The organism is Desulfosporomusa polytropa, assembly GCF_055380075.1.
This window is the reverse complement of the sequence record NZ_AP042400.1, coordinates 753,275-810,945: the sequence shown is the minus strand read 5'-3', so window position 1 is coordinate 810,945 and position 57,671 is coordinate 753,275. Positions and strand designations below refer to the sequence as shown.

Here is a 57,671-nt window from a genome sequence, read left to right as displayed (position 1 = left end):
CTAGAATAGATATTTGCATCATCCTATGTTTAGGCAGTACAAATCATGTCACCTTGTTTCCAAACATCACCTACGGGTGGCGATATGGTCTCTCAAGGCCTTGCTGTGGGTTACAGCATTCGCCTTTCTACCTCCTGTCGCCATTATTCAGCCACCAAATGCATTTATTATGTGATTACATTTAATTGAATCCCCTACCAGATATACTTCCAAAATATCAAACCTACAAGCACTATCGGTAATTCCTCGCTGATTTAGAAAACACAGGGCAGTATTAATTATTTTCTGCTGTTTTTTAAAATTCACGGCTTCTGCCGGAAACCCATAAACTGTTGATCGTCTGGTCTTTACTTCAACAAAGACTAGACAGTCTTTATCTTTAGCAATAATGTCTATTTCGCCAGTCTTAGCACGGTATTTAGTAGTAATAATGGTATATCCAAGTGTACTTAGATAACTAGCAGCAGACTGTTCACCTTTATCGCCAGTCGCAATATGGTTCATTATCTCCTCCATAACATTAGAACTGCCTGTTACCTAACCGCTGATCCAAACGATAAATATAAGCTAAAACTTCAGCCACCGCTTGATATAATTCAGGAGGTATTTCTCTGTCTAGTTCAACAGCCATCAGCATACCTGTTAAAGTTTTATTCTGATATATGGGAACTCCATGCTCCTTTGCTGCATGCATAATTTTATCAGCAACAATACCTGCTCCTTTAGCTACAACTTTAGGTGCAATACCATCACGCTCATTATATTTGATAGCAACTGCTTTAGGTAGTTTATCACGTTCTGTATCCGGCATAGCATCATCTCCTCAGTAGCAAAACAGTTATCCTGCACAATCAGTAGCAATCGCAGCAGCCTTAACCGGAGCAAAGCTCTGGCGATGATACGGACACGGTCCGTATTTTGCAAGCGCTTCCATATGTTCTTGGGTACCATATCCTTTATGGCGACTAAACCCATACATAGGATACTGGCAGTCGAGTTCTTGCATGATATGATCCCGTTCTACTTTGGCAATAATAGATGCTGCCGCAATAGAAGCACTAACCTGATCACCACTGATAATTGATTTAGACGGCATAGGCAAATGAGGCAGTGGTACTGCATCAATTAAGACAGCCTGCGGGGCCGATGATAAACCTGCAATGGCGCTATACATTCCACCGACCGTAGCTCGATAAATATTAATCTCATCAATGATTTCAGCACTCACTGCACACCGATTTACCGCAATAGCTGCATTTTTTATTTCTTTGTACAGACTTTCACGCTGAGACGCTGTTAATTTTTTGGAATCATTTAACCCTGGCAAATAACACTCTGGTGGTAAGATAACAGCAGCAACCATTACCGGACCTGCCAACGGTCCCCTGCCAGCTTCATCGACTCCAGCCACCAAGCTATAGCCTTCATAATTTAGCTGGCGTTCGTATTCATATAAAGCCGCAATCCGCTCACGTTCGCGCTGAGTCTTCTGGAGGCTGACCTCCCATTTACCAATAAGACGTTTTACCGAAATACGCTCATCCATTTTAAGTCTATTTATAGTCTGTAACGAAATTTCTTGCTCTGATAATAACGCAGCAATCTGCGCCACTGTCATCTGCGCTGTGTCCAAGGGTAACCTACCTCCAAATTCAGATGTTTTAACTATTCTGGATAAATACTTCAAATCCTTCCTGTTTTTAAAGGAAAAGGTGGACTGGCTAACAATTGTTAACCAGTCCACTTTGGTTTTACATCACTATTATATTATTAGCATTTCTCTCATCTACAATATTCCTTAGTTGTTCGGGATATCTAGCGTAAATTTTCCAAGCTTACCTGAACGAAAATCAGTAAGGATAATCCTTCTTACCTTTTCGCAGTCTACGATGCCGCCACTTCGTAAGCACCCCCGTTTAGCGCCAATTAAGGTAAGCAGCTCCATTGTGTCTTCAGATAGCTGGTCGGGGGTTAGTTTATAACGTTCGCACAGGCGATCACTATATTGGGCAGTAAGTATTTCCAGCAAGTTTAGGATAACTTTCTCCATATCGTATATATCATCTTTAATTGCACCAGTTACAGCTAATTTGAAGGCAACTTCCTGATCATCCATCCTGGGCCACAATACGCCCGGGGTGTCTAATAACTCAAGATTTTTACCCACAGTTAGCCATTGCTGCCCCCGTGTCACACCGGGTTTATCCCCAGTCTTGGCTGTTGCTGTACCTATCAGTCGATTGATAAGTGAAGATTTACCTACATTGGGAATACCTAAAATCATAGCCCGCACAGCACGACCCTTTATTCCTTTGGCTGTTAGTTTTGCAATTTTTTCACTAGCCTCTTTTTCAACCTTGTTCACCAATTCTTTGGTGCCTTTACCGCTGGCAGAATCAAGAATAGCGGTTGCAAAACCCATATTACGAAAATAACTAACCCACTCGGCTGTTCGCGCTGAATCCGCAAGGTCTGCTTTATTTAATGCCACCACCTTGGGTTTACCCTCAACAAGTTCCGCAATCATAGGATTCGCACTACTCAAAGGAATACGGGCATCTAATAGTTCAATTACTACATCAATCAGCTTTAATTGTTCGCGAATCATACGTTGCGCTTTGGTCATATGACCGGGAAACCAGTGAATGTGCATTGACTTACACTCCTTACTAAAAAACAGATACTATTACCGCTAGTGTATAGTTATGGCAATGTTTTTATGTGGTCAATTGGCCAAAAAACAGTAACTGCCTTTCCCTTTATAAGCTCCAGCGGTACAAAGCCGACATCTTTAAACCGACTGTCTTCAGAATTATTGCGATTATCGCCCATTACATAAATATGGCCGTCAGGAACAGTTACTGCTGGATAAGATCCTTTGATACGTTCTAATATGTATGGCTCATTTAAAAGTTGCCCATTAAGAAAGACTCTGCCATCTTTTATCTCGACAGTATCTCCAGGTACAGCTATTACCCGCTTAATAAAATCGCGGCTGGGATCGCGGGGATAACGAAATACCAGTACTTCGCCCCTTTCGGGTGTCTTAAACCGATAAATAAATTTATTGACAACAAGACGTTCGCCATTTACCAGCGTTGGCCGCATCGACGGTCCTTCGACCATATATAGTTCTACAATAAAATACCGGATAAAAAACGCCAGAACTATGGCTATGAGAATAGATATTACCCAGTCTTTTATTTCCTCACCCAGATTCGTATTACTCACAGCGTTCCTCCTTCGAAACAGGTATGATCACTGTCACTTTGTGGAGATCTAAAAACCAATTTTTAGTCGGGAAATTAAGAAAAGGGACTGAAATCAGTCCCTAAACACATTGATTTAGCGTTTTTCTTTGATACGTGCTGCTTTACCAGTAAGATTACGCAGATAGTATAACTTCGCTCTACGAACAATACCGCGACGCATTACTTCGATTTTTTCAATACGAGGAGAATGTACTGGGAAAGTACGCTCTACACCAACATTATAGGAAACGCGTCTTACAATGAAGGTTTCACGTACGCCACAGCCTTGACGGTTAATAACCACGCCTTCAAAAACCTGAATACGTTCACGAGTACCTTCAACAACTTTTACATGTACACGTACGGTGTCACCTGGCTTAAAGGATGGGATGTCCTGGCGCAATTGCTCTTGTTCTAAAATTTCAATAATATTCACTTGATTTTCCTCCTTATATCAGACGTTCGTACCATAGGCAGAGGACCATCCATATTACACAAAAAGTATTATATCATATATTAACCAGCAACTCAAATTAAAATGCTGTATTTTGCGTGTTTTTCCACCAGTATTCACCTAACAGGCGGTCAAGAATGATCGCTACTGCTGCCCGAACAGGCAAATGATTATAATTTCCTGGTCCATAAATAGGCTCAAGTATATAATCAAACTGCTTCATTACTGAAGTTTCCAAGCCCCAGCCAGTACCAAACAAAAGTAAGCACGGTCTATCAGTATTACTAAGTTGTTGGCGAAGGCTAGCATATGACACAGTATTTTCATACTTACGGGCATCAGTAGTAACAATTATGGGCGGTATTCCTTCCTTTGCTGTAATATAAGCAACTGCCGCAGCAATATCAGGAATAACCTCCACTATACTTAGCGCTTCTTTACGGTCAGGATTATATTCTCCTCCATACCCCTCTTGCCAATAACTAATAATTTCTTCAGCTAATGCCTTTTGAGCCTCAAGGGGGTGGATAATAAAATATTTTAGCACATCATAGGTTCGAGCCGTTCGTGCAATATCATGGATATCAAAATTAGTAATAGCAGTCGTAACTATCTCATTATTTTTATTATATATCGGATAATGTACCAAACCTAAATATACAGGCATTGCCATACTCAGCCTCCCGCCTGTTCAGACTTTATTTCCTGCAAAAGTTTATTATCAAGAGGACTTAGCTCCACGTTATCCATTAAATCTGGTCGCCGTTCCAAGGTTGCCCGCAGCGCTTCTTTACGTCGCCATTTTTCAATTTTTGCATGATCTCCCGACAGCAGTATTTCCGGTACTTCCCAACCGTTAAATTCACGAGGGCGTGTATAGTGCGGATATTCCAGCAAGCCATTATAAAAAGAATCGTGCTGCGCACTATCGTCAGCGCCAAGAACCCCTGGGATCATGCGAGCCACGGCATCAGTAATTACCATAGCAGGTAATTCGCCACCTGTTAGTACATAATCGCCAATGGAAATAGCTTCATCAACCACATGTTCACGAATCCTGGCATCAATACCTTCATAGTGACCGCAAAGAAATATCAGCTGTTCATACCCGGCAAGTTCCCGGGCTTTCGCCTGGTCAAATGGCTGTCCGCCTGGGCACATAAGAATTATGCGCTTACGTAAAGCACTACTAGCATTTACTACGCTCTCCACTGCACGGAATATTGGATCAGGCTTCATAACCATACCTGCCCCACCACCAAATGGAGCATCATCTACAATATGATGTTTGTCATAAGTAAAATCCCGGGGATTGGTTACATGAACAGAGATAAGACCACTGTCCTGCGCCCGTTTTAGAATGCTATGACCTAGCGGACCTGTAAACATCTCGGGAAATAGTGAAAGTATGTCAATACGCATAGCTGTCCTCTGTTTAGTCCATTTCTTCCTGCAATTTTACCACCATCTGCTTACCTGGAATATCAATTTTCTTAACAACTTCTTTAATGGCCGGGATTAGTAGTTCACTCTGGTCTTGCTGCTTAACAACATACACATCATTACTGCCTGGTTGGAGCACATCAATTATCGGTCCTAGCAAATTGCCTTCTTCGGTAAATACATTGAGACCAATAATATCAAAAATATAATATTGGCCTTCAGGCAGTTTAACTACATCTTCGCGTCCGATTTTAATCAGTTTGCCACGCAAGCGCTCAACATCCTTGATAGAATCAACTTCGGCAAATTTTAGTAAAATAAACTTTTTGTGCTGTCTGGCCGACTCTAGTTTAAGCTGACCAACATCATCAACAAACACTTCTTTAAGATCATCAAATCGGTCAGGGAAATCTGTAAGCGGTACTATACGAACGTCACCCCGCACACCGTGCGGGGCAACAATTTTACCGATGGTAATCAAATCGGGTTTAGACATATTAGCTACGGAAAGCAACGATTTTGCCGTCTTCCAGCAAAATTTCAGTTGCCATCAGTTTATGAAGATCATCGCCAACATTTATGGTAACGACTCGATCCATAGTACCCTGAACTATTTCCGCACCGATTTCCAATTGGGCTGTTTCTTTCAACTTATCCAACATATGGTTTTTAAACTCAAGACGTTTCTGCCGCTCAGCATCAATTTGCTGGCGGAGCGCAACCAGACCTTGAGCATCTTGTTTTGCCTGTTCACTCATCATACGTTTAGCATGAAAATCAATTTGCTGAAGTTCTAAATCCGCTTTTTTAATAGCTTCTTGAATTTCAGCAGCCAAGTTTGCTTTAAGATCTTCAGTTACTTTTGCTTTAATGGTCACCGGACACTTAATTGTCAAGTTCTCGATACTAGCCATTTGCTCCACCTCTTCGGTCATCAGATTAACAGTTTACTTATTGTATTTCCACCATTACTCGTTTGTTTTCCCGGGTGGCAGCAGCTTTAACCACAGTGCGAATAGCTTTGGCAATACGTCCCTGCTTACCAATTATCTTTCCCATATCTTCAGGGGCCACATGCAGCTCATAGACTGTACCCGCATTATCATTTGTTTCGTTAACATTGACTTGTTCCGGGTTTTTCACTAATGCTTTGGCGATAACTTCGACTAATTCTTTCATGTAGTTATCACGCCTCGTTTCTATGCTTCTTTCTTAGAGCGCTTTACTTCATCCCATTTTTTTAGGATGCCAGTTTGGCTTAACAGGTTTTTAACAGTATCAGTAGGTTGAGCACCTTTTTGCAGCCATGCGATGGCTTTTTCCTCGTCAATCTTGATAACTGCTGGTTCAGTAGTCGAGTCGTAATGACCCAGATTTTCAATAAATCTACCATCTCGCGGTGAACGAGAATCAGATACTACTACACGATAGAAAGGACGTTTTTTGGCGCCCATACGCTTTAAACGAATTTTAACTGCCATTATAATTCACCTCCTTCACAGAATATACACCTTTATTTTTAAGAAAAATCAATTCATAAAGGGAAGTTTAAAATTTGATTTTTTGCCACTTTTTTGCATATCTTTTAAACGTTTCATCATCTTTTTGGCCTCACCAAATTGCTTTAGCAATCGATTGACATCCTGAACTCTTGTACCGCTGCCAAGAGCAATACGCTTGCGACGACTGCCATTAATAACGGCTGGATCACGACGTTCCTTGGACGTCATAGAACGAATAATAGCGATAATATGCTTGACTTCTTTATTATCAATATCCAGTCCTTGCAGTCCTTTTAGCTTACCCATGCCAGGGAGCATACCCAAGATTTGATCAAGTGGTCCCAATTTACGAACTTGTTCGATTTGCTCCAAGAAATCATCTAAGGTAAAGTCTTCTTTACGAAGCTTCTTTTGCATTTCCTGTGCTTTTTCCAAGCTAATGGCTGATTCAGCCTTTTCAATGAGGCTGAGAACATCACCCATACCCAAAATTCGCGAGGCCATACGATCAGGATGAAATGCTTCCAAGGCATCAAGCTTTTCGCCCATACCTGCAAACTTGATTGGCAGACCAGTAACGGCTTTAATTGAGAGAGCAGCACCACCACGAGCATCACCGTCCAGCTTAGTCAGGATAATGCCATCAAGTCCCAAGTCATTATTAAAGGATTCTGCAACATTAACTGCGTCCTGACCAGTCATAGCGTCAACTACCAGCAATATTTCGTGGGGCTTAACTGTTTGCTTAATGGATTTGAGTTCATTCATGAGGTCTTCATTAATATGCAGGCGACCTGCAGTATCAATAATTACTATATCACGCGCCATCATCAATGCCTGATCAACAGCCTTTTTGGCAATGTTGACTGGATTATCCTGCCCCATAGTAAACACGGGAATCTCAAGTTGTGCACCTAATACTTCCAACTGTTTTATGGCGGCTGGGCGATAGACGTCAGCAGCTACCATAAGTGGTTGCTTGCCCTGACGTTTTAGAAGATGGGCCAGTTTTCCGGCGGTTGTCGTCTTGCCTGCGCCTTGTAAACCAACAAGCATAATAACTGTCGGCGGCCGTGATGCAATAGCAATACGACTTTGGGTTCCCCCCATAAGATTGGTTAACTCTTCATTTACAATCTTTATCACATGTTGAGCAGGTGTCAAACTTTCCAGCACTTCCTGGCCAATTGCCCGCTCTTTAATTTTAGCTACTAAATCTTTTACTACTTTAAAGTTTACATCAGCTTCCAAGAGGGCCATCCGCACCTCTTTAAGAGCCTCTGCAACATCACTTTCTGATAATTTTCCTTTTCCGCGCAGCTTCTTAAAAGTCTGCTGAAGTTTGTCAGCCAAACTTTCAAAGACCATATATATGTCACACCTCCCGGGTGTCTTCTAGCAAAGAATTTAACGTAATTATTGCTTGATTTAATTCAGGCAATGTTCTTACATGATCAGGCAGTTGTTGCAAACTATCAACAACGTTAACCAGCAACTTTCGTTCCTGACTGTAACGAGCAGCCAAACCAAGCTTTCCTTCATATTCTTCCAAGGTTTGTTCAGCCCGCCTCAAGATATCATGTACCGCTTGCCTTGTTACACTGAATTCTTCAGCGATTTCTGCCAATGATAAGTCTTGCAGATAATGCATATTAAGACAGTCACGCTGTTTTTCCGTTAAAAGTGCATTGTAAAAATCGTACAACTGTCCTACTCGTAAGACTTTATTTAACATGCGATCCATATAGTCACCTGCTTACCTGGCAAGTAAAAATCCTTTACACCGCAGATTATATCAAAAAGGGAAAGGTGTGTCAAGTAAAATTACTTGTCAGCAAATAAAGCAGCGGCAAATTCAGCAGCAGCAAACGGCCTTAGGTCATTGACCCCTTCACCCACGCCTATCCATTTGACTGGCAGACTAAGTTCATTATTAATTGCAATTACTACCCCCCCTTTAGCAGTACCATCTAATTTAGTTAGTACTACACCTGTAAGAGCAACTGCTTCACCGAACAGCTTGGCCTGGTTGATTGCATTTTGTCCAGTGGTAGCATCTAGTATAAGTAAGGTTTCGTGCGGGGCCGCCGGTATCTCTTTTGCTATCACTCTATTGATTTTCTTCAGTTCTTCCATTAAATTTGCTTTGGTGTGCAAACGTCCGGCAGTATCAATTATTACAATATCCACTTTCCGAGCTTTAGCGGCCTGAACAGCATCAAAAGCCACTGCTGCCGGGTCTGAGCCTTCTGCATGCTTGATAATTTCACTACCGGTCCGCTGACCCCAAATTTCGAGCTGATCAATGGCCGCAGCCCTAAAAGTGTCGGCGGCAGCAATAAGCACTCTTTTTCCGGCTTCATGATAATAGTTCGCTAACTTACCAATAGTCGTTGTTTTCCCAACTCCATTTACACCAACAATCAGCATAACAACAGGAGGGGCATACTGAGTTGCTTCAGCGTAGTGCTTGCTAAGCAGCATAGTATTAATTTTTTCTTGTAAAAATGGCTTTAGATCATCAGGAGAATTAATCTGTTTACTTTTAATTCCACTGCGAATTTCCGTCATTAGTTTAGTGGTAGTTGGCACACCGACATCTGCCGAAAGCAGCACAGCTTCTAAATCATCCAGCAACTCGTCTTCAATAGTCGCATAGCCGATAACCAGCTGCTCTATTTTTTCAGTAAAACTTTTCCTAGTCTTTTCCAATCCTGCTTTCAATTTATCAAAAAAGCCCATTGTTATTTCCCCCAAATTGATAGTATAGTTTATCCCGCTTTGTCCATGAATTTCACCGAAACTAATCGTGATATCCCTGATTCTTCCATGGTTACACCATGTAACACACTAGCTGATTCCATAGTTCCCTTGCGATGGGTAACAACAATAAATTGTGTGCTTTGGGCATAGTCTCGTAAAAATTCGCTGAACCGCTCTACATTAGCCTCATCTAGTGCTGCGTCAATTTCATCAACCACACAAAATGGTGCTGGGCGAACCGTTAAAATAGCAAATAAAAGCGCAATTACCGTAAGCGCTCGCTCACCACCTGACAAAAGTGCCAGGTTCTGCATCTTCTTTCCTGGCGGTTGTACAATAATATCTATACCTGTACTGAGAATATTACCTGGATCAATAAGCACAAGTTCGGCTCGTCCGCCACCAAACAAGCGGACAAATACGTCACCAAAAGATTGGCTAATGGCCTTAAATGCCTTGTTAAATTGTCTTGACATAGTTGTATCAATATCGCTAATTATTGATGTCAGATACTCTTTAGCTCGCAGTAAATCGCCTGTCTGTTCTTGTAAAAAGGAGTATCTTTCTTGCACCTTATTATATTCATCAATAGCCGCCGGATTAACAAGCCCCAGGGCTGCAATTTGACTTTCCAAATGGGCTATTTCTTTCAACAACTCATCAATACTATTTGTTTTCTTTAGATCACAAGCCGCCTCAATAGTCAAGCCAAGCTGTCCGGTAAGCTGTTCACGGCAATTAGCTGCTTCATAACCATATTTAGTAATAAGTAACTCTATCTCATGAAGCCGTGCTTGCAATTCATTGCTTTGGCGACGTAACTCTTTACTTTCTTTATCTATTTTTTGCATACCTGACAATAGCTCCAGCTTGGCGGCATACTGTGCCTGGCGCGCCTCATTTAACTGACGTATATCGCCCTGCAGCTTTTCTTTGCTTTCTACCAATGAGGCAAGTTCGTTTTGAGCCTTCCCGGCCTCTGTTTGAATTTGCACTTTCTCGTTTTGCAGACGGGATAATTGCGTAGCTAGTGATACTAACGTATCTTTGTACTGTTGACAGGCTGAACTAGTAACTGCTATCTCTTGGTTGGACGCGCTCAATTTAATTTTTGTATCAGTTAACTCTTCACTCAGTACCAGTTGTTCGCTTTTCATTGATTTAATTTGGTTTTGCCAATCAATAACCTTCGACTTATGGCTAATTTCCTTGTTTTCAAGCAGAACAAGCGCTGCCTTACTTTGCACTATTTTATCCTGATACTCAGCAGCCTGTTGCTGACACTCGCTTATCTCGCTGCTTATTGTTTTAAGTGCCAACTCACATTTTTTTGCATCGACACGATTTCTATCAATATGAATTGCTAGTTCTGCTTGACGAAATTCTATTTCTTTTAGTCTTGCTTCAACGCAGCCAAGCTGAGAGTTAACGTCAGCCAGTGCAGCACTACTAACGGTTTTTTCCTGCTGAAAATAGTTCCGTTTTTCGCTTAGACTATCTACAATGTGTTTAAGTGTATCAATTTCATTGGTTCTAGCGATAAAGCTAGCTTCTTTTCTTCCCCGACTGCCGCCCGTCAATGACCCTCCGGGATTCACTAGTTCACCATCCAAAGTTACAATTCTCACGGAAAAACCACTATTACGAGCAATTTCTAGAGCTATATTAATAGTTTGGGCAATAATTACCCGTCCCAGCAGATAGTTAGCTACTGGCTTATATCGTTCGTCAGTGCTAACTACCTCAGCAGCAAAACCTAGCGCACCTGGCTGACTAGCAGCCAATAGTTCCGCATCTCTGGGTTTCATTATTCTAATTGTGTTTAAAGGTAAAAACGTTGCCCTGCCCAAATTTTGTGTTTTTAAAAGAGTAATTGCCTGTTTAGCGGTCTGGTCCGTATCAGTAACAATATGCTGTTGAGCACCGCCTAGCGCTACTTCAATTGCATTGACATATTTATCAGGAACACTGAATAGCTGAGCAATCGCACCGCAAATACCACTGCGCCACGCATACTGACTCTTTAGTATGCCTTTAATAGCCCGGCCAAATCCTTCTAACTCATACTGCATACTTGTCAAAACAGTTAACCTGGATGACTTCTCCTGAATAGTACCAGCAATTTGCCGCTCCTGCTCGGTTACAGTAGCAAGCTGATTTTCCAGTTGATTCGTATCTCGGAGTAGAAGTACAGTCTGGTTTTGCAGTTCTTTGCGTTGAGTTACCAGATTTTCAAGCTCATTTTGCAGTTGAATTTCCTTACTGCTAAATTCAGTCTGTTGTTTTAAATAATCGGTATATTCTTTACCAAGAATATCCTGCTTTCCTATCAACGCGATGGCATCGCGTTCAAACATGCGTAACGAATTTCGCGCATTAACAACCTGTTGCAAATGATCGAATGTCCGTTCCTGGCCATCTTCTAGTTGATTTTCCATTTGCTTAATACTGTTAAGCAGCTCATCATTATAGCGATTCTTCTCATCTACCAATCCTTGAATAATAATAATTTGTTGCTGTTTGACAGCCAGTACGTTTTGCAAATCAACAAGCTTCGATTCTACTGCCACATGTTCGTTTGTTAGTCGATCAACCTCACCATTAAGCCTTGCTTCAGCCTTATATGCCTGCTCAATTCGTTCTGTCAATATTCCTCTGCGGCTGTCGATACGCTCACTTTCGGTGTTCATTTCGGTTATTTCCTTGTCACTAAAAGCAAGCTGCTCCTCAGCTTGAGCAATCTTTATTGTTACTGACTCTTTTTCATTATCAGCTGAAATTAGCCGGGTAGCAACGGCAATACTCCGATCGGTCAAATTTGTCTGCTCAAGCTTAGCACTTTCGACCAACTTTTCCGCTTTTTCTAATCGTTCCAAAAACAAGGTCGCCTGACAGGCTGTTAGTTCAGCATTTAATGTATTGAAAGTGACAGTCCGAGCGGCGCTTTCTTTTAAAGGTTCAAGCTGCGTTTCTAGTTCTGAAATAATATCCTGTACCCTGGTAAGATTTTGTTCCGCATCCTCAAGTTTACGTAATGCATCGCGTTTACGTTGTTTATATTTAGTTATTCCCGCGGCTTCTTCAAATAATAAACGACGTTCCTCAGGCTTGCTGCTCAATATCTCATCCACTTTATTCTGACCAATTACAGTCATTGATTCGCGGCCTAATCCTGTATCAGCCAGCATTTCATGGATATCCTTTAATCTGCAGGCAGTCTTATTAATATAATACTCGCTATCTCCTGATCTAAATACACGTCTGGTAATGATAACCTCATTAAAATCTAGCGACAATTTCCCATCACTATTATCAAAGACCAAGGACACCTCAGCTACTCCTAATGGCCTGCGGTTTGCGCTGCCAGCAAAGATAACATCTTCCATTTTAGTGCCCCGCAAAGTACGCAAACTCTGCTCACCTAGCGCCCAACGAATTGCATCAGAAATATTGCTTTTACCACTGCCGTTCGGGCCTACAATGGCTGTAATTCCACGCCCAAACTCCAACTCAGTTTTTTCGGCGAACGATTTAAAGCCATATGCCTCAAGTTTGCGCAACAGCACAATAATCACCCTTACCTGTTATTTAGGTCAATCAAAATTTTACCACGAGCAGTAGGGTAATACAAGTAATATAAAAAAGCCTGCCGCATTTTGCAAACAGGCTTCTTCACATTAAATTACATGGTACTACCGGGGCTCAACAATAAATTTAATTGCGGTACGTTCTTCCCCGTCAATCATAATTTCCGCGAAGGCGGGTATGGCAACCAAATCAATGCCATTGGGAGCGACAAAACCACGTGAAATCGCAATAGCCTTAATAGCCTGATTAACCGCCCCTGCACCTACTGCCTGCACTTCTGCGGTTCCTTTTTCCCGCAAAACTGCTGCCAGAGCGCCTGCTACGGATTTGGGATTTGATTGTGAAGATACTTTCAGCACTTCCATTTTTCGCTCTCCTCCTTTGAATTCAGGGCCTATACTGTAAAGATATTCTGCGTATTTCCTAAAAATTCCTTCTTTTACATGATTTTTAAATATTATTTATCAAATTTTTGTTAAATAAAACTACTTGACCATGATTTTCAAACAATAAGCAGCCTTTTTTCACAGACGAATCCGCATAGAGGCTGATCTTTGTTATGTTATAAGAATGGGTAAGCTTATTAATATTATTATTGTATTGGCCCCTGACTTTAGAACAATCCTGTGGATGATGGCGAATAATTAGTGCATCTTCTGAAACTGCCCCGTTTTGTTCTATAAACGCGGCTATCATTAGGTAAAAAATATACGAATCAACCAGTTCGCCGAAGGCAGGATGATAAGGCCCAGCTATAACATTAGTTTTGCTATCTAGTTCCGCTGAAGCCTGCAGTCCTGTACGAATAACCTCAATACCTTGCTGTTCAAATACCAGTTTCATATAAGCTGACCGCACCACTGCCTGTTCCAAAGACAGCGCCTGGTAACTTCCCTGACTATATAGCCCCGCAAGCGCGGTATCAGCAATAACTATGACTGGATAAATACGGACAAACTCAGGGCGTAACGTAATCGCTTGACGCACAGTCCTGATTAAGCTAATCCAATCTTCCCCTGGTAAGCCTGGCATAAGCTGCAGACCACACTGTATCCCAGACTGCTTTAATAATGTTACAGCCGCTGTCACAGACTGGCTGTCGTGTCCACGTCTAGCAGTACTAAGCACATGATTATCCAACGACTGAACACCTAGCTCAACAATAGTTACTCCTTGCCGAATCAGGTTGGCGATGGTATCTGGATTTATACAATCAGGCCTTGTGGAAATGCGAATAGCATGAATCAAGCCATTTTGCAAGGCCTTACTGGCTGGGGCCAGCAATTCATTCTGAACACTTTCAGGCAAAGCAGTAAAACTACCGCCATAAAAAGCCACTTCAATCCAGCGTCTTTGGTTAATAGCACTTAGTCGTTCATGAATCATTGTATTTACCTGATTAGCCGTAACCGATGTCTGGCAACCAGTTATCTTTTGCTGATTACAAAAAATGCACTGATGTAAACAACCCAAGTGAGGAATAAACATAGGGATAATATAATGCTTCATGGATACTCCTATATAAAATGGACGGCCGATGGCCGTCCAAATCTATGTTATTGAGTTAATGTTCTAAGCTTTACCAGCGCCTGCTTAGCCGCATGCTGTTCGGCTTCTTTTTTACTTTTACCCCAGCCGGAACCCATACGTTCGCCATTAACTAGCACAGCTACTTCAAAAGATTTATCATGATCCGGACCACGTTCATTTATAACTTCATAGGCAATTTTACTATCATTATTTTTTTGCACTATTTCTTGTAACCATGTTTTATAATCTTTTAAGTAATCGCCGTGTTCGACTAGGACTAATTCTGTCTTAAGTTGATTTAACACATATTTAGCAGCGCTTCTAAAGCCCCCATCAAGATATACAGCACCAATAACAGCTTCAAACGCATCAGCAAGAATTGATATCCGTTCCCGGCCACCTGACAGAGCCTCCCCCTTACCTAAGAGAAGATATTCTCCTAATCCTAATTCCAAGGCCCGTTTTGCCAATGTATGTTCACATACAACCTGAGCCCTTGCTTTGGTAAGTTCACCTTCTGGCAATTGTGGGCACTGACTAAATAAATAGGAGCTAACAATCAAATCTAAAACAGCATCGCCTAAAAATTCCAAACGCTCATTATGCCTAATATTGGCACCTTTGGTTTCATTGGCAAACGAGGTATGGATAAGGGCTTGGTGCAGTAATTTATAATCACTGAATACAAATTCTAGCGTTTGGCACAACTCGGATAATGCCTGTAGGCGATTAGCATCCAGCATTCCTTTAGTTTGTTTCATAAAAAGCCGCTTACGCCTGGTATTTTTTCACCAGGATAGTTGCATTATGGCCGCCAAACCCAAACGAGTTCGAAAGCGCCACATTAACAACTTGCTCCTGTGCTTTATTCGGTACATAATCCAGGTCCAGCTCAGGATCGGGATTTTCCAAGTTAATCGTTGGTGGAATAACATTATTAGTAACGGCAAGTGCTATGGCAATTGCCTCAATACCGCCAGATGCACCCAAAAGATGGCCGGTCATCGATTTTGTTGAGCTAACCTTAAGCTTTTTGGCATGCTCACCAAACAATGATTTTATTGCCAATGTTTCATTTTTGTCGTTAAGCGGGGTCGATGTTCCATGCGCATTTATGTAATCCACTGCGCTTGGCTCAATGCCAGCATCTTTAAGTGCCATAGCCATACATTTAGCCGCCTGAGTACCCTCTGGAGCCGGTGCGGTAATATGAAACGCATCCGCATTAGAACCATAGCCAATAATCTCAGCATAAATTCTAGCGCCACGTGCTACAGCATGGTCAAGTGTTTCCATAACAAGTAGGCCTGCACCTTCCCCCATAACAAAACCGCTACGACCAACATCAAAGGGACGGGACGCTTTTTGGGGTTCGTCATTATGAGTAGACATCGCTTTCATTGCACAGAAACCAGCTACAGCTGCTGGTGATACAGCCGCTTCCGTTCCGCCTGCCACCATAACGTCGGCATCACCACGTTGGATAATTTTAAAGGCATCACCAATCGCATTGGTTCCTGATGCGCAAGCAGTAACTACACAACTACAAGGTCCCTGCAAACCAAAAGTAATTGAGGTTTGGCCTGCAGTCATGTTGGCAATCATCATCGGGACGAAAAATGGGCTAATTCGCCCCGGACCTTTATCAAATAAAGTTTTATATTGGTCATGCAGTGTATCCATGCCGCCAACGCCAGTGCCAATCAGCGTACCCATGCGACTTCGGTCTTCTTGTTCAAAGTCAATACCGGCATCTTCAAATGCGATTTTAGCGGCTGCAACAGCAAATTGAGTGCAGCGATCCATCCGCTTAGCTTCTTTTTTCTCAATATATTGGGTAGGGTCAAAGTCTTTTACTTCCCCTGCAATCTGCGTAGTGTATTCACTGGGATCAAAACGTGTAATACGGTCAATACCTGATTTTCCAGCAATCAAAGACTGCCAAAATGCAGCTGCTCCAATACCTACAGGTGTAATGGCTCCCAGGCCTGTAATTACAACTCGGTTCTTCAAAAAGGTCACCTCACTAGTTTATTTCTTCAACTTCTTTAAGAAGTCTTGCAAAAATCTCTTTAACAGGTAGTATTTCATCTATTTTATGAATATACTCGCCGGTAAATACCAGCCCAGTGTCAACATCACCTTGTTGAGCCCGAATAAGTGCGCTGATTATGCAAAAGTTCCGCGCGCAATGCTTTAGGCAGCCCCCACAAGTTTCAGGTCCAGCAACAGTACATTCAAGAATTTTCTCAGCAAAAGGATTTTTTATCGCACGCCCTGGTAATCCTACCGGGCTCTTGATTAAGACCACATCTTCTGGTTTAGCTTTAAGATAAAACTCCTTTAACGCGGGAGCGGCATTTGACTCATCACTCGCAGCAAATCTTGTGCCCATTTGCACGCCATCTGCTCCAAGTTTCATTACTTCAGCAATATCCCGGCCAAAAATTATACCACCGGCGCCAATAACAGGAATACTCACTGTTTTTTTGATATCAGGCAAAATTTCTCGTAATGATTGATCTGTACCTAAGTGCCCACCAGCTTCTTTTCCCTCGACAATGATGGCCGCAGCACCTAGTTTTTCCGATATTTTAGCAGCTTTTACCGATGACACAATTGGCACGATTGGAGTACCAGACTTTTTTCCCATAGGAAATACGTCACGAGAAAAACCAGCTCCTGCTACTACCAAATCAATTCCTTCATCAATAGCAGTATTGACATAGCGTGCAAATTCTCTTGCCGCTACCATAATATTTATACCAATTATTCCTTTAGTTAAGCTACGTGCCAAGCGGATTTCATAACGCAACTCATCAAAGCCCATGCCTGATGCTGCAATAAGTCCGATACCACCAGCTTCTGCCACTGCTGCCGCCAAGCGCGCAGTTGATAATCTTATGGCCATACCACCTTGGATAATAGGAATCCTAGCAACATGTGGGCCAATTTTAAGCTCCGGAAGTTTCAAGTAACAACTCCTCCAATCAATAACCATACCCTTAGCTACATTCAGCCATTACCTTTAAGAAAGTCCCGCGAAAAAAGCTTCCACGGGACTTTCTTCATTTCATAAGGTAATGTCATTAATTACGACACCAGCAAAGCAGTGTTACGCTTGTTTTTCCTTGTCTATGTACTCCACAGCGTCTTTTACTGTTTTGATTTTTTCAGCTATTTCATCTGGGATCTCGATACTGAATTCCTCTTCAAAGGCCATAATCAGTTCAACAATATCCAGTGAATCAGCGCCAAGATCGTCAATGAAAGTAGAATTGATGGCTACATCAGCTTCATCAACGCCAAGTTGCTCAACAACAATTTCTTTAACCTTGTCAAAAGTTGTCATGATGGTGTTTCACCTCCTTCCAAGGCATGTAACCTTATTTTTAAAGTCATATATTACATTACCATACCACCGTCAACATTTAAAGTCTGTCCGGTAATATAATTTGCAGAATCTGTTGCCAAAAATACTACGGCTGCAGCAACATCTTCGGCGGCACCTAACCGATTAAGTGGTATTTTTGCTGTTAAATCACTCTTAACTTGTTCAGATAAGGTACTTGTCATATCTGTAGTAATAAAACCTGGTGCAACGGCATTGACAGTAATACCCCGTGATGCCAGTTCCTTCGCCATTGATTTAGTAAAACCAATAACCCCGGCTTTGGCAGCAGCGTAGTTTGCCTGCCCGCCATTACCTGTAATACCAACAACAGATGTCATATTGATTATTCTGCCACTACGTTGCTTCATCATAATCTTAGATACTGCCTTCGTGCAATAAAATATGCCTTTGAGATTCGTATTTAGTACAGCATCCCAATCTTCTTCCTTCATACGCATTAACAATGCATCTCGGGTTATACCCGCGTTATTTACCAAAATGTCAATTTTTCCATAGGTTTCGATTGTTTTTTTTACAAGTGTTTCAACCGCATCATTATCTGCAACATCGGCCTGAACGGCAATTGCTTGACCACCATCACTAGTAATAGTTTTACAAACCTCTTCAGCCGCCTTAGCATTACCCGCGTAATTGATAACAACCTTTGCGCCGACTTTCGCCAAAGCAATCGCTACTGCCCGACCAATTCCTCTTGAAGCCCCGGTAACAATTGCCACTTGTCCATCTAAATGCATTTTAGCGAACCTCCTTGAAATAATCAAGCACTTTTTCGTAGGAAGCTACATCTTCGATATTCAATGTTGCCATTTCTTTAGCAATCTTCTTAGTAAAACCGGTAAGAACTTTACCAGGACCAACCTCAACCAAAGTAGTAGCGCCAAAATTCGCGATTTGGGCAATACAGTCTTCCCACAACACTGGACTAGCTGCCTGTTTAACTAGCAATTCCCGTACTGCTTTACCTTGAGTTACAATCTGCCCATTAACATTTACAACAACTGGAATTTGTGCATCATTAATGGTAACTTGTGCAAGTTCAGTTTCCAGCTTCTTTGCTGCCGGTTGCATGAGCGTGCTGTGAAATGGCGCACTTACTGGCAAGGAAATGGCCCGTTTAGCGCCAGCAGCTTTTAACAACTCATTCGCTTTATCAACAGCTTGCGTCGTACCTGCGATAACAATTTGGCCTGGACAATTAAAGTTTACTGCTTGCACAGCACCAAATTCACCTTCCACCTGCTGACATATCTCGACAACTTTACTGCGTTCAAGTCCCAGGATGGCTGCCATGCTGCCTTCTCCCAGCGGCACCGCTTCCTGCATGAACTGTCCGCGTTTTCTTACTAACCTTACAGCATCAGTAAATGATAACGCCCCCGCAGCCACCAGCGCCGAATATTCTCCCAGACTATGACCAGCCACAATATCCGGTTTAATGCCTTGTTGTTTTAGTATTTCATAGCAAGCTACACTAACCGTCAAAATGGCCGGTTGTGTATTATATGTCTTTTTCAGTTCTTCTTCAGGACCATTGAAACACATATCGGTAATTGAAAAACCAAGTGCCTCATCGGCTGACTTGAATATCTCCCGGACCGTGTCAAATTGTTCATATAGGTCTTTCCCCATACCTACAGCTTGAGAACCTTGTCCGGGAAAAACGAAAGCTAATTTTCCCATTTCTTTCCCTCCTTATGTATCTGTATGAAGTTTATCTATACTTTCCGTGAAAGCTCCGCCAATACCCCTGGAATTTGCTGAACTATATCCTGCATAACTTCATGTACAGAGCGTATCGCGGTAACCATACCCGCTACCTGTCCAATCATTACTGAGCCATATTCCACATCGCCGTCGCGCACAGCCGCTTTGAGCTTGCCAGCACCCAAACGCTCTAATTCATCTGTTGATGCGCCGATCTTCTCCAATTCAGTAAAATCGCGGGTTAACTTATTGGCAATCACTCTAACAGGATGACCTGTTATTGCACCAGTAACTACCGTAGAGCGTTCTTTGCATTTGATAATGGCCGCCTTATAATTGGGGTGAGCAGTACACTCAGTCGTGGCAGCAAACACTGTTCCCATCTGAACACCTTGAGCGCCCAGAGCTAACGCCGCCACAACGCCGCGGGCATCACCAATACCGCCGGCGGCAATAACTGGTACACTGACGGCATCAACAACAAGTGGCACTAATGCCATTGTTGTGACCTCACCTACATGACCGCCACTTTCCATGCCTTCGGCAATAATAGCATCAATACCTACCCGTTCTAATCGTTTGGCAAGTGCGACTGATGCAACGACTGGAATTACCTTTGTTCCAATTTCCTTTAGGGCTGGAATGTATTCTCCGGGATTACCTGCCCCAGTAGTAACAACAGCCACGCGTTCATCAATAACAACCTGCATTACCTCTTTGACAAACGGCGACTTGAGCATAATATTGACCCCAAACGGTTTGTTTGTCATGCTTTTAGCTTTCGTGATCTCTGCTTTAAGTGCATCAGGAGGCATATGTCCTGCACCAATAAGTCCTAACCCACCGGCATTAGACACCGCCGCTGCCAACTCAGCCGTAGCTACCCAGGCCATTCCGCCTTGCAGGATAGGATATTCTATATTTAGAAGTTGGCAAATTTTGTTATTTAGCAATTAGTGTTGGCCTCCTTGCCCCATTTTATAACAGCAGATGCCCACGTTAATCCAGCGCCAAAACCAACAAGCACAACAATGTCACCTTGTTTGATTTTACCGCCATGAACAGCCTCTTCTAACGCAATAGGAATCGAAGCGGCCGACGTATTGCCATATTTATTTACATTGACCATAACTTTGTCCATCGGCAGTTTAAGACGTTTAGCCGCCGACTGGATTATCCGAATATTAGCCTGATGTGGAATTAAACAATCAACATCAGCAGCACTAAGGCCAGCAGCTTTCAATGCCTTAATAGCAGCTTCTCCCATTATTTTAACGGCAAATTTAAATACCTCATTACCGCTCATATGAACAAAATGCATTCTTTGCGCAACAGTTTCAGCTGTTGCCGGATTGCGCGAGCCACCTGCAGGCAACTTTAACAAATCGCCACCAATACCATCAGCCCCCAGCTGCGAGGCTAAAATTCCATAGCCTGGTGTTGTCTCAGCCAGCACAGCTGCACCAGCGCCATCACCAAACAAAACGCAGGTATTACGATCAGTCCAGTCAAGTATTGTAGAAAGACTTTCCGCGCCAATAACTAGTATTTTTTTATATAAACCAGCCTTAATAAATTGGCTGCCAGTTACCATTGCATAGACAAAACCAGAACATCCTGCTGCCAAATCAAAAGCCGCAGCATTAGTAGCCTTAATATTTGCCTGTACTAAACAGGCGGTTGACGGAAAAGACATATCGGGTGTGGCTGTAGCAACAATGATAAGATCAATTTCTTCGGCAGTAACACCAGCATCCTCAAGAGCTTTTTGTGCCGCCCGGCTGGCTAAATCCGAGGTTGCCATATCAGGAGCGACAATTCGCCGTTCACGAATACCCGTTCTGTCGACAATCCATTCATCAGATGTTTCCACTATGCTTTCTAAATCCTTATTTGTCATTATCTTTTCAGGTACATATGTACCAATACCAATAATACCTACTGCTTTATTTTCACTCATTAGTCACAACCCCCTCTTTAGCAATGGTCTCGCGAATATGGGCAACAACCTCTTGTTCAGTAAATTCTTTAGCTACTCTAATTGCATTTTTTATAGCTTTTGCGTGTGAGCTGCCATGACAGATAATAAAACCGCCGTTAACTCCTAACAGCGGCGCACCGCCGTATTCGGCATAATCAAGTTTTTTCTTTAATTCCTTCAAAACCGGCAATACAAGCATTGAGGCCATTTTCGTCCAAAAACTGCTGGACTTTATTGATTGTTTAAGTAATTGCAAAATAGCACTAGCTAAACCTTCACCAAACTTTAAGACAATGTTCCCTACAAAACCATCGCAAACCACTACATCAACAGTTCCTTTGGGAATGTCTCGTCCTTCAACATTACCAATGAAATTTACACTATTAAGCTGTGTTAATAGTGGGTATGTAGTAAAAGCTTGTTCATTCCCTTTACTTTCTTCTTCACCAATATTTAAAAGACCTACCCTCGGCCTTGGAATGTTAAGTACATACTCAGCATAAATAGATCCCATAATAGCGTTTTGCACCAAATGCTTGGGTTTGCTATCAACATTGGCACCTGAGTCTAAAAGAACAGTTGTACCTGTAAGGTTAGGTATCGGTGTCGCAATAGCCGGTCGCTCAATACCTTTTATGCGCCCTAATCCAAATAATGCCGCCGCAACTGCACCACCTGTGCTGCCAGCTGATATTACCACATCACACTGTCCGTGTTTTACTAATCCAGTGGCAACAACTACTGAAGCATCCTTTTTTTTTCGTACAGCGGCACCTGGCGAATCGTGCATATCAATAACTTCACTGGCATGATGAACGGTAATATTTAACTCTTTCCACTTACCATGACGGTCAAGCGCTTGAGTAATTTGAGCTTGGTCGCCGACTAAAACAATTTCAAGACCTTCTTTTTTATATTCTTGAGCAGCTTCTAATGCGCCTAGAACAATCTCGCCAGGCCCATAATCTCCACCCATAGCATCAACGGCAACCCTCATTCAGTATCTCCCCTCACAAAACCAACAAATACAGATATTGATATTTATATTTATTGCTATTTATGCAAATCAGTTTCAAGTGTTACCATAATAAATTTGGCACGAAATACTTCTTGTTTATCATTTCTAGTTTTTACCCAAATAAAATATTTATTGCCTCTTTTTTTTACAATCTCAGCTTTAGCTACCAGTTTTTCGTTTTCACGCACCGCAATTTTATATTTGATATTGGCAACCCCTGTAACGGCTATCGGTGCATCAATAATTGCCAATGCTAAAGAATTGGCCTGGGCAAAGACATAATGTCCCCGGGCCACTCTCGTTTTTTCAAATACCATGTCAGGCGTTACTGCCATTAGTGATATACCTGACTTCCCTAATTCAAGATCAATCAGTTCACCAACAACCTCAGAACTGGAAATAGCTTTGAGCTTGTTCCGGGCTTCCTCTGCCATCTGCTTGGTACGTTCCCTAAGTTCGGGTATACCAAGTTCCAGCCTGTCAAGCCGAATGGTTTGCACACTAACATTCAAATGTGCAGCCAATTCTTCATCAGTAAGAAAAGGCGTATTTAGCAACTTTTCCTGCAACTGTCCCTGACGTATTTTTTTTTGAATTCGCGCCATAACATCACCTAGTTTTATCAACAAGTTTTAATACCAATTGTTAGTATTAATTATAGCTAGTTACTACTAATTATGCAAGTAAAAAAGTGAGCAAGATAAAATTGATCGCCTTTTATCTTGCTCACTGCTTATTTTTTTATTCTGCTTGAACCACAACTTTACCATTATAATGACCACATTCAGGACAAACACGGTGAGGCATTTTCTTTTCGTGACATTGAGGGCATTCTACTAACCCCGGAATAGTAAGTTTCCAATTAGCACGACGCTTATCTCGACGAGCTTTGGACATTTTGCGCTTAGGTACTGCCATTTGTTTCCACCTCCTTAACAAAATTGGCCAACCTGCATATCTCAGTCCTTCGACAAGAGTTTTTCTAAAACCGCAAGCCTTGGATCAACTTTAACTAGGTTGCAGCCGCAGGTATTTAAGTTTAGGTTGACTCCGCACCTAGAACATAAGCCGCGGCAACTTTCGCTGCACAACGGTTTTATAGGCTCGGCCAACAAAAGAGTTTCGCGAACAAGGTCGGTAATATCCATTTCATCGCCTTTAAAATAGTTGATTTCCGAATCTAAAACTTCTCCAGATTCTTTAAAATCAGCTTCTCGATATTCTTCACTAAACACAGCGGTAAGTAAGGTAACTATCTCTTCAAGACAACGACTGCAGCATTGCTTTACGTGCGTACTAATTTTGCCAGTTACCTCAAAAGACATTCCCTTATTGGTAATCAGACCTTCAACTATTACACACTCTGACAAAGAAAGCTGTTCTTTACCAAGACCTAGTTCTTCGGCTGAAGTTTTAAAAGAAAAGGATTGGGCCTTGCCCAGCTCTTTTTTTAATTGAGCTATATTAATTTTCATCATTTTCCACCAACCTTCATCTATTATATCGACACGCCGAATGTTTGTCAAGAAATATAGAAAACACGGCTTGCGCCGAGCCTTTGGCGACAGCGCAAGCCGATGTTGCCCTTATCCCAACAGAAAGCTATGCTTTCTGTTGGGATGAGAAAAGCAGGGAACAAAGTGTCCCCTGCCTATCATGCGAAGGTTCCTTAGCAGTTATGCAAGATTACCGCAAATCAACTTGGTATCGCGGGCAATAACAAGTTCTTCATTGGTCGGAATGACAAAAATTTTGACTTTAGCGCCGTCAGCACTAATTTCTTGCGCTTTACCACGAATATTATTTTTGGCAGTATCGATGCTAGTGCCCAAATATTCAAAGCCTTTGCAAATTTTTTCGCGCATAGTAATCGAGTTTTCACCAAGACCAGCAGTAAATACGATAACATCAACGCCACCCATGGCAGCAACATAGGAACCCACATATTTACGAACTCTGTAAGCAAACATATCAAGAGCCAGAGCCGCCCGTTCATTGCCTGCATTAGCGGCTTCTTCAATATCACGGAAATCGCTCGATACGCCAGAAATACCAAGTACACCGGATTTTTTATTCAGGTAATTATCTATTTGCTCGGCAGTCATTTTTTCTTTTTTCATCAGGAAAGGAAGAATAGCAGGATCAATCCCACCGCTGCGAGTTCCCATTACAAGACCATCAAGTGGAGTAAAGCCCATACTAGTATCAATACATTTACCATTTTTAATAGCTGCAATACTGGAACCATTTCCTAAGTGGCAAGTGATTATACGCAAATCGGATAATTTTTTGCCCATAAGCTCAGCCACTTGTTGTGACACAAATTTGTGGGATGTTCCATGGAAGCCATACCGTCTAACACCATATTTTTCATAGGCTTCGTAAGGAATAGCATAAAGGTACGCCTCTTTTGGCATTGTTTGATGGAAAGCAGTATCAAAAACAGCCACCTGTGGAACACCAGGCATAATTTTAGAACAAGCATTTATACCCATGATGTTAGGCGGATTATGCAGTGGAGCCATTTCGATGCAATCTTCCAAAGCTTTCATAACATCAGGCGTAATCAATACTGAATCAGCAAATTTTTCTCCACCATGAACAACACGATGACCAACAGCTGCAATTTCTTTCATGCTGGCAATTACGCCATGTTTAGCATCGGTTAAAGCCTCAATAACAAGTTTAATACCAATACTATGATCGCTGATATCGGCGTTAATAATTACTTTGTCTTTAGCCTCTGGTTGATGAGTTAACACTGAACCCTCTAAGCCTATACGTTCAACCAAACCCTTCGCCAAAACAGACTCATCATTCATATTAACTAGTTGGTACTTAATTGAAGAGCTTCCACAGTTAACAACTAAAACTTTCACAGCAAAATCCTCCTTATTTTTGGGGTGTGCAGCAATAATCGAATCACTACATACATTTTCTTGAATTACTAACCAATTCCTATGTTTTCGACGCCTGATTTATTTTCCCTTCATTCAACAAATTTATTTAATAAAAAATTTCACAAATAGCAAAAATAGGTTAAAATGACATAGGGTGAAGCGTAATGAACGTAGTAGGCATGATTGTTGAGTATAATCCCTTCCATAATGGCCATTTATGGCATTTGAATGAGGCTAAACGAATTTCCGGTGCACAATTTACTATAGGTGTTATGAGTGGTAACTTTTTACAGCGCGGCGAACCGGCAATAGCCGATAAATGGTCACGAGCCAGAATGGCCGTTCAAGCTGGTGCTGATTTGATAATTGAGCTGCCCACAGTCTTTTCCGTGCGCAGCGCTCAATACTTTGCAGCAGGAGGTATTCAACTTCTCAGTCGCCTGGGAGTTGTTAATCATGTCTGCTTTGGAACGGAAACACCTGACTTATCCCGCCTTACGTTGGTCGCAAATGCAATAAATAAAAAAGATGTTATCGACATGATGCGCCAAAAAATGAAAACAGGTCAAACATATGCCGCCAGCCTGGCGGCAGCACTATCGTCAGAATCAGGTGTTGCCACAAGTCTGATACAAACCCCTAATAACCTGTTGGCAATTGAATACATACGGGCAATCATCGCCCATGCTCCCCAGCTTAGACCTCTTCCTATACAACGCTTGTGTGCAAATTACCATGATAATTTAGTTACCTCTACTATCGCCAGTGCTACTGCTATTAGAGCAGCCCTTTTAGAAAGCAAAACTCTTATTCCTGACAGCATTTCATGGAAGTCTCTTCCAGAAGTTTGTGCTAAACAAATTAATGATTTAGTTATAATGGGAAAAGCGCCCATAACGTTGCCCGCTTTCAGTAATGTAATTTTGGCTAAAATTAGAACTATGTATTTTGATGAATTAGCTGGATTACCCGAAGTCAGCGAGGGACTACACCATAAAATAAGTGATGCTGTCCTTAAAGCAACAACAGTTCAAGAATTACTAGCCTATAGTAAAAGCAAGCGTTACACACTAACTCGTTTACAACGAATTATTATCTATGCGCTTTTAGGGATAACCAAAACTACGCTTACACAATTTGACCAACTAGGCCCACTCTATGCCCGCGTATTGGCCTTTAACCATAACGGGCGGATACTATTAAAAGAAATCAGCAAACAATCAACCGTGCCTGTAATAACAAAAACATCTCAATTCCTTACTAGTAAACAGCAGCAGCATAGTACATTGCCACCCTTGCAAGCTATGCTAGCTTATGACATTATGGCAACAGATATATATGTTCTTGGCTCACCTAATTATCAGTGGCGCGCTGGTGGTCAGGATTATCAAACTTCGCCGCACTATATTCCTGGCTAGACAACAACTTTTTAATATCCGGAATGACTGCTTCAGCGGCCAATTCTCCGGCTAAAACACACTCATCCATTTTATCGAAAGAACTAGGTGACACCTTGCCTACATCAGGTTGAATAAGAATATCACAATGAGCTTGGCGCTGCTTACATAATTCTCGTTCCATAATATCAATCGATTGAATGATTACATCAAACATGTTACTGATATTGTACACCGTACCTGTATGTGCCAAATCAACAGCAATCACAACATCTGCTCCCATATTCCGGGCCGTATCACTGGGGGTTGGATTGATAACTGCACCATCTATAAAGAGCACATCATCAATAGCAAATGGAATAAACACTCCCGGTACAGAAATACTAGCCCTTACCGCTTTGGCTACATCCCCTTCGGTAAAAATAAATTCTCGTCCGCTATTCAGTTCTGTTGCTACAACTGCGAGAGGAATTTCTAGATCTGCAAACGTCTTTTGTTTTGTTAATAGACGGATGGTCGCCAGTGCCCGCTCGCCTGAAACAATCCCCATCTGAGGAATTACAAAATCCAACCAGTGACGTTTTTTTAAGTTTTTGGCTAGTTTGAAGATAGTTTCCGGATCAAGCCCTGCGGCATATAACGCGCCAATCAAACTGCCAATACTACAACCAGCAATGTAGTCTATCGGTATCTGATGGTTTTTCAGTACCTTTAACACCCCAATATGAGCAATCCCTCTTAAGCCCCCTGACCCTAAAGCCAACCCTATTTTTAGTGGCATACTTATCCCCTCCAATACAACTACTTGTATTTGATACTTCATTTTAGTTATATTACCTCTGGACTATCAATATATATATTATCAAACCGCACGGCTTGGAGGAGGAGATTAATATATGCGGACTTGGGGCAGTGGCAGGCATTATCGTTCACGACTACTCGTATATTTTATGGCCTTCTGTACTGTATTTATTACCATTACAATGGTTACGTATCCGAAAGATACCTTTGATTCGGCTATCATGGGCTTGAACCTATGGTGGAATGTAGTCTTTCCCGCTCTGCTGCCTTTTTTTATTTTGTCCGAGATACTTATGGGAATTGGTGTTGTTCACTTCATCGGTGTTTTACTGGAACCTCTAATGAGACCTATTTTTAACGTCCCTGGCGTTGGTGCATTCGCCATGTCCATGGGACTTGCATCAGGTTACCCCATGGATGCTGTAATAACATGCCGTTTTCGAAAAAACCAGCTTTGTACAGCTGTTGAGGCTGAACGCCTGCTATCTTTTACCAATACTGCTGATCCACTATTCATGTTTGGGGCCGTAGCAGTAGGTATGTTTGGGATGCCAGAATTAGGAGCAACCATTGCCCTGGCTCATTACATATCAAGTTTTCTTGTTGGAGTTGCTTTCCGATTTCATGGTCGGAGCCGTGATAGCTATGCTCTGGATAAGCCAATAGCAAGCGGCAATATCATTATTCGTGCCTTTCGGGCCTTGTATACTGCCCGTCAAGAAGACAAACGTTCACCCGGACAATTGCTCGGTGATGCTGTAAAATCATCGATGAATACTATTATACTGATTGGTGGCTTTATCATTGTATTCTCAGTATTTATTCGCATCATGACAATTATTGGTATTACCGATACCTTGACTAGTATATTTGCGTCACTTCTAAGCATGATCAACTATAACACCAACCTAGCTCCAGCATTGGTAAGCGGCTTCCTTGAAATTGATTTAGGAACACTAGCAGCCAGTCAAACAGCTGCTCCTCTAGTTGAAAAAGTTGCTGTTGCCAGTGCCATCATTGCTTGGAGTGGTCTTTGCGTGCACGGCCAAGTAGCCAGTATTGTTATCGAATCAGGCATTCGCATGACTCCTTACATGGTAGGCAGGTTACTGCACGCCGTACTTGCGGGCCTGCTCACTGTACTACTTCTCGACTCAGGACAAAACATTACCGCGCTGCTAGTCATTCCCGCATCTCTGACTATGAGTCATGGTAATAGTATGAGTTTCTGGTTGACGAAAATTGAGCAGACTACTTATCAAATTGGGATATTGCTTAGCATCCTGATTGTTATGTCAATTGCAATTCATCTACTGAGAGAAATTTATCGATATGCGAATAGAAAAGGAGCCTAGGCTCCTTTTCTATTTTGTTAAGTTACTTTTATTTTGTTGTAAATCCCGATGTCCTTGCCTAACTACTTCTAGTGTTTGTTCCAAGTTATTCAAAACATGCTTAAATACTTCATCTGCATAATTAACAGCATCGCTTTGTAAATTTTTAGCAGTTGTATTAGCCTGCGTCATAAGCTCGTTGGCTTGCTCCTGGGCCTGTTTATTGATGATATTTTCATCAGTAAGCTTAATAACATAGTTTTTAGCTTGTTCTACGATATTTTGTGCTTCTTTTTGTGCTTCATCAAGGATACGCTGACGCTCAGCAATAATTCGGTTTGCTTCATCAAGCTCTTTAGGCAGCAACCCCCGAAATTCGTCTAAAAATTTAGCCAAATCATCTTCCTCAATAATCCTCTTATTTGTAAAGGGTAGGCGGGCCGCCTCAACCAATACCGTTTCCATCTCATCTAAAAGCTTCTCAATACTCATAATCTTCTCCTTTCCCCTTCAAACAATTCTAGCTTTTTTCACGAATTCTTTTTGTAATTTTTTCTTCTAAACATTCAGGTACCAAACCAGTAATTGGTCCACCAAATTTAGCCAATTCTTTGATACTACTTGAACTAACAAATGAATATTCATTACTTGTCATCATAAAAATTGTCTCTATTTCCGGAACTATTTTTTTTATGAGCAAAGCGCGTTGAAATTCATATTCAAAGTCGCTCAAAGCTCTTAAACCCCGAACAATAAACTTGCTATTTTGCTGCAGCACATAATCATATAAAAGACCGGAAAAACTATCAACCTTGATATTAGAAATATCCTTAGTTGCTAGGTTTAACATTTCCACCCGTTCTTCCATGGTAAACAGTGGTTTTTTGTTGGGATTATGAAAAACAGCTACAATCACTAAATCAAACATTTTACTAGCACGCAAGAAGATATCCACATGCCCGTTAGTAACCGGATCAAAACTGCCCGGGCAAACCCCTATCCGCATATCAACTTCCTCCTGAAGTAGTATTTTCGTAATATCGCGTTAAAAAAGCCACCAACGTCTCTCCATAACGTTCGTTACGAACCAGCTTCAGGTGTTGCCAATCCGCATTTAGTTGCTCATGTTTGGAGTACTCAACGACAATTATTCCGCCATTTTCAACAACATCAGTCTTATCAAGTTTTTGAAGCACAGCATTTACTAGTCCCTGATTATACGGGGGATCTACAAATACAAGCGTAAATGAACGCCCTGTTTGGGTTAATTGATCCAACGTTTTAAGAGAATCACCACGTCGAACTTCAGCCATCTTACTTAAATCAGCATGATTAATGTTTTCTTTTGTCGTCGCAAGACTTACCATACTATGGTCTACAAATAGCGCATGGGCGGCCCCGCGGCTTAATGCCTCCAATCCTAAATTACCTGTGCCAGCAAATAAATCCAGTACTGTCGCACCCATAATTGCATTTTGCTCAATCGACAATTCCAAGTTTGCAAGTATATTAAATATAGATCCTTTAACCCTGTCAGCCGTAGGGCGCACATCAAGCCCTTTAGGTGCTTTGAGCTTGACTCCTTTGGCACTTCCTGTAATAATCCGCATATATACCTCGAACTACAATTTAAATTCACTTTAACATAAATATTTTAGCACATTTAAACAACCACAGCACTTTTTGTGAAAAATATTATTTACTATATTATACCCGCCTCAATAGTAGACAAACAAAAATAACCGGATAACCGGCTATTTTTACCTACGTTATACATATGTTACCGATTTGCAAACAAATAATGTCTTGACAAAAGCCGAATCTATCTATTATCTTGCAATACGAAAAGCTCCTAAAAACCGTGTCTGGTAATAGGGCTTCGACATCGCAGTCACTGTTACTTCACCGGCACCAGAACTAGCATGGATAAATTGACCATTCCCCACATATATTCCAACATGCGAAGGACCAGGGGTATAGGTACTATAGAAAACTAAGTCACCAGGCTGAATATCATTCAATGACACCCTTCGACCAAAATTATATTGTTCATCAGCAACCCTTGGCAAGGAGATACCGTATTGGCTATACACATAGTAAACAAATCCAGAGCAATCAAATCCGCCAGGAGCTGCGCCCCCCCAAGCATAAGGAACTCCTAAAAATCCTTGGGCAAAATTAACAATTTTCTGTCCGAGCTTTCCATTAAAATTACCACGACTTGATTCAGCAGTGCCCGCAAAGTTACGCAGGGCCTGCCATGTTCCCAAACCAACAATACCGTCATCTTCAATCCCAGTCACCTGTTGGAACTCAACAACAGCAGCCTTAGTATATGAGCCAAATTTGCCATCCACAGCTGACTGATAAAAACCTCGTTTTTCAAGTTCTCGCTGCAAAGTATAAACGGCCTCATTAGCATCTCCCAGTCTTAGTACCGGCATTTCCTGACCTGACGCGAAAACTGAATTACCGGGAATTAGTAGCACTGTAACTACACAAACAACCATAAAAAAAATAATTCTGACTAACTTCAAAAACATACCTCCATCTATCTTTGTTTTATCTTTCTTCAGATTTCGACATTTTCAATAAAATTCCTGCGGGACTTAAGTCTCATCATGCACCACTAATAACCATATAATTTACATTTTCCCACTGTTGACAATAGCATTATGAGTGTGTATACTTAATAAATGTGAGCCGGGACATAACTCAGTTTGCTAGCGCACTTAGTTCGGGACAAATCTAGAATTTAGTGCCAAAAGCCTGGGCATCATTCATTGTTTTGCTTAACCAACATGGAGGGATTCCCGAGTGGCTAAAGGGAGCAGACTGTAAATCTGCCGTCTTCGACTTCGGTGGTTCGAATCCACCTCCCTCCACCATTATATTATTTTACCATCGGGATGTAGCGCAGTTTGGTAGCGCACCTGCTTCGGGAGTAGGGGGCCGCAGGTTCGAATCCTGTCATCCCGACCAAAAATAACCCTTACTTGATGACTATCAAGTAAGGGTTATACACTTTAATACTCTATTTGCATTTTAGTGATGAGCTTCTGCTTCATCACTATTTCTTATTTTTAAGACTATATACAACGTGTTAAAGACTTTTACTGACATACACCACATCGTTTACACCCTGCACTACATGGCGGAGTGTATTTTTCATACTGAGCTTGATAATATTCAGCCAATAGATATGATTTGTCAAAACCCATACTCAGGTTATCCCATGGCAAAACCTCAGCCTCACCTCTAGGACGATATAAGTAGAACGCTTCATCAACCTTATGCGCTTTAAGAGCCTGTTTCCATCCCTTCACACCACCACTAGCAACAGCGGTAAGCAGCACTTGCCCCAGCCTACGATCACCTCGCGCTAAAACACTTTGGATATAAGCTTCTTTGGGTTGCTCAATTAATACCTCTACGCCTTTCCTTTTTTTCAAGGTAGTTTGGATGTATTTCAAGCTAGACGATACTTCCTCCATCGAAGCCATCGGCAACCACTGAAAGGGGGTAAACGGTTTAGGAATAAATGGGTTAATACTTAAAGTTAACCCTGCCTTATTTCCCAAAGATTCCATGTGGTCCTTGACACCGTGTGCCATATCAACAATAGCCTCAACGTCCTGATTACTTTCTCCAGGTAACCCAACCATGATATATAACCGAACATGGGGAATCCCGGCTGTTGTCGCGGCCGATATGGCTTGGTATAAATGCTCATCAGTAATCCCTTTATTGATTACTCGCCGCATTCGCTCACTACCAGCTTCCGGCGCCAGCGTAACGGTTTTGTGGCCGCTGGCAGCCAAAGATCCTACCAAACCAGGCGTCAGTGAGTCAGCCCTAAGTGAAGCAACTGACATTGTAAGCCCTTCATTTAAAATGAGTTGGCATAATTCATCAATTTCAGGATAATCAGAGATAGAGGCACCCATTAGTCCGACTTTCGCTTTGAACAGCTTGGCTCTCTTTACACTTTCAGCAATTTGTGCCAGAGAGTGAACCCTGGGGTTACGAAAACAATAACCGGCCATGCAGAAGCGGCAATGCCTGCCACAGCCTCTGGCAACCTCAATTAGGTACATATCCTTAAACTCAGTTTCAGAGGTAACAATCACCGTTTGTGCGGGATATTTCCCTAAATCCTTAATATACCGTCGGTTCACCTTAGCTGGAACTACTGACTGTCGTTCATATCGTTCAATACTACCGTCAGCAGCGTATACAGGCTGATAAAAACGCGGAACATATACTCCTTCAATTTGCGCCAACCGCAACAATAGTTCTTCTCTTGGCAATCCTTGCTGCAAACTGTCATAATAGCTATCCAAGAAGTCTTGCATTACTTCTTCGCCCTCACCGATTATACAAGCATCAACAAAATCAGCCAATGGTTCAGGGTTAAAGGTAGCACATGGACCGCCGATAATTACCAGCGGATCACCCTCACCTCGTTCAGCTGCTACCATCGGAACTTTGCCTAGCATTAAAATAGTAAGCAGATTAAAATAATCCATCTCAAAGGAAACAGCAAACGCAATCAAGGGAAATTCATATAATGGCAACTGATTCTCTAGCGTTAATAAAGGCGTGTTTGTGCGAGTATACTCGTCTATCGTTTTTTTATCAGGCAAAAACAGCCGTTCACAGGCTGTATCGCCCCGGCTGTTTATCTGTTCATAAATAATATGCAGTCCAAGGTTGGACATACCAACATGATAAGTATTAGGGTAAACAAGGGCCATCGGACGACGAGAACCCGGCGCGTAGACCAACGTTCCCTGCTCGGCAGCCACAGTTTTTTGCAGGCTTTCTTTCAAATACCATGACATTTTTATCACATCCACCTGTAATGTCTGCCCGTAATCGCAGTTATGGTTGACATTACAATAGTATACCAATTTTTTTACTAAATTATCTAATGACTAAGTTGTTCGACGTTTTATGCCCAGCATTTTTGCGAAATGTCTTCCCACAATACCACTCGCCCTGCGGCGATTGTTGCTGCTACATCGATCAGACGCTGGTTGCGAGAACCGCGAAAAGCCAGCCCCAAATCACGTTCAGCTGCACGATATAAACCATCTACTAAGATGTCTGTTTGTTTAAGTAAATCCCCTACGTTTTTACGGTTAACAGCCATAGCTGCCAACTGTTCAAAGGTAAAACCACTATAGGTAACAATACTTAGTCCCAACAACTTTAATCTTTGAGCTAATAAGGATAACTGTTTCGCCTGGAGAAATGGCTCTCCACCGGAAAAGGTTACTCCTTTTAACAATTTATTACGAATAAAAATTTTTTCAATATAGAGAAAAAGCTCTTCAACCTCAGTAGCATAGCCACCGTTTATATCATGAGTATCAGGGTTATGACAGCCCTCACAGTTATGTGAACAGCCTTGGGTAAATATTACTAATCGTAATCCCGGACCGTCCACAATACTCTCTTCCGTTATCCCCGAAAGTCTAATTTCCATCTTTTTCTGCTCCTAAACATGGCGTACACGCTGGTCTAATTCCTTTAACTTAGCGTCATTAAACCTGTCAACAGTACTTAAATAGCCTGTAATACGACGAACACGCCGAATACTGGTGGTACCGCAGGAAGGGCATTCATCAGTGTCAATTACCCCTAGATGCCCACAGCCTTCGCAGAAATCTACAGGAAAATTAAAGCCAGCATAGCCAAAGTCACATTTACGCATATAACGAATAATTTCTTCTAGTGCTCCTAAATTATTGACAGGAGGTGCACCAAATTCAACATAACTGATGTGGCCAGCATTGGTGTACTTGTGATATACACCTTCAATACGAATTTTATCAAAAACACTTATAGAATAACTAACAGGAATATGGAATGAATTTGTGTAATATTCTTTGTCAGTAACGCCAGGAATGATCCCATACTCCCGACGGTCCATTTTAACAAATCGTCCTGATAAACCTTCAGCTGGTGTTGCTAGTAACGTATAGTTCAACTCATAATGTTCAGCAGCACGGTCAAGCTTATCACGCATAAAAGCAATGATTTCTTCTCCCATAATCTGAGATTCTTCATTTTCGCCATGATGGCAGCCGGTTAAAGCCGTCAGCGTTTCAGCCAACCCAATAAAACCAACCGAAAGAGTACCCTGTTTTATAACCTCTTCAATATAGTCATTAGGCTTCAGCTTGTCTGAATCTATATAAAGGCCTTGTCCCATCAAAAATGGCATATCACGCACCCTCAGTTTAGCCTGCACCTGAAAACGATGATAAAGCTGTTCACAAGCTAAGTCAATCAATTCAGCCAAACTTTCATAGAATTTCATAAAATTGCGCTCGGCTTTGATAGCCAAACGCGGCAAATTAATTGTAGTAAAGCTCAAATTTCCGCGTCCATCAGTTACTTCCGGACCGCAGCGATTAGCCATTACCCTAGTACGACAGCCCATATAGCCAACTTGATCCCCATATGCTTTATTAAAGGATGAATCCATAAAACTAAAAGTAGGATTAAGCCGTTGAGCCGCAACCCGAATTGCCAGCTTGAACAAGTCATAGTTAGGATCACCTGGATTAAAATTAACTCCTTCCTGAAGCCGGAAAATTATATTCGGGAAAATAGGATTTTCACCCCGCCCTAACCCTTTTTCATAAGCTAACAGTAAATTTTTAGTTACCGCGCGTCCGGTCGGAGAAGTTTCAGTACCAATATTAAGACTAGAAAAGGGGACCTGAGCACCTGCCCGCGAATGCATACTATTTAAATTGTATATCAACGCTTCCATAGCTTGATATACTTCTTCATTACTAGCTTTTTCCATAAATGGTGCAATATCTCTGTCAAAAAACGCAAACGACTGCCCGCCATGCATATCATTTTGCGAACTCTGCAAGATAATCGCCGCAAGAGCCGTTGCTGATGCAGGGCGTCTGGGAGAACGGATATAGCCGTGACCATTGTTAAATCCACTATTAAGTAGTTTTCCCAGAGGAATTTGTACACAAGTTAATGTTTTTCCATAAAAATCCAAATCATGAATATGATAATCACCTTTAATATGAGCTTGTGCAATCTTCTCGGGAATAAGTCGATTTAGATAGAAAGCCTTGCTAGCGGCACTGGCAATTTGTAGCATTTTTGCTGAGGGTGAATTAGAAACATTAGCGTTTTCACGACTAGTTTCCACCAGGATTTCACCGACTGCGTCCATTAAGTCTGATTTAGCGTCCCGCATCCGATTACGCTTGTCCCTGTATAGAATATAAGCTTTAGCGGTTTTGGCGTGGCCTGTTTCAATTAATACCTTTTCAACACCATCCTGCACATCTTCCACTCCAAATAAACCGCCATTATATTGTTGTTTTAGAAATTTGAGTACACTAAGTGTAAGTTCTAATGCCAGTTGCCGGTCTGCCCCGCCCACTGCTTTAGCTGCTTTATATATCGCTTCGGTTATTTTACTTTCATCAAAATCCGCTTCTCGTCCATCACGTTTTCTTATTCTAACAAACATTCTTTTTCCCCCATATTGATTAATCTTTATGCTGAGTTTTCATAAGTAACTCAAGTTCCTGCATAAAGTTATTAATATCAGCAAATTGCCGATACACTGAAGCAAACCTTACGTAGGCAACCTGATCAATCTCTTTTAAATGCTGCATCACAGACTCACCAATTTGTCGGGTAGAAACCTCTCGTTCTACGCCATTATAAAGATCTCTCTCGACCTTGCTGACAGCTGTTTCAATCGCATTAACAGGAACTGGCCGCTTTTCGCAGGCCTTCAATAGTCCACCCAGTAACTTACTTCGATCAAACATCTCCCTGCGTCCATCTTTTTTTATAACCATCAATGGTATTTCTTCAACTACTTCATATGTAGTAAAGCGACGGGCGCAAACCGAACATTCCCTGCGCCGACGAATCGAAATTCCTTCGTCGGCTGCTCTTGAATCAACAACCTTACTATCAGCTGCTCCACAAAAAGGACAGCGCAAAATTCACCCACTCCTTGATTACTCCAGTAATTATGTTATAATATTTGTAGGTTACCACTTCGAATACTATATATTGTGTTCGACTTATTATATATACGCCATATGTTGTGTATTTCCTGCTTGTTAGGAAATTTTAAGAAAAAAACTCTAACCACTACGCGGTTAGAGTTTTTACGTTATTCATGCTTTAGCTCACCGAAGCTTCCACCTTCAACTAAAATTACATCCATTCCGATTTTATTGATCTTATCCCACGGAATAACCACATCTTCATTACGTCCAAATAGGCCTAAAAATCTTCCCATCCCCGGCACAACAATGGCCGTAAGCCGCCCAGATTCAACATCAATTTCTATATCCGTAATATGCCCCATACGTTTGCCATCAATTATACTTATAACCTCTTTCAATTTCAAATCACGTGTACTATTGACAATACTTTTATTAGGCATTGTTGATTATGCACCTCCCTAATAAATATCTATGATAAGATGAACGCAATTATGTTTCCTTCATATATTTAAGTTGCAGCCGTTATCACTGTTAGCAATAATGGACTGTACTATGTAAAGATGATCCTTCATTGTGATAAAAGAGAAACTATAAAAGCCGCCCACCAGAAGGCAGACGGCTAAACACGCTCCATTACAACAATTACTTTAATCCGCCACTGCCCATTAACATATTCAACATATTCTGCAATGGCAAAATGTTGTAAGGCCTGATTTAATGCTTCTTGGGCGGCACTTAATTGTAATCTTTTCGTCGGTGTTGTTTCAGGATCATTCATTTGCTTGACAATAGTATTATAGTCGTTGATGGTCGTTAGCAAGGCTGTTTTAAGTTTTCGTTCCATGGTGACCTCCTCATCCCTCTCCCCTGCTGCTGCGGGACTTTTCCTTTTTGCAGGCGCTATTTTACTATCAGTTAGCCTTATCGGCCTCTAAGTGCCTTCTAATGTCCCATAAATTCTATTATACCTATATCATACTACTATGACTTATGCTTGTACATCAAATGTTGGATCTTTTGTATTCCGCTTTTAATAGCGCTTACTATTAACACAGTATATTTATCTTGCAACCAACTTTAGATTGCAGCTCTTTTTCTAATAAACTCTTAAAAGACGTTTCTGGCTTTTTTCTTGGCGAATATGCGGTTTCATTATATCGATCTTGTAGATGTGCTTTGGGACTTGGGAATACCGGGACAACCTTAGTAACTTTCAAGGCAAATCACCTCCAGTTATTTACAAATATATTCTATAAATGGAAGTAAATACCTTTATTTTAAATACTGCTGTTGTCAAAACATTTTATGCTACCTTCTGCACAAACAGTGGCGATTTTTGTCTTTAGGTATAAGAAAAAGAGCCCCGCTGAGCTCAATGGTTAGAGCGTTTTTAATATGAACAATATTTTACTATTTCCCTTATACTCTCTCTAGGAAGTCCATCTAACCATATTCCACCCGTTCTTTGCAATAACTCTCTTATTGCCGGCGTGTCACTCCATTTTTCATCGATACTCTTAGGTACAATAATTACCTTGCTTCCATTGAGCAATCGGGCTACTAGTATTCTTTGAGCTATGGTTTGGATATCAAAAGAAATCGGTATAAAGTTTTTCTTGTTTTTGGGTTTAATAGATAACCTTATTGTTTTATCATCCACAAAATATTCTACTGAAATATCTACGTCAGTATTTTCAAGATACATTCCGCTAATTTCACTGATACCAGAAACTTCAACAATATCTTCTTCTAGTAATTGAATAAGTTGCATGGTAACACTCATAAAATCAAGCCTCTTCCCTCTCTATTTTATAAAACATTCACATAAAGAGAATACATTCTGCTAACAGGAAATTAATTCCTGCCTTTCAAAAGCAACTACGGCTCAGACATCTCACTTTCTATCGTCAAAACAACGCCTTTACACTTCATTATTTTCTGATGCATATAAAAAATCACCGGGGAATACTAAACAAGGAGGTGTTATTATATGCGTAAAAAATCTCAAATGGAATCGTTTGCGAGCGAATATGCCATGAGTGCTGGCGATAACGCGTTATCGCGCGAACAAATTAATAAATCTATTGTTTCAGAAGCCATGACCAATGAGCACAAACATCGCGAAGCATTCGAAGAATCTCTTAAAGATATGGCCGATTAATTACAACACCTTGACTTTAGGTATAAATTTACAGGAGTGTGAGTGTTCACCCCCTAGACCGGAGCGACTGTATAAACAGAGCTCTGGCTTTTTAATTTTAATTCTATGTGGCTACCATCCCGCATATGATGTACCTACAGTCAGAATATTGGGTTTAGTTTGACTGCGAATCACACTTTTCAAAGTACCCTCTAATCCAGCCCCGTTCTATGGCAGTTTTAATCTCTGCTGGCAAGTTATCTATCGGGTACTGTTCTGCTGGATACCATACGCCATTTGCTTCCGACCCCTTATAAATAAAAGTTAACGTATTTTTCTTTGCCATTTCACCAACCTCCGATACATATATATGCAACAGAGATTGTCCCTTTGCCTGGCAGTGTTTACAGGATTTTAAAGCGTAAAATGACACTATCAATTTTCATAGATAACGGGAGGGTAAAATGAACGCAGTCTACATCCGTGTAAGTTCCGAAGAGCAGGCCAAATCCGGTTACTCATTGGGGGATCAGCTGCAAGTATGTCGAACCCGCCTAGTAAATATGGGGTTTACCGATATAAAAGAATATAGAGATGACGGCTATAGCGGGGAATATCTTGACCGCCCCGCCCTTGAGGCGCTTAGAAATGACTTACGCGCCAAACTCATTCAAAATATCTGCATCTATGATCCTGACCGTCTAAGCCGAAATCTAACTAACCAGTTACTCCTTGCCGACGAAATCGAAAAATCCGGCGTCAACCTCTACTTTGTAACTGGTGATTATGATGCCAGTCCGGAAGGGCGTTTGTTTTTCAGCATACGCGGCGCCATCAGTGCATTTGAAAAAGCTAAAATTCGTGAGCGTACGCAGCGAGGCCGGAAAGCCAAGGCTAATTCAGGTAAAATCGTGCATAATGCTCGGCCATACGGATACTGCTTTGATAAAGCTACTTCCATGTATGTCATTAATGAGGCTGAAGCCAAAGTAGTACGAATGATTTATGCCATGTGTATTGAACAAGGCATGGGCGCACGCACTATCACACTAGAACTTGCCCGCATGGGAGTTAACGGCCGAAAAGACGGTAAACCATTATCGCTTAACTGCATCGAACAAGTCCTGACTAGAGATATGTATTATGGCCAACATTATCTATTTCGCCAATCGGTCAGTAAAACAGGGCAGAACACGCGGGAGATTAAGAATCTTCCGCGTGAGGATTGGATACCGGTAACAGTCCCGCCGATTGTTACTTTCGCAACCTACCAACAGGCCCAGGAACAGCGGCAAAAAAACAAGCGCTATGCAAAGCGCAATACGACCCACGATTACCTTTTGCAGGGCATCCTATACTGCTCTCTCTGCCAACGCGCTATGACAGCCTACGCAAGACCGGGACCGCGTAAAAAAGCTGATCCTGTATTGTACTATTACTACTCGTGCGTCACTAATGAATCCGGAACTTACATGTTCGAAGAACGCTGCCAGTGTCGCCGAATACCTGCTACTGCTTTTGACGAATCCATATGGAATATCTTTGTTAATTCGGCAAAAAACAGTGATAGTCTGGACCGATACATAATAAAAGATGCTGAGAAGGATTACTCTGAAGATATAAAAAAATTATCAAGGCTTGAAGAGGATTTATTAAAAAAACGCACTGAAATTGCTACCTGGTTCCGCCAAGACTTAATTGATGCTGACACGGCTAAGAAAGATCTCCAGGATATTACTAGAAAATTGATTTCTGTTACAGCATCCCTTGCTGCGCTCCAGCACGCTCAAAGCAAGTTAACTAAAACCGACTCTACCATCTTATCTGAGAACTTCTTGGCTGCTAAAACCTTTGCTGATAAGCAAGATATTCTCCGCAAATCGGGTATAAAGGTTTATGCTGTACGCCTTGATGATTCAGTAGAATTTAAATTCAAAAACAAAAACCTAGATTTGATCTAAGTTTTTCGCGTTTATTGTTTATTATTGCACCTCTGATTTGTTCAAATCGCTAGTCTTTAACATCTAGCCCCCTCCAATCTATAAAGCTTCACAAATATGCAGCTTCAGGATTCTACAATAATTATATGAAGACCAAAGGGATAAGTGTGCCAAAATATTTATTTATTAAAAATTTCAGCTAACTTCCAGCAAATTTTCGGGGTTTTATCAGCCTCTTCCTGCTGATTATATTCTTTTACAGAAGTAACCGGAGCCAAGGTAGTATTAGTACCATCAATAAAACATAACGGCGGAAACAATACACACCACCAATTTTGCCCAGCAGCTTCTCCTAAAAGAATGCGAACAGCTTGATACTCTCCCGCAGGTAATACTAAGCTGCCGTAGGAACGCACAGGAAATTCAAAGCTACCGATTTGTATCGCCACTGGATAATCAACGCCATTTTCAGCTAAAATTTTTTTTGCCACTAGCACAAGTTCGTCTTGGCGGTTAGCTATAATGTTTTTTGCAGCATGGGCGTCAGCAACATCTTTGACATGCGGAGTTAAATAGGCAATGACTGCATCACGAACCTTTAATTTAAGCTGTTGATCTTGCACGCTATCACTATTAGCCAAAATATGTAGTCTAACATAATCACCGCTATTTGGCGTCACTGATACTCCGTGTTCCTCCTGATAGAGAAGCAAACTCCATCCGCCAGCAATAAAACAAATTGTTACGATTATCAATATTCGCTTGCGCCAAAAAGGTAACATTCTCTCCATTTTTCTGCCTCCCAAGTAAATCATATAAACTCTATATATATTTGCGCATATGGCCTAATGCGGCCTTTTCCAGTCGCGATACCTGCGCCTGGGAAATACCTATTTCATCAGCAACTTCCATCTGCGTTTTACCCTCAAAAAACCTAAGAGTAAGTATATGTTTCTCGCGTTCACTCAATTTGCGCAGAGCTTCTTTAATAGCCACGCCTTCAAGCCAACTCAAATCCAAATTTTTATCATCACTGATTTGATCCATTACAAAAATGGGGTCCCCGCCATCATGATAAATAGGTTCAAATAAAGATATAGGCTCTTGGATTGCATCAAGGGCAAATATTATTTCTTCTCTTGGAACCTTAAGTTCATCGGCAATTTCATTAATTGACGGTTCTCGCGAAAATCGGCTGACTAACGAATCTCGTACTTGCAATGCTTTATAGGCAACATCACGCATCGAACGGCTTACCCTGATGGGGTTATTATCTCGTAAATAACGCCGAATTTCTCCAATAATCATCGGTACTGCATAAGTAGAAAATTTTACATTTTGCCCTAAATCGAAGTTGTCAATGGCTTTCATTAATCCAATACAGCCAACCTGAAATAAGTCATCAACATATTCTCCTCGATTGTTAAAGCGTTGAATTACGCTAAGCACTAATCGGAGATTGCTATAAATCAGCTGTTCCCGGGCGGCTCTTTCACCCCCCTGCATTACCACGAACAACTCACGCATTTTAGTGGCAGAAAGCACCGGGAGCTTTGCTGTATTCACACCACATATTTCGACTTTATTGACAATCATGTTATTACCTCCCCAGTTTTTCTAAGCTACTAAAACAACTTACCCCACACAAGCATTATTGCCATGGCCTGGCGGTTTTATACTTTGCTGCGCGAAAGAAGGTTGCCGGTTTTTAAAAATAGACAAAAAAAAAAGAGCCACACGGCTCATTCCATGCGACTAATCTCTTTACGTAAACGTTTGATTATTCTCTTTTCCAGCCTTGATATGTAAGACTGAGATATTCCCAACATATCAGCTACTTCTTTTTGTGTGCGTTCGTTACCGTCATCATTAAGACCAAAGCGCAGCTCCATAATTCTTTGTTCCCGCCCTGACAACTTGCTCATGGCTGTATATAGCAGTGTTTTGTCAACCTCTTCTTCCACTGACTTATAAATGATATCATTATCTGTACCCAACACATCCGAAAGTAACAGTTCATTACCATCCCAATCAATATTTAACGGTTCATCAAAGGATACCTCCGCCCGGGTTTTACTGTTACGGCGCAAATACATTAAAATTTCATTTTCAATACACCGCGAAGCATACGTCGCTAATTTAATCTTTTTGATTGGGTCAAATGTGTTTACTGCTTTGATTAGGCCAATTGTGCCAATACTAACTAAATCTTCGACACTTACACCGGTGTTTTCAAATTTGCGAGCAATATAGACGACAAGCCGAAGATTACGTTCAATAAATATACTTCTGACAGATTTATCACCTTTTTGCAAACGGTTAAGCAAAAAAATCTCTTCATCCCCTGATAGAGGGGGCGGTAAAATTTCTGCGCTACCCACATAAAAGACTTCATCAGGCTTGAGCCAACCAATAGCCTGAAGCAATGAAATGCATCTTAGCTTTATATACAATTTAATTATTGACCAGGTAATTTGCATGTATTTTCCTCCTTGATAATATTGATCTCGGTTATAAGCGCCGGATGTAAGAGCGCTTGACAATCACTATTTGTAGCAAAAGTACCAGCATAAATGCCAATAAGTACTTCGGAGGTATAAAACGACTCCTCCTTATGCATTACGGTAATACTATCTGGTCGAAAACCAAGTAACAGATTACAGCCGCCGATAGACTGGCAGGGTATAATCTCCACCCTAGCTAACCAAGCTGAATCCTGACATTTGTCAAGATTCGCTACCCACGAATCCGGCTGATTAGTTGTTAAGAACGCTGCTACCTGGCTGCCTAGTAGTTGAATTGCCGACTGGAGGGACAAAAGTACTACCGGTTTGCGTCCAAGTAGCGAATAAAGGCCATTACCAGTATCCAGCATACCAGTAATCTCCTGTAACTGTCCGGCATACTCTATTCTTGTTTGATAATAAGTCTTATGTCGGTACATTCTGGCCAGAAGTCTTTTGACAACCAGCATGATGAGAACTATGGCTATAACACTGCCTACCGCTAAATCCCCCCAGGAGAGTTTAATACTATTGCTAGCTCTATCGGGTGCTGCTGTTTGAATGAAGTACAACCAGCCTAGCACTGCCCCACCCAAGATGAACGATACAATAAAAAAAATGCCTGTAAGTATTACTGTCATTTTTACTGACTTATAGCCAAAAGCCAATAAAATAATCACCACAGACGCCAATAACTTTCCGGGAATACTATAAAGCGTAGCCATTTCCGGAAAGATACCAACTAATGTATATACGCCTCCCGCTACAGCCGCCATTAACAAGCGTTTCCAGCAAAAAGAAATGCCTGCCGCATAAGCTGTTACTATTAGAATGATGCTATTCATAATAAAATTGATCAACAATACTACATCAGCATATATGGTCACTAGTCATACCTTCCAAATAGAAATTTATACCATAAAGTCACTTAATACATAAGACTATATGCTTTGAATAAAATCGTTATTCCAATTATACTAAGTATCTCTCTAAAATAATGTAATTTCTTGCCATATATATTATTTCAAAAATAGACAAAAACCCGGCTCACAATGAGCCGGGTTTTATAGTATAGTCCTTCTTATTTTTTTCTACCGCCGCATCCAAGCTGGGATATCTAAATCCCGCCCTTTAAACGGTTCAATAACTGGAGCTTCCCCTTTACCTGCACTTGCTTTTAATGGCAACGGGTCAAAACCAGTAGCAATGACAGTTACCCGGACTTGGTCTTCAAATGATTCATCAATGGTAGCTCCAAATATAATCGTAGCTTCCGGATCAGCCGCTTTAGCAATAATATCAGCCGCTTCATTAACTTCAAACAGGGTAGTATTAGGACCGCCAGTAAAATTAAGTAATACACCTTTAGCGCCATCAATTGACATTTCTAAGAGCGGACTCTTAACTGCCGCTTCAACAGCTACAACTGCCCGGTTATCGCCTGTACCGAAACCAATACCCATAAGTGCTGAACCAGCGTCGCTCATAATAGTCTTAACATCAGCGAAATCAAGATTTATCAGTGCAGGTACGGCAATGAGATCAGAAATTCCCTGCACGCCCTGACGGAGTACATCATCGACAATCTTGAAAGCATCCATGATTGGAGTACGTTTATCCACAACTTGCAATAAACGATCATTAGGAATAGTAATCAAAGTATCTACTTTCTCTTTAAGCTTAGCAATGCCCCGTTCGGCTTGAAGCTGACGCTTACGTCCTTCAAAAGAAAAAGGTTTAGTAACAACCCCAACAGTTAACGCTCCCACTTCTCTGGCACATTCAGCGACTACCGGTGCCGCACCGGTGCCAGTACCACCGCCCATACCAGCCGTGATAAACACCATGTCCGCTCCTTTTAGAACCTTAATTATGTCGTCTCGGCTTTCTTGAGCAGCCTTTTCACCAATATCAGGATTAGCACCTGCCCCCAAACCTTTAGTCAATTTCTCGCCAATCTGAATACGATAGTTAGCCTCAGAGCCAATTAACGCCTGCGCATCTGTATTTACAGTGATAAATTCTACTCCCTGCAGGCCAGCACCAATCATGCGATTGACCGCATTATTACCACCACCGCCCACACCAATAACTTTTATCGAAGCAAACTGATCCAAGTCCATGTCAAATTCCAACATTACTAAGTTTTCCTCCTTACCATCTATCAAAATTTCAATAGTTTTTTAGCTTTATCAATAAAAACATTCCAGGCGTTGCCGCCTCCTGTCACTGGTTCACTTGCTGAAATTTTGGCACCATACCTTATAATACCATAACACACAGTATTAGCTGGATGTGCATATTCGTCAGCCAACTGCACTGGCTTAACCGTTTCGGTATGTATCTGAAAAACTTTGGCTATGCAGGAGACCATACTAGGCATTGTCCCTAGGCCGCCAGTCAAATAAATACATTCCAGATTTTGTCCACTTACAGATAGATGCTTGTCTAAAAGCGGCTTAACAGAATCATACAATAAAGCACCAATTTCATCTACTCTACTTTCAATAATATCATATAAAAAGTCAAAAGAAATATGCTTATCTGTAGTTCCATAATCGTTACAGTCTAGTACTACTCCTTGATTACGCAAATCAGGTGACAAACGGGAATAATATCGCTTAATTTCTTCAGCATGGGCTCGGTTAACACTTACTCCTTGCATCAAGTCACTGGTTATATAATCACCGCCCAAAGGTAAAGAGGCTGAAAAACAAAGCTTGCCACCAACATAAATAACAAAATCGGCAGTACCTGCGCCAATATCCATAAAAACAAAGTTATTCGGGCGATTTAAGATCTCTGTCTTCATAGTTTCGGCTGCCACAATACCACTGGCAACAATGCCATTTAGGTTAAGCCCATTATTGGCAAGCGCCTGGGTAAGTCCTTGCAAAATTACCTTGGGTGCCGATATTAAGTGAGCTACTACCTCAAGGGCTGCACCTGGTTTGGCGATAGATTCCTTAGCTGAAAACACATGTAAATTTTCATAGTCACTATCGGCAACTGCAAATATAGCGGCTTTACATGCGCGTTCAACATCTTGCGAAGTCGCTGCTGCCGGAGTTGTTGGTGCAATGCTGCCAATACTATTTTGCATAACAAGTGATGCACCGCTAATGCCTAAGTATACAGAACCTGTCGCTTGGCTGTCAACCGCCATAATAACACAATCTACCGCCTGTCTTATAGAATGAGTCAAAGCGTTAATATCAGTAATAACTCCTCTTTCATAGCCTGCTGTCGGAGCAGCACCACTACCTAAAATTGCTACACTGCCATCAGCCTGCAAGCTTCCAGCAAACACTTTGATCATACCTGTGCCAACATCAATAGCTAATATAGTTTTTTTATTCATAACTCCCTCGCAGCACAGTATTATGGTTCTTTCAAATACTTTCAACAAAAATGGCATTTTCCCTTTTTTTTAACCGGAAAATCTGTTTTTTTTTGAATGTGTAACTAAGAAAAGCTCCAAAGCCGAAATGATACTAGGACGGCTTTGGAGCTACCACCTTATTTCTTTAAAAAATATCGACGAATTATTGCTAAATTTTGGAATACTCGTAAACCAAAAGCTAACATGGCTACATAATATAAATCGATCCCTAGACGGTCCCCAATATATACTAAGCCCGCCGCCAATAAGGCATTTGTAAAAAAACCTGTTATAAATATCGTATTATCAAATTTTTCTTCTATGCCTGCTCGTAGTCCTCCAAACACGGAGTCAAGTGATGCCAGTAATGCCACTGACATAAATTTAGCATATTCCACAGGCACTGTAATCGGAAAAGATATGCCAATAAGTAGCCCTATAATAAGTCCAGCAATCGGCAATGCCATACTAACGACCACCTTCCTGAGACGGCTTGGCGAATTCAAAGCGAAAAGTGCCCTTAAATGCCGGAACGTTTACTACCTCTTGCGTTTTAATGGTTACCTGAATACCCCAAAACTGTAAGGTTTCAATTACACCGCCACGCATTTTTAGTGCATTCTCTAATGTTGTTGGCTCACCAATGACACGAACTTCATACGGTGGCGAATAGCGGGCGTTATTGACTGATAACGTTGGCCCAGCACAACGAATTTCGGAACTGGCAATAAGCCGTTGTTCGTTAATCGATATGGCTTCCGCACCTGCTGCCCATAATTCATTAATTACTTTAAGAATATCATCATCATGAATTAGATATAAATTAGGGTTTTCCCCTGGTTTTGACGGACGTTTACTATCATCAATTGTTACTATAATACCAGGACCTTCAACAGCGACCACACCGGCCCCCATCTTTATCCTCTCAAATTCCTTCGATGCGGCTTCGACACCGGAGGTACGCTTTAGTTCCTGAACTTGGTTAACTAATGCGTCTCGCTCTTTTTCGGTCTGACTTAGGCGTTGGGATAAGTCCTCAACCCTTTGATAGGGAATACTTGACTTAATGTCTTGGGTAGTACGGAATTGTACTGCCAGCATAATGCCCAACACTACGCAGACCAGAGCAATGGCAAGTTGCCCTTGCTTGATGGGTAACAAAATATCGTCTCCTTTCAAAATTGAGCCCTACTTATTAAGTATTTTAATAATGGGGGAAGTATAGTTAAGATCCACATACTCGACAGTCAGTTTTTTCATAGCTATTTCCTGCAGAATTTCACCTGTCAGTTTCGCCTTTTCCATAAGACGCTGATTGTCACCAATTCGAATGCATACTGAATTGGTAGTATAAACAACACATTCATTCGGTGATTTAATGTTAACTTCTGATAATTGGTTTAAAGACGCCTCATCCAGTCCGGATAAATATGTTAGAACATCAGAAAGTCCTGAATTATTTATCTGATCGCCAACATAAACATTACCCAACCGAATACCTGTAATAACAGGCACTTTTACCTGTTTTAAGTTCTTTAGTGCAACCAGTACCATACCTTGTCGATCTATTTCTACAAAACCATACTGACTGGCAACAAAAGCCAACGGCTGGCGTTCCTTGACATGAATAGTAATAGTAGCCGGAAAGCTTCTCTTGACCTGAACCTCATCCACACGCAAATCATTCGTTAGCCGCTCGCTTATTTCTGCTGGTTTTAGCCTAAATATATTTATTTGTTCTGGAACTCCGGCTATCCGCAGCACTTCCTCAACAGTTACATATTTGTTGCCTTCAACCACTACTGTCCCAACAGTAAAATAGGGGGATTTAATAAATAAAAAAATAGCTATTAGTACTATCAACGCCGCCAGCCACAACGCCAATATAGAAGCGCGCCGTTTTCTAGCTGCTCTCAAGCGTTCTGCGGTCTGCATGCAATCACTCCTGTAGACATCTTCTGCAAGTAATTATACAACGTATTGTCCACTAAATAAATAAAAAAATGAGCAGCAAATACTGCCCAATTTTTTCTAATCAATCACCATCAGCAGCATTTGCTCACATAAATCGGCAAAACTTATACCAATAGCAGCAGCAGCTTTGGGTACTAAGCTAGTAGCTGTCATACCTGGAATTGTGTTTATTTCCAACACATAAGGCTGATTATCATCACTGAGCATAACATCAACTCGACCAATTCCTCGGCATCCCAATAACTTATATGCCTCAAGCGCTATATGCTGGATGTGATCCGCAACTGTGGCCTCTAACCTAGCTGGGACTATATACTCGGTCGCACCTTTAGTGTATTTAGATGTATAATCATATCGTCCTGATTGGGGCACTATTTCGATAATAGGCAGTGCTTTCGGCTCTTCATTACCAAGTATCGAAACCGTCAATTCTTTACCTTTTATAAATTCTTCGACCACTATATGACCACTATACTTAAAAGCCTCTGTTATAGCAGATTCAAGGTCTGCCATATCTTCCACAATGCTCACACCAATACTGGATCCCTGCGCAGCCGCCTTTACGACAACAGGTACGCCAAATACCTCTTGAATTTCTTTTAGCACCATGTCAAGGTCAACATCGCGTTTATTATATAACCGGGACTGTGGAGTCGGTATTTTGCCTGACATAAACAGCCGTTTGCTTACGGCCTTATCCATTGCCATCGCACTAGCCAATACCCCTGAGCCGGTATACGGTATACCTAACATTTCCAGTGTGCCTTGCAATAAGCCATCTTCGCCATAAAGACCATGAATGGCATTAAATACTACCTCGATCTTCTCTTGTTCTAGTTGTTCAATGAAGTGTCGGGGGACAAGGTCTATGCCTACGGCATGATACCCTTTTTCTTTTAGCGCTGTTAGAATGGCTCGCCCCGTATTCAGTGACACTTCCCTTTCTGCAGACGGTCCACCCATAACAACTGCAATTTTTTTATTTTTCATAAAAAATCCCCCTTTATCTCCCTTACACCTTTACAATATTTGCTCCTAATGCTTGCAATTTTTTATCTATACTTTCATAACCGCGTTCAATGTGATATACCTGCTCAATTTCAGAGGTTCCTTCTGCTGCTAGAGCGGCTAATACCAGTGCACTGCCAGCCCGCAAGTCTGGCGCAGCCACAATGGCACCAGTCAATTTCGACACCCCGCGAATAATAGCTGTTCGGCCTTCAACCTTAATTTTAGCTCCCATACGAGTAAGTTCATCAACATGCTTAAACCGATTTTCAAAAATAGTCTCTGTGATAATACTAGTACCTTTAGCAATGGTAACCAACGACAACATCGGTGCTTGCAAATCGGTAGGAAAACCAGGATATGGCAGCGTCTTTATATCAACGCCCCTAAGTTCGCCTGCTTTTATCCTAATATAATCCTTTCCAGTTACTATTTTCGCCCCAATATCCTGAAGTTTATCAGTGACTGAGAATAAATATTCAGGCACTATATTCTCAACTACAATATCACCACATGTAATAACGCCTGCTGTCAAAAAAGTACCTGCCTCAATTCTATCACACATTACTGTATGTTCTGCCGGAACTAGACGGGTTACGCCGTCAACTCTAATCGTATCAGTGCCTGCACCATTGATCCTTGCACCCATCTTATTTAAGATAGCCTGCAAATCAACGATTTCAGGTTCACGCGCTGCATTGCGGATAATCGTAGTACCCTTGGCCAGTGCGGCAGCCATCATTGCATTTTCTGTAGCACCAACACTGGGAAAATCAAAATTCACTTCACCACCGGTTAACTCTGTCGCTTCGGCCTCAATAAATCCGAAACTTTCAACAACAATTGCACCGATTTTCTCTAATGCTTTGATATGTAGATTAATTGGCCTAGGACCGATAGCACAACCACCTGGATAAGATAGTCTGACTTTGCGAAACCTTCCCAAAAGCGGCCCCATCAAAAATACCGAAGCCCGCATTTCCCGCATTAAATGTTCAGGTATTTCAGCCTTACTCACATTGCTAGTATCTATCAGCATGGTATGACCTTGCCGGCGTATCTTAGCGCCAAGCAGTGTCAAAATATCCTGCATGGCTTGGATATCGCGTAAATACGGAACATCATGAATAACGCTGATACCAGAACACAGCAGCGTTGCTGCCATAATTGGCAATGTAGCATTTTTTGCTCCGCTTATCCGGACATTGCCACATAGTTGTACTTCTCCTTTGACGATAAATTTCTCCATCGTCTTCCCTCCCAGAAAAGTACAATCACCCTTCACGCTTATCTAATCTAATCTAATCTTGAGCTGACTACATATTATTCGCTTGCGTAAGTTTTTCTACCAGTTCTTCCCCTACCTGATAAATACTGCCAGCTCCCATAGTCATCACTAAATCGCCTGGCTCAACAATTTCACTCAAATAACGCGCAATCTTGTCTTTGTCTGGTATATAAGTTACGCGCTGATTGGTTTGTTGTTCAATTTCATCCTTAATCGTTTCCCCACTAACTCCGGGAATAGGCTCTTCACCAGCTGAGTAAACATCGGTAAGAATTAACAAATCAGCATGTGAAAATGCTATGCCAAACTCTTTTCGCAAAAAGTTCGTACGGGTATATCGATGTGGTTGGAAAACACAAATTAGCCGCTTAGGCTCTGTTTGGCGTGCACCTAGCAATGTAGTGCTGATTTCAGTGGGATGGTGGGCATAATCATCCACTACCCATACGCCATTAACCCGTCCTTTTGTCTGAAACCGACGTTTTGCTCCCTGAAACAGGCCGAGACCTTCGACAATTTGCGCAAACGATAATCCTGCATGAATGCCTACAGCCACCGCAGCTAACGCATTAGACACATTATGCATTCCTGGCACACAGATTTTAACGGTTCCTAGCAGGTTGCCCTGATGGTATACATCGAAAACTGAAATTGGGCCGTCGGACTTTATATTGCGGGCGGTAACATCTGCTTCATGCTCAAGCGCATAAGATACATAGCTTCTTTCAAGCGTAGTTGCCATATTCCTTACATAAGAATTGTCAAAGCATAGAATAGCTAACCCCTCTGTGGGCGCAAGCTTATGTAAGAATTCATTAAAGGTACGCAATATATTATCCATAGTTTTGTAATAATCCATATGATCGTTTTCAATGTTGGTTACAATGGCAATCTGTGGTGAAAATTTCAAAAAAGAGCCATCACTTTCATCAGCTTCTGCCACCAAATATGGACCATGACCAAGTTTTGCGCTACCGCCTATTGATTCTAATTCCCCCCCAATGACAATGGTCGGATCTGTACCTGCCCTTTCTAGCATAAGGGCAATCATGGAAGTCGTAGTAGTCTTGCCATGAGCACCAGCCACAGCTATTCCCTGCCGTTTAGACATTAAGAATGCCAAGACGTCAGCTCGGTGATATACAGGTATTCCCTTGTCGTGAGCAGCCTTTACTTCTGGATTAGTCACAGGGATTGCGGTAGAAACAACTACAGCTTGCGTATCACCGATATTTTCATAACTGTGGCCGATATGTACCATCGCACCAGACTGCGCGAGTTTGGTGGTAACGGCTGATTGCTGAGCATCAGAACCAGACACAGTGTACCCCATCTCCAGCAGCACTTTCGCAATAGAGCTCATGCCTGAGCCACCAATACCAACAAAATGAATTCTTTTTAGATTATCTAACAACAATATTTCTCCCCTTTCTTGCGCACCAGTAACTCTGGTGCCTATAGCTGCAGAAAGAGTTATTCCCTAGCCTATCTAGCTGCCGCGTTGGCATATCATAGTGTATGCACTGCCAGCACCTGATGTTACCTTATTATTGCGATTAAGGTTTTTTCAGACTAAGCGCCAACCGGGCAATTGTTTCTGCCGCTTGCGGGCACCCTAACTCTTTACTTTTTTTAGCCATACTTGAAAGAACTTCCGGATTATCTAGTAGCCTCTTAATAGCTTCTATTAGTTTACTATCTGTCAGTTCTTTGTCGACAATTACTACTGCTGCCCCCTGCTTTTCTAATGCTCTGGCATTAAACTCTTGATGGTTTTCTGCAGCATAGGGGTATGGTATAAGAATTGCTGGAATGCCGCGTGCAGTTAATTCAGCCAAACCGACTGCTCCTGCTCGGAAAATAGCTAAATCAGCAGCCGCTAACGCTAGCGGCATATTATATAAATATGGTTTGATGATAATATTACCAGCACTAGACAGCTCTATACCAGATTGCTTATTATTGCCAACTATGCTATTATACTCGCTTTGTCCTGTCACATGCAATATTTGAATACGTGGATTACCACCAAAATACTTGTACACACCCGACATCGCTTTATTAATACTACGAGCCCCACGGCTTCCTCCAACTACCAAAACAGTAATTTTATTGGGAGCAAGACCGAGTTCAGCCAAACCTTTTTCCCGTGTAGCTGACATAACCTCTGATCTGATCGGATTACCAGTAACTACAATCTGTTCAGACCGGCATTTAGTAAAATAGCCTGCAGCGTCCTGATAGCCTACGGCAATTTTATCGACAAACCGTGATAAAATTTTATTTGTTATGCCAGGTATAACATTTTGCTCCTGAATAATGGTTGGTATTTTTAACAGGCTGGCAGCCAAAAGGACCGGACCACATACATAACCACCAGTACCAATAACAACATCAGGCCGAAATTTTTTAATAATGCGGGAAGAATGCCAAACGCTGCCTACCGTAGTAAAAAGTGTTCGGACATTCTGCCAGGATAACCGTCGTTCTAACCCGCGTACTTCGATAGTAGCAAATGCAAAGCCTTCTTTCGGAATAATATCTGCTTCCAACCCATGTTTTGTTCCTACAAATAGTATATCGCAATTATCGGCTAACTTGGCTACCTCTCTAGCGATAGTAATGGCGGGGTAGATGTGCCCACCTGTTCCCCCGCCAGAAATAATGATTCGCATATATATTGCCCCCTACATTCATTTCAAGCTGACATACCGGGAAATATTAAGGAGTATACCCACCGCTGCCAACGTAAAAATCAAAGCTGAACCACCGAAGCTAATGAAGGGCAATGGGATACCTGTTACCGGCATTGAGGCAGTAACTACTGCAATGTTCATAAGCGCCTGCAATACAATCATACTGGTTATACCTCCAGCCAGCAGGCTGCCATATATATCTGGCGCTGATATAGCTATTTTAAATCCTCTCCAGGCAAATAGAAAAAATAGTATTACAACAGTGGCTGTACCAATAAAGCCAAGTTCCTCACCCAAAATCGCAAAGATAAAGTCGGTATGCGGTTCAGGTAAATACAAGAACTTTTCCCGGCTACGCCCCAAACCAACACCGAACAGCCCCCCAGAGCCGATCGCGTATAAGGACTGAATGATATGATAGCCACTATTTAATGGATCAGCCCACGGATCACTAAAGGCTAATAGACGCTTTAATCGATAGGGCTCAGCAATAATAGCCGTTATTATGCCTACAATGCCAACAGCACCTAGTGATCCTAAATGTGACAACTTAGCACCTGCGGCAAATAATAAAATAAAAACTGTGCCACTAATAACAAGTGCTGTCCCTAAATCAGGCTCTTTTAAAATTAATCCAAATACCACTACTAACATCAACAACTGAGGAATAATTCCTTTAACGAAATTACCTATTTTATCTTGCGACCTTGCGAGACTATTGGCAGTAAAAAGTACCATGCTTAATTTCGCAATTTCTGACGGTTGCAGGTAGAGTGAACCAAACCCCAGCCATCGCCGGGCACCGTTGACTACCTTTCCCAAACCAGGAATAAGAACTAAGATCAATAAAAGTAAGGTGATTATCATAATTGGTTTGGCTAGTTTGCGCCACGCATGATAATCAATGTTCATCGTAAGCAACATAGTCAGTATTCCCACTGCTGCCCATATCATCTGGCGTTTTAAAAAATAGTAGCTGTCATTATAGTTTACATATGCAGAAACAGCACTGGAACTATATACCATTACTATCCCGAAACCCAACAAGCCAATAATGGCAAAAAAAATGACATAATCGGGCGACTTAGGTCTGACTCCCATCTTGCTCCCTCCTTACCCTAATCGGCACACCAAATCCTTAAATGCCTTCCCCCGTTCCTCGTAATTATTGAACATATCATAACTAGCACAAGCAGGCGACAATACTACTACTTGTGGTGGTTGCGCCAACTTGTGCGCCAGCGTTACTGCCTCGCCAAACGTGGCTACCTTATGAATATTTTTCACACCCTGCTGAGCCGCCGCCTCTACAAAACGCTGCTTGGCTTCTCCTAGCAGTATCATATGATCCACGCGTTCTTTCGCCAGTTTCATGAATTCGGTTAAATCTGTATTCTTATCCCGTCCACCGGCAATTAGAATAATACGACCTTCAAAAGCCTCCAGGGCTTTTATCGATGATTCAGGATTAGTGGCTTTAGAATCATTATAATACTCTACACCAGCAATTTCAGCCACAGGCTCCATTCGGTGTTCCACACCGGAAAATGTTTTAAGAACTTTTGTTATTGCATCAGGCCGAACACCAACAATATAAGCAACCGCACAAGCAGCTAAGGCATTTTCCACATTATGGCCGCCTTTTATTTTAATATCATTAACAGCGCAAATATCAGTCTTCTTACCATCCAGGTTTAGTCTGATCTTGCCATTTTCAACATAAATACCCTCATCAAGAAGCTGCTGACGACTAAAATATACTACTTTCCCCAATGCCCGCTTAGCCATACCTCGTACAGCTATATCATCATAGTTCAAAACTAAGTAATCACTAGCTTGTTGTCTGCTAAATACTTGCTCTTTCATTTGCTGATAAACTTCCATAGTACGATGCCGATCTAAATGATCAGGAGTCAAATTCAAAATGACAGCAATGCGCGGACGAAAACGAGTAACACCCTCCAGTTGAAAGCTCGATATTTCAGCCACAACAAAGCCATCAGACCTAACCTCAAGAGCTTGTTCAGACAACGCAGCGCCAATATTACCCCCCACACCAATTTGTCGCCCAGTAGTTTTAAGCATTTCACCAACCATTGTTGTTGTTGTTGTTTTTCCATTAGTGCCAGTAATTGCAATCATCGGTGCCTCACTCAGGCGATAAGCCACCTCAACTTCGCTTATAACACTAATACCCCGCTTTCGTGCAACACTAACAAGCGGAATATAAATAGAGATACCTGGCGACATCACAAGATAGTCTATGCCATCAAGTAGTTCCTCATTCTGTTTTCCTAATGCCAAGCCGACACCAGAGGCTTGTAATTCAGTAAAATCTTGTTCAAATTGTTCAATAGGCTTAGCATCGCTCACAACAACACTTGCGCCTAACTGCTGTAAAATCCGAGCTACGGAAATACCACTAATACCAGCGCCTAATACTACAATTTTTTTATTAGCGAATTCCGTTTGTCTAATCACGTTATATACCCCCAACCCGACTGACTGCTAAGACACTTAACGCTATGGCGGCAAACAGTGTACCTGCCAACCAAAATACTGTTACAACCTTTGTTTCCGACCACCCTGATAGTTCAAAATGATGATGAATAGGACTCATCTTAAATACTCGTTTACCAGTTGATTTAAACGAAATGACTTGGATAATGACAGACAGTGCTTCAATAACAAATACACCACCAACGATAACAAGTAAGAATTCAGTTTTAGTCAATACCGCCACTGCGGCCAGCGCCCCGCCCAAAGCGAGGGAACCGGTATCACCCATAAATACTTTGGCTGGATGAGCATTGTAACGTAAAAATCCAAGACATGAACCAGCTAAAGCTACGCAAAAAATCGCTAAGTATGGTTTACCAAAATATAAAGCGATTGCCGTGTACGCTAGCGCGGCAACCGTTGTCGTACCGGCGGCCAAACCATCAAGCCCATCGGTAAGATTAACCGCATTCGTCGTTCCGACAAGGACAAGAAAAATTAATATATAGTATAAGACCCCAAAATCAACACTTGCACCTAATATCGGTATCCATATATCTGTACCACGCCCAAAATAAATACTGGCAATATAAGATAAGGCTAGTGCCATAATTATCTGCCCTAGTAACTTTTGCCGGGCTTTCAGGCCTAGTGAGCGTTTGAGTACTACTTTAATAAAATCATCTAAAAAGCCAATTAGACCATGCCCCAAGGTAACAAATAGAGCTAATAGTACTTCTGGATTGCTGCCCGCAAATACCAAACTAGGAATAACTAATGCCAACAAAATCAGTACCCCGCCCATAGTGGGAGTACCAGCCTTGGCATAATGACTCTCTGGCCCCTCTTCTCTGATGCTTTGCCCAAATTTAAGCCGCTTCAGCATGGGAATAAAGAACGGCCCAGCTGCTAGGGCAATGACAAATGCCATAGCAGCTGCATACAACAAATCTTGCATGATAACCTCCTAAAAATATACACCTATCTGTGCCTGCAAACTTCTGCACTGCGGAGTATATAGACTAGATGTCTTTAAATGTATTGAGCATAGTTTCCATTTTCATGCCACGGGAGCCTTTGAGCAAAATATAATCGCCTGACTTTACCAGCTTGCGTAGTGCTTCAATCGCCTCGCTATGTCCTGTAA

Annotated in this window: 65 protein-coding genes and 2 tRNA genes (1 of these 67 cut by a window edge); 6 read left to right on the top strand and 61 right to left on the bottom strand. The window is 41.7% G+C overall.

The annotated features are described in order from the left end of the window. Window positions 1–147: 147 nt before the first annotated feature. From ACZ449_RS05595 to ACZ449_RS05445, 31 genes are all read right to left on the bottom strand, one after another. Window positions 148–504: a YraN family protein gene (locus tag ACZ449_RS05595; RefSeq protein WP_464260070.1), complete on the bottom strand. Its 357-nt coding sequence runs from the start codon at window positions 502–504 to the stop codon at window positions 148–150. Window positions 505–520: 16 nt separating this feature from the next. Next, window positions 521–811: an EscU/YscU/HrcU family type III secretion system export apparatus switch protein gene (locus ACZ449_RS05590; protein ID WP_464260069.1), complete on the bottom strand. Its 291-nt coding sequence runs from the start codon at window positions 809–811 to the stop codon at window positions 521–523. A gap of 27 nt (window positions 812–838) precedes the next feature. Next, window positions 839–1,633, bottom strand: a complete 795-nt coding sequence (locus ACZ449_RS05585) for a ribonuclease HII (protein ID WP_464260068.1) — start codon at window positions 1,631–1,633, stop codon at window positions 839–841. A 165-nt stretch (window positions 1,634–1,798) separates the two neighbouring features. Beyond that, window positions 1,799–2,653 carry a ribosome biogenesis GTPase YlqF gene (gene ylqF / locus ACZ449_RS05580; RefSeq protein ID WP_464260067.1) on the bottom strand — a complete coding sequence of 285 codons (855 nt, stop codon included), beginning with the start codon at window positions 2,651–2,653 and terminating at the stop codon, window positions 1,799–1,801. A 50-nt stretch (window positions 2,654–2,703) separates the two neighbouring features. Beyond that, a complete protein-coding gene (lepB, locus tag ACZ449_RS05575) occupies window positions 2,704–3,231 on the bottom strand; it encodes a signal peptidase I (protein ID WP_464260066.1) in 528 nt (175 codons plus the stop codon). Between the two features lie 114 nt (window positions 3,232–3,345). After that, a complete protein-coding gene (rplS, locus tag ACZ449_RS05570; protein ID WP_094605484.1) occupies window positions 3,346–3,687 on the bottom strand; it encodes a 50S ribosomal protein L19 in 342 nt (113 codons plus the stop codon). 97 nt (window positions 3,688–3,784) lie between these two features. Beyond that, window positions 3,785–4,378, bottom strand: coding sequence for an RNA methyltransferase (locus ACZ449_RS05565; RefSeq protein WP_464260065.1), 594 nt, complete (start codon window positions 4,376–4,378; stop codon window positions 3,785–3,787). Between the two features lie 2 nt (window positions 4,379–4,380). Next, window positions 4,381–5,127, bottom strand: a complete 747-nt coding sequence (gene trmD, locus ACZ449_RS05560) for a tRNA (guanosine(37)-N1)-methyltransferase TrmD (protein WP_464260064.1) — start codon at window positions 5,125–5,127, stop codon at window positions 4,381–4,383. A gap of 13 nt (window positions 5,128–5,140) precedes the next feature. Then, window positions 5,141–5,644 (bottom strand): ribosome maturation factor RimM, encoded by a 504-nt coding sequence (gene rimM / locus ACZ449_RS05555; RefSeq protein WP_464260063.1) that lies wholly within the window; start codon window positions 5,642–5,644, stop codon window positions 5,141–5,143. A 1-nt stretch (window position 5,645) separates the two neighbouring features. Next, window positions 5,646–6,062 carry a YlqD family protein gene (locus ACZ449_RS05550; RefSeq protein ID WP_464260062.1) on the bottom strand — a complete coding sequence of 139 codons (417 nt, stop codon included), beginning with the start codon at window positions 6,060–6,062 and terminating at the stop codon, window positions 5,646–5,648. A gap of 37 nt (window positions 6,063–6,099) precedes the next feature. Then, complete coding sequence (locus ACZ449_RS05545; RefSeq protein WP_464260061.1) at window positions 6,100–6,327, bottom strand: KH domain-containing protein; 228 nt, start codon at window positions 6,325–6,327, stop codon at window positions 6,100–6,102. Between the two features lie 20 nt (window positions 6,328–6,347). Beyond that, window positions 6,348–6,629: a 30S ribosomal protein S16 gene (gene rpsP / locus ACZ449_RS05540; protein ID WP_464260060.1), complete on the bottom strand. Its 282-nt coding sequence runs from the start codon at window positions 6,627–6,629 to the stop codon at window positions 6,348–6,350. A gap of 48 nt (window positions 6,630–6,677) precedes the next feature. Beyond that, on the bottom strand, window positions 6,678–8,018 hold the full coding sequence (ffh, locus tag ACZ449_RS05535; protein ID WP_464260059.1) for a signal recognition particle protein: 1,341 nt from the start codon (window positions 8,016–8,018) through the stop codon (window positions 6,678–6,680). A gap of 7 nt (window positions 8,019–8,025) precedes the next feature. After that, on the bottom strand, window positions 8,026–8,394 hold the full coding sequence (ylxM, locus tag ACZ449_RS05530; RefSeq protein ID WP_464260058.1) for a YlxM family DNA-binding protein: 369 nt from the start codon (window positions 8,392–8,394) through the stop codon (window positions 8,026–8,028). A gap of 80 nt (window positions 8,395–8,474) precedes the next feature. Further along, on the bottom strand, window positions 8,475–9,392 hold the full coding sequence (ftsY, locus tag ACZ449_RS05525) for a signal recognition particle-docking protein FtsY (protein WP_464260057.1): 918 nt from the start codon (window positions 9,390–9,392) through the stop codon (window positions 8,475–8,477). Between the two features lie 29 nt (window positions 9,393–9,421). Then, on the bottom strand, window positions 9,422–12,979 hold the full coding sequence (gene smc / locus ACZ449_RS05520; protein ID WP_464260056.1) for a chromosome segregation protein SMC: 3,558 nt from the start codon (window positions 12,977–12,979) through the stop codon (window positions 9,422–9,424). A 126-nt stretch (window positions 12,980–13,105) separates the two neighbouring features. Then, a complete protein-coding gene (locus ACZ449_RS05515) occupies window positions 13,106–13,366 on the bottom strand; it encodes a stage V sporulation protein S (protein WP_464260055.1) in 261 nt (86 codons plus the stop codon). Between the two features lie 85 nt (window positions 13,367–13,451). Further along, window positions 13,452–14,510, bottom strand: a complete 1,059-nt coding sequence (locus ACZ449_RS05510; RefSeq protein WP_464260054.1) for an elongator complex protein 3 — start codon at window positions 14,508–14,510, stop codon at window positions 13,452–13,454. Between the two features lie 47 nt (window positions 14,511–14,557). After that, window positions 14,558–15,292, bottom strand: coding sequence for a ribonuclease III (rnc, locus tag ACZ449_RS05505; protein WP_464260053.1), 735 nt, complete (start codon window positions 15,290–15,292; stop codon window positions 14,558–14,560). A 10-nt stretch (window positions 15,293–15,302) separates the two neighbouring features. Then, a complete protein-coding gene (gene fabF / locus ACZ449_RS05500; RefSeq protein ID WP_464260052.1) occupies window positions 15,303–16,544 on the bottom strand; it encodes a beta-ketoacyl-ACP synthase II in 1,242 nt (413 codons plus the stop codon). 13 nt (window positions 16,545–16,557) lie between these two features. Continuing rightward, window positions 16,558–17,505 carry an NAD(P)H-dependent flavin oxidoreductase gene (locus ACZ449_RS05495; RefSeq protein ID WP_464260051.1) on the bottom strand — a complete coding sequence of 316 codons (948 nt, stop codon included), beginning with the start codon at window positions 17,503–17,505 and terminating at the stop codon, window positions 16,558–16,560. Between the two features lie 141 nt (window positions 17,506–17,646). Continuing rightward, window positions 17,647–17,883 carry an acyl carrier protein gene (locus tag ACZ449_RS05490; RefSeq protein WP_021167513.1) on the bottom strand — a complete coding sequence of 79 codons (237 nt, stop codon included), beginning with the start codon at window positions 17,881–17,883 and terminating at the stop codon, window positions 17,647–17,649. A gap of 53 nt (window positions 17,884–17,936) precedes the next feature. Next, complete coding sequence (gene fabG, locus ACZ449_RS05485) at window positions 17,937–18,680, bottom strand: 3-oxoacyl-[acyl-carrier-protein] reductase (RefSeq protein WP_464260050.1); 744 nt, start codon at window positions 18,678–18,680, stop codon at window positions 17,937–17,939. A gap of 1 nt (window position 18,681) precedes the next feature. Then, on the bottom strand, window positions 18,682–19,626 hold the full coding sequence (fabD, locus tag ACZ449_RS05480; RefSeq protein WP_464260049.1) for an ACP S-malonyltransferase: 945 nt from the start codon (window positions 19,624–19,626) through the stop codon (window positions 18,682–18,684). Window positions 19,627–19,661: 35 nt separating this feature from the next. Next, window positions 19,662–20,543, bottom strand: a complete 882-nt coding sequence (locus ACZ449_RS05475; protein ID WP_464261818.1) for a DUF561 domain-containing protein — start codon at window positions 20,541–20,543, stop codon at window positions 19,662–19,664. 53 nt (window positions 20,544–20,596) lie between these two features. Then, entirely contained in the window at window positions 20,597–21,610 is a 1,014-nt protein-coding gene (locus tag ACZ449_RS05470; protein ID WP_464260048.1) for a beta-ketoacyl-ACP synthase III, read from the bottom strand. Next, window positions 21,603–22,628 (bottom strand): phosphate acyltransferase PlsX, encoded by a 1,026-nt coding sequence (gene plsX / locus ACZ449_RS05465; protein ID WP_464260047.1) that lies wholly within the window; start codon window positions 22,626–22,628, stop codon window positions 21,603–21,605. The genes ACZ449_RS05470 and plsX overlap by 8 nt, the downstream gene beginning before the upstream one ends. A 56-nt stretch (window positions 22,629–22,684) precedes the next feature. Further along, window positions 22,685–23,254 carry a transcription factor FapR gene (gene fapR, locus ACZ449_RS05460; protein ID WP_464260046.1) on the bottom strand — a complete coding sequence of 190 codons (570 nt, stop codon included), beginning with the start codon at window positions 23,252–23,254 and terminating at the stop codon, window positions 22,685–22,687. A gap of 136 nt (window positions 23,255–23,390) precedes the next feature. Then, a complete protein-coding gene (rpmF, locus tag ACZ449_RS05455) occupies window positions 23,391–23,567 on the bottom strand; it encodes a 50S ribosomal protein L32 (protein WP_021167506.1) in 177 nt (58 codons plus the stop codon). Between the two features lie 41 nt (window positions 23,568–23,608). Beyond that, the gene (locus ACZ449_RS05450; RefSeq protein WP_464260045.1) at window positions 23,609–24,127 is read right to left on the bottom strand and encodes a YceD family protein; all 519 of its coding nucleotides are present in this window, start codon (window positions 24,125–24,127) and stop codon (window positions 23,609–23,611) included. 198 nt (window positions 24,128–24,325) lie between these two features. Beyond that, entirely contained in the window at window positions 24,326–25,528 is a 1,203-nt protein-coding gene (locus ACZ449_RS05445) for an acetate/propionate family kinase (protein WP_464260044.1), read from the bottom strand. 185 nt (window positions 25,529–25,713) lie between these two features. Between ACZ449_RS05445 and ACZ449_RS05440 the strand changes: the two genes are divergently transcribed. Next, window positions 25,714–26,967: a nucleotidyltransferase gene (locus ACZ449_RS05440; protein WP_464260043.1), complete on the top strand. Its 1,254-nt coding sequence runs from the start codon at window positions 25,714–25,716 to the stop codon at window positions 26,965–26,967. On the opposite strand, the gene ACZ449_RS05435 is transcribed toward ACZ449_RS05440, so the two are convergent. After that, on the bottom strand, window positions 26,903–27,727 hold the full coding sequence (locus ACZ449_RS05435) for a patatin-like phospholipase family protein (protein WP_464260042.1): 825 nt from the start codon (window positions 27,725–27,727) through the stop codon (window positions 26,903–26,905). The genes ACZ449_RS05440 and ACZ449_RS05435 overlap by 65 nt on opposite strands. A gap of 115 nt (window positions 27,728–27,842) precedes the next feature. Here ACZ449_RS05435 and ylbJ point away from each other — a divergent pair, with 115 nt between their 5' ends. Continuing rightward, window positions 27,843–29,102, top strand: a complete 1,260-nt coding sequence (gene ylbJ / locus ACZ449_RS05430; protein ID WP_464260041.1) for a sporulation integral membrane protein YlbJ — start codon at window positions 27,843–27,845, stop codon at window positions 29,100–29,102. Between the two features lie 9 nt (window positions 29,103–29,111). Here the strand turns inward: ylbJ and ACZ449_RS05425 are convergent, their stop codons facing one another. The 4 genes from ACZ449_RS05425 to ACZ449_RS05410 all read right to left on the bottom strand — a co-directional run bounded on the left by ACZ449_RS05425 (window position 29,112) and on the right by ACZ449_RS05410 (window position 31,618). Next, complete coding sequence (locus ACZ449_RS05425) at window positions 29,112–29,573, bottom strand: ATP synthase subunit B family protein (protein WP_464260040.1); 462 nt, start codon at window positions 29,571–29,573, stop codon at window positions 29,112–29,114. Window positions 29,574–29,601: 28 nt separating this feature from the next. Beyond that, window positions 29,602–30,087, bottom strand: coding sequence for a pantetheine-phosphate adenylyltransferase (gene coaD / locus ACZ449_RS05420; RefSeq protein WP_464260039.1), 486 nt, complete (start codon window positions 30,085–30,087; stop codon window positions 29,602–29,604). Between the two features lies 1 nt (window position 30,088). Next, window positions 30,089–30,691 (bottom strand): 16S rRNA (guanine(966)-N(2))-methyltransferase RsmD, encoded by a 603-nt coding sequence (gene rsmD, locus ACZ449_RS05415; protein WP_464260038.1) that lies wholly within the window; start codon window positions 30,689–30,691, stop codon window positions 30,089–30,091. Window positions 30,692–30,910: 219 nt separating this feature from the next. After that, a complete protein-coding gene (locus ACZ449_RS05410; RefSeq protein ID WP_464260037.1) occupies window positions 30,911–31,618 on the bottom strand; it encodes a C40 family peptidase in 708 nt (235 codons plus the stop codon). Between the two features lie 266 nt (window positions 31,619–31,884). Here ACZ449_RS05410 and ACZ449_RS05405 point away from each other — a divergent pair. Together ACZ449_RS05405 and ACZ449_RS05400 are read left to right on the top strand one after the other, a co-directional pair. Then, window positions 31,885–31,969 (top strand) — tRNA-Tyr (locus tag ACZ449_RS05405). 17 nt (window positions 31,970–31,986) lie between these two features. Continuing rightward, a tRNA-Pro gene (locus ACZ449_RS05400) sits at window positions 31,987–32,063 on the top strand. A gap of 131 nt (window positions 32,064–32,194) precedes the next feature. Here the strand turns inward: ACZ449_RS05400 and ACZ449_RS05395 are convergent. The 7 genes from ACZ449_RS05395 to ACZ449_RS05365 form a co-directional block, all read right to left on the bottom strand. Further along, window positions 32,195–33,925, bottom strand: coding sequence for a TIGR03960 family B12-binding radical SAM protein (locus ACZ449_RS05395; RefSeq protein WP_464260036.1), 1,731 nt, complete (start codon window positions 33,923–33,925; stop codon window positions 32,195–32,197). Between the two features lie 110 nt (window positions 33,926–34,035). Further along, entirely contained in the window at window positions 34,036–34,572 is a 537-nt protein-coding gene (nrdG, locus tag ACZ449_RS05390; protein ID WP_464260035.1) for an anaerobic ribonucleoside-triphosphate reductase activating protein, read from the bottom strand. Window positions 34,573–34,584: 12 nt separating this feature from the next. Continuing rightward, complete coding sequence (gene nrdD / locus ACZ449_RS05385; RefSeq protein WP_464260034.1) at window positions 34,585–36,597, bottom strand: anaerobic ribonucleoside-triphosphate reductase; 2,013 nt, start codon at window positions 36,595–36,597, stop codon at window positions 34,585–34,587. A gap of 19 nt (window positions 36,598–36,616) precedes the next feature. Continuing rightward, window positions 36,617–37,081, bottom strand: a complete 465-nt coding sequence (gene nrdR / locus ACZ449_RS05380; RefSeq protein ID WP_464260033.1) for a transcriptional regulator NrdR — start codon at window positions 37,079–37,081, stop codon at window positions 36,617–36,619. 176 nt (window positions 37,082–37,257) lie between these two features. Beyond that, a complete protein-coding gene (locus tag ACZ449_RS05375; RefSeq protein WP_464260032.1) occupies window positions 37,258–37,533 on the bottom strand; it encodes a YlmC/YmxH family sporulation protein in 276 nt (91 codons plus the stop codon). A gap of 179 nt (window positions 37,534–37,712) precedes the next feature. Then, window positions 37,713–37,937 (bottom strand): hypothetical protein, encoded by a 225-nt coding sequence (locus tag ACZ449_RS05370; RefSeq protein ID WP_464260031.1) that lies wholly within the window; start codon window positions 37,935–37,937, stop codon window positions 37,713–37,715. 546 nt (window positions 37,938–38,483) lie between these two features. Next, the gene (locus ACZ449_RS05365) at window positions 38,484–38,876 is read right to left on the bottom strand and encodes a hypothetical protein (protein WP_464260030.1); all 393 of its coding nucleotides are present in this window, start codon (window positions 38,874–38,876) and stop codon (window positions 38,484–38,486) included. A gap of 207 nt (window positions 38,877–39,083) precedes the next feature. Here ACZ449_RS05365 and ACZ449_RS05360 point away from each other — a divergent pair, with 207 nt between their 5' ends. Next, on the top strand, window positions 39,084–39,254 hold the full coding sequence (locus ACZ449_RS05360) for a hypothetical protein (RefSeq protein WP_464260029.1): 171 nt from the start codon (window positions 39,084–39,086) through the stop codon (window positions 39,252–39,254). Window positions 39,255–39,408: 154 nt separating this feature from the next. Here ACZ449_RS05360 and ACZ449_RS05355 read toward each other — a convergent pair whose 3' ends face one another. Next, window positions 39,409–39,579 (bottom strand): hypothetical protein, encoded by a 171-nt coding sequence (locus ACZ449_RS05355; protein WP_464260028.1) that lies wholly within the window; start codon window positions 39,577–39,579, stop codon window positions 39,409–39,411. Between the two features lie 118 nt (window positions 39,580–39,697). Here ACZ449_RS05355 and ACZ449_RS05350 point away from each other — a divergent pair, with 118 nt between their 5' ends. Continuing rightward, a complete protein-coding gene (locus tag ACZ449_RS05350) occupies window positions 39,698–41,194 on the top strand; it encodes a recombinase family protein (RefSeq protein ID WP_464260027.1) in 1,497 nt (498 codons plus the stop codon). A 158-nt stretch (window positions 41,195–41,352) separates the two neighbouring features. Here ACZ449_RS05350 and spoIIR read toward each other — a convergent pair whose 3' ends face one another. The 17 genes from spoIIR to ACZ449_RS05265 form a co-directional block, all read right to left on the bottom strand. Then, complete coding sequence (gene spoIIR, locus ACZ449_RS05345; RefSeq protein WP_464260026.1) at window positions 41,353–41,964, bottom strand: stage II sporulation protein R; 612 nt, start codon at window positions 41,962–41,964, stop codon at window positions 41,353–41,355. Between the two features lie 31 nt (window positions 41,965–41,995). Further along, entirely contained in the window at window positions 41,996–42,769 is a 774-nt protein-coding gene (gene sigG, locus ACZ449_RS05340; protein ID WP_464260025.1) for an RNA polymerase sporulation sigma factor SigG, read from the bottom strand. 146 nt (window positions 42,770–42,915) lie between these two features. Further along, window positions 42,916–43,653, bottom strand: a complete 738-nt coding sequence (sigE, locus tag ACZ449_RS05335) for an RNA polymerase sporulation sigma factor SigE (protein ID WP_464260024.1) — start codon at window positions 43,651–43,653, stop codon at window positions 42,916–42,918. Continuing rightward, a complete protein-coding gene (locus ACZ449_RS05330) occupies window positions 43,632–44,564 on the bottom strand; it encodes a sigma-E processing peptidase SpoIIGA (protein ID WP_464260023.1) in 933 nt (310 codons plus the stop codon). The genes sigE and ACZ449_RS05330 overlap by 22 nt, the downstream gene beginning before the upstream one ends. Window positions 44,565–44,768: 204 nt before the next feature. Continuing rightward, entirely contained in the window at window positions 44,769–45,815 is a 1,047-nt protein-coding gene (ftsZ, locus tag ACZ449_RS05325; RefSeq protein WP_464260022.1) for a cell division protein FtsZ, read from the bottom strand. A gap of 26 nt (window positions 45,816–45,841) precedes the next feature. Then, window positions 45,842–47,038, bottom strand: coding sequence for a cell division protein FtsA (gene ftsA / locus ACZ449_RS05320; protein ID WP_464260021.1), 1,197 nt, complete (start codon window positions 47,036–47,038; stop codon window positions 45,842–45,844). A 158-nt stretch (window positions 47,039–47,196) separates the two neighbouring features. Continuing rightward, the gene (locus ACZ449_RS05315; RefSeq protein ID WP_464260020.1) at window positions 47,197–47,526 is read right to left on the bottom strand and encodes a small basic family protein; all 330 of its coding nucleotides are present in this window, start codon (window positions 47,524–47,526) and stop codon (window positions 47,197–47,199) included. A 1-nt stretch (window position 47,527) separates the two neighbouring features. Further along, a complete protein-coding gene (locus tag ACZ449_RS05310) occupies window positions 47,528–48,220 on the bottom strand; it encodes a DUF881 domain-containing protein (RefSeq protein WP_464260019.1) in 693 nt (230 codons plus the stop codon). Between the two features lie 27 nt (window positions 48,221–48,247). Further along, on the bottom strand, window positions 48,248–48,994 hold the full coding sequence (locus ACZ449_RS05305) for a cell division protein FtsQ/DivIB (RefSeq protein WP_464260018.1): 747 nt from the start codon (window positions 48,992–48,994) through the stop codon (window positions 48,248–48,250). Between the two features lie 96 nt (window positions 48,995–49,090). Continuing rightward, on the bottom strand, window positions 49,091–50,023 hold the full coding sequence (locus ACZ449_RS05300) for a D-alanine--D-alanine ligase family protein (protein WP_464260017.1): 933 nt from the start codon (window positions 50,021–50,023) through the stop codon (window positions 49,091–49,093). A gap of 22 nt (window positions 50,024–50,045) precedes the next feature. Continuing rightward, on the bottom strand, window positions 50,046–51,290 hold the full coding sequence (gene murA, locus ACZ449_RS05295; protein ID WP_464260016.1) for a UDP-N-acetylglucosamine 1-carboxyvinyltransferase: 1,245 nt from the start codon (window positions 51,288–51,290) through the stop codon (window positions 50,046–50,048). A 67-nt stretch (window positions 51,291–51,357) separates the two neighbouring features. Continuing rightward, window positions 51,358–52,743: a UDP-N-acetylmuramate--L-alanine ligase gene (gene murC / locus ACZ449_RS05290; RefSeq protein WP_464260015.1), complete on the bottom strand. Its 1,386-nt coding sequence runs from the start codon at window positions 52,741–52,743 to the stop codon at window positions 51,358–51,360. 142 nt (window positions 52,744–52,885) lie between these two features. Then, complete coding sequence (murG, locus tag ACZ449_RS05285) at window positions 52,886–54,004, bottom strand: undecaprenyldiphospho-muramoylpentapeptide beta-N-acetylglucosaminyltransferase (RefSeq protein ID WP_464260014.1); 1,119 nt, start codon at window positions 54,002–54,004, stop codon at window positions 52,886–52,888. Between the two features lie 18 nt (window positions 54,005–54,022). After that, window positions 54,023–55,126: a stage V sporulation protein E gene (gene spoVE / locus ACZ449_RS05280; protein WP_464260013.1), complete on the bottom strand. Its 1,104-nt coding sequence runs from the start codon at window positions 55,124–55,126 to the stop codon at window positions 54,023–54,025. A gap of 12 nt (window positions 55,127–55,138) precedes the next feature. Continuing rightward, window positions 55,139–56,506, bottom strand: a complete 1,368-nt coding sequence (murD, locus tag ACZ449_RS05275; protein WP_464260012.1) for a UDP-N-acetylmuramoyl-L-alanine--D-glutamate ligase — start codon at window positions 56,504–56,506, stop codon at window positions 55,139–55,141. Window position 56,507: 1 nt separating this feature from the next. Further along, window positions 56,508–57,482: a phospho-N-acetylmuramoyl-pentapeptide-transferase gene (gene mraY, locus ACZ449_RS05270; RefSeq protein WP_464260011.1), complete on the bottom strand. Its 975-nt coding sequence runs from the start codon at window positions 57,480–57,482 to the stop codon at window positions 56,508–56,510. Between the two features lie 64 nt (window positions 57,483–57,546). After that, window positions 57,547–57,671, bottom strand: the 3' end of a protein-coding gene (locus ACZ449_RS05265; RefSeq protein ID WP_464260010.1) for a UDP-N-acetylmuramoyl-tripeptide--D-alanyl-D-alanine ligase. The gene runs 1,249 nt beyond the window's last position; the window shows 125 of its 1,374 coding nt (coding positions 1,250–1,374); the start codon falls outside the window, past its right edge; the stop codon is at window positions 57,547–57,549.

Bases quoted from the DNA above. Each gene is read 5' to 3' on its own strand.
- ACZ449_RS05510 (WP_464260054.1), bottom strand. From the start codon at position 14,510: ATGAAGCATTATATTATCCCTATGTTTATTCCTCACTTGGGTTGTTTA.
- ACZ449_RS05425 (WP_464260040.1), bottom strand. From the start codon at position 29,573: ATGAGTATTGAGAAGCTTTTAGATGAGATGGAAACGGTATTGGTTGAG.
- coaD (WP_464260039.1), bottom strand. From the start codon at position 30,087: ATGCGGATAGGGGTTTGCCCGGGCAGTTTTGATCCGGTTACTAACGGG.
- ACZ449_RS05435 (WP_464260042.1), bottom strand. From the start codon at position 27,727: ATGCCACTAAAAATAGGGTTGGCTTTAGGGTCAGGGGGCTTAAGAGGG.
- ACZ449_RS05545 (WP_464260061.1), bottom strand. From the start codon at position 6,327: ATGAAAGAATTAGTCGAAGTTATCGCCAAAGCATTAGTGAAAAACCCG.
- nrdG (WP_464260035.1), bottom strand. From the start codon at position 34,572: ATGGAAATTAGACTTTCGGGGATAACGGAAGAGAGTATTGTGGACGGT.
- ACZ449_RS05315 (WP_464260020.1), bottom strand. From the start codon at position 47,526: ATGGCATTGCCGATTGCTGGACTTATTATAGGGCTACTTATTGGCATA.
- sigG (WP_464260025.1), bottom strand. From the start codon at position 42,769: ATGATTGTCAATAAAGTCGAAATATGTGGTGTGAATACAGCAAAGCTC.
- rpsP (WP_464260060.1), bottom strand. From the start codon at position 6,629: ATGGCAGTTAAAATTCGTTTAAAGCGTATGGGCGCCAAAAAACGTCCT.
- spoIIR (WP_464260026.1), bottom strand. From the start codon at position 41,964: ATGGAGAGAATGTTACCTTTTTGGCGCAAGCGAATATTGATAATCGTA.
- ylqF (WP_464260067.1), bottom strand. From the start codon at position 2,653: ATGCACATTCACTGGTTTCCCGGTCATATGACCAAAGCGCAACGTATG.
- mraY (WP_464260011.1), bottom strand. From the start codon at position 57,482: ATGCAAGATTTGTTGTATGCAGCTGCTATGGCATTTGTCATTGCCCTA.
- sigE (WP_464260024.1), bottom strand. From the start codon at position 43,653: ATGCAAATTACCTGGTCAATAATTAAATTGTATATAAAGCTAAGATGC.
- murG (WP_464260014.1), bottom strand. From the start codon at position 54,004: ATGCGAATCATTATTTCTGGCGGGGGAACAGGTGGGCACATCTACCCC.
- ACZ449_RS05395 (WP_464260036.1), bottom strand. From the start codon at position 33,925: ATGTCATGGTATTTGAAAGAAAGCCTGCAAAAAACTGTGGCTGCCGAG.
- ACZ449_RS05490 (WP_021167513.1), bottom strand. From the start codon at position 17,883: ATGACAACTTTTGACAAGGTTAAAGAAATTGTTGTTGAGCAACTTGGC.
- fapR (WP_464260046.1), bottom strand. From the start codon at position 23,254: ATGGCGCGAATTCAAAAAAAAATACGTCAGGGACAGTTGCAGGAAAAG.
- ACZ449_RS05515 (WP_464260055.1), bottom strand. From the start codon at position 13,366: ATGGAAGTGCTGAAAGTATCTTCACAATCAAATCCCAAATCCGTAGCA.
- ylbJ (WP_464260041.1), top strand. From the start codon at position 27,843: ATGCGGACTTGGGGCAGTGGCAGGCATTATCGTTCACGACTACTCGTA.
- ACZ449_RS05440 (WP_464260043.1), top strand. From the start codon at position 25,714: ATGAACGTAGTAGGCATGATTGTTGAGTATAATCCCTTCCATAATGGC.
- ACZ449_RS05590 (WP_464260069.1), bottom strand. From the start codon at position 811: ATGCCGGATACAGAACGTGATAAACTACCTAAAGCAGTTGCTATCAAA.
- ACZ449_RS05350 (WP_464260027.1), top strand. From the start codon at position 39,698: ATGAACGCAGTCTACATCCGTGTAAGTTCCGAAGAGCAGGCCAAATCC.
- ACZ449_RS05550 (WP_464260062.1), bottom strand. From the start codon at position 6,062: ATGGCTAGTATCGAGAACTTGACAATTAAGTGTCCGGTGACCATTAAA.
- plsX (WP_464260047.1), bottom strand. From the start codon at position 22,628: ATGAGGGTTGCCGTTGATGCTATGGGTGGAGATTATGGGCCTGGCGAG.
- ACZ449_RS05565 (WP_464260065.1), bottom strand. From the start codon at position 4,378: ATGGCAATGCCTGTATATTTAGGTTTGGTACATTATCCGATATATAAT.
- ACZ449_RS05450 (WP_464260045.1), bottom strand. From the start codon at position 24,127: ATGATGAAAATTAATATAGCTCAATTAAAAAAAGAGCTGGGCAAGGCC.
- ACZ449_RS05595 (WP_464260070.1), bottom strand. From the start codon at position 504: ATGAACCATATTGCGACTGGCGATAAAGGTGAACAGTCTGCTGCTAGT.
- spoVE (WP_464260013.1), bottom strand. From the start codon at position 55,126: ATGGGAGTCAGACCTAAGTCGCCCGATTATGTCATTTTTTTTGCCATT.
- ffh (WP_464260059.1), bottom strand. From the start codon at position 8,018: ATGGTCTTTGAAAGTTTGGCTGACAAACTTCAGCAGACTTTTAAGAAG.
- nrdD (WP_464260034.1), bottom strand. From the start codon at position 36,597: ATGTTTGTTAGAATAAGAAAACGTGATGGACGAGAAGCGGATTTTGAT.
- ftsA (WP_464260021.1), bottom strand. From the start codon at position 47,038: ATGAATAAAAAAACTATATTAGCTATTGATGTTGGCACAGGTATGATC.
- ACZ449_RS05300 (WP_464260017.1), bottom strand. From the start codon at position 50,023: ATGAAAAATAAAAAAATTGCAGTTGTTATGGGTGGACCGTCTGCAGAA.
- rimM (WP_464260063.1), bottom strand. From the start codon at position 5,644: ATGTCTAAACCCGATTTGATTACCATCGGTAAAATTGTTGCCCCGCAC.
- fabD (WP_464260049.1), bottom strand. From the start codon at position 19,626: ATGGGAAAATTAGCTTTCGTTTTTCCCGGACAAGGTTCTCAAGCTGTA.
- ACZ449_RS05475 (WP_464261818.1), bottom strand. From the start codon at position 20,543: ATGGCCTGGGTAGCTACGGCTGAGTTGGCAGCGGCGGTGTCTAATGCC.
- ACZ449_RS05360 (WP_464260029.1), top strand. From the start codon at position 39,084: ATGCGTAAAAAATCTCAAATGGAATCGTTTGCGAGCGAATATGCCATG.
- rnc (WP_464260053.1), bottom strand. From the start codon at position 15,292: ATGAAACAAACTAAAGGAATGCTGGATGCTAATCGCCTACAGGCATTA.
- ylxM (WP_464260058.1), bottom strand. From the start codon at position 8,394: ATGGATCGCATGTTAAATAAAGTCTTACGAGTAGGACAGTTGTACGAT.
- ACZ449_RS05375 (WP_464260032.1), bottom strand. From the start codon at position 37,533: ATGCCTAATAAAAGTATTGTCAATAGTACACGTGATTTGAAATTGAAA.
- ftsZ (WP_464260022.1), bottom strand. From the start codon at position 45,815: ATGTTGGAATTTGACATGGACTTGGATCAGTTTGCTTCGATAAAAGTT.
- murA (WP_464260016.1), bottom strand. From the start codon at position 51,290: ATGGAGAAATTTATCGTCAAAGGAGAAGTACAACTATGTGGCAATGTC.
- ACZ449_RS05305 (WP_464260018.1), bottom strand. From the start codon at position 48,994: ATGCAGACCGCAGAACGCTTGAGAGCAGCTAGAAAACGGCGCGCTTCT.
- trmD (WP_464260064.1), bottom strand. From the start codon at position 5,127: ATGCGTATTGACATACTTTCACTATTTCCCGAGATGTTTACAGGTCCG.
- ftsY (WP_464260057.1), bottom strand. From the start codon at position 9,392: ATGGGCTTTTTTGATAAATTGAAAGCAGGATTGGAAAAGACTAGGAAA.
- rpmF (WP_021167506.1), bottom strand. From the start codon at position 23,567: ATGGCAGTACCTAAGCGCAAAATGTCCAAAGCTCGTCGAGATAAGCGT.
- ACZ449_RS05370 (WP_464260031.1), bottom strand. From the start codon at position 37,937: ATGGAACGAAAACTTAAAACAGCCTTGCTAACGACCATCAACGACTAT.
- ACZ449_RS05470 (WP_464260048.1), bottom strand. From the start codon at position 21,610: ATGAGTGAAAATAAAGCAGTAGGTATTATTGGTATTGGTACATATGTA.
- rsmD (WP_464260038.1), bottom strand. From the start codon at position 30,691: ATGCGGATTATTACAGGAAGTGCCAAAGGAGTCAAGCTCAAAGCACCT.
- fabG (WP_464260050.1), bottom strand. From the start codon at position 18,680: ATGCATTTAGATGGACAAGTGGCAATTGTTACCGGGGCTTCAAGAGGA.
- ACZ449_RS05365 (WP_464260030.1), bottom strand. From the start codon at position 38,876: ATGAGTGTTACCATGCAACTTATTCAATTACTAGAAGAAGATATTGTT.
- ACZ449_RS05355 (WP_464260028.1), bottom strand. From the start codon at position 39,579: ATGGCAAAGAAAAATACGTTAACTTTTATTTATAAGGGGTCGGAAGCA.